The organism is Nitrososphaerota archaeon (assembly GCA_016872055.1).
Lineage (GTDB): Archaea > Thermoproteota > Nitrososphaeria > Nitrososphaerales > Nitrosopumilaceae > Nitrosotenuis.
Genome location: VHBH01000002.1, coordinates 113,751 through 170,981 on the forward strand (window position 1 = coordinate 113,751; position 57,231 = coordinate 170,981).

The 57,231-nt window shown below is 40.1% G+C and carries 66 protein-coding genes and 1 tRNA gene (2 of these 67 running past the window's edge); 47 read left to right on the forward strand and 20 right to left on the reverse strand.

The window, feature by feature from the left end:
- On the forward strand, window positions 1-10 hold the 3' end of the coding sequence (locus tag FJ354_02735) for a hypothetical protein (GenBank protein ID MBM3905586.1). 449 nt of this gene lie to the left of the window's left edge; only the last 10 of its 459 coding nucleotides appear in the window; its start codon lies beyond the left edge, outside the window; its stop codon occupies window positions 8-10.
- A 6-nt stretch (window positions 11-16) separates the two neighbouring features.
- On the opposite strand, the gene FJ354_02740 is transcribed toward FJ354_02735, so the two are convergent.
- Window positions 17-400, reverse strand: coding sequence for a CopG family ribbon-helix-helix protein (locus tag FJ354_02740; GenBank protein MBM3905587.1), 384 nt, complete (start codon window positions 398-400; stop codon window positions 17-19).
- A 142-nt stretch (window positions 401-542) separates the two neighbouring features.
- On the opposite strand from FJ354_02740, the gene FJ354_02745 reads away from it, so the two are divergent.
- From FJ354_02745 to FJ354_02755, 3 genes are read left to right on the forward strand one after another with little or no spacing between them, the layout of a single operon-like run.
- Window positions 543-1,709 carry an ABC transporter substrate-binding protein gene (locus FJ354_02745; GenBank protein ID MBM3905588.1) on the forward strand — a complete coding sequence of 389 codons (1,167 nt, stop codon included), beginning with the start codon at window positions 543-545 and terminating at the stop codon, window positions 1,707-1,709.
- 28 nt (window positions 1,710-1,737) lie between these two features.
- Window positions 1,738-2,529 carry a metal ABC transporter ATP-binding protein gene (locus FJ354_02750; protein ID MBM3905589.1) on the forward strand — a complete coding sequence of 264 codons (792 nt, stop codon included), beginning with the start codon at window positions 1,738-1,740 and terminating at the stop codon, window positions 2,527-2,529.
- A gap of 31 nt (window positions 2,530-2,560) precedes the next feature.
- Window positions 2,561-3,373 carry a metal ABC transporter permease gene (locus FJ354_02755; GenBank protein MBM3905590.1) on the forward strand — a complete coding sequence of 271 codons (813 nt, stop codon included), beginning with the start codon at window positions 2,561-2,563 and terminating at the stop codon, window positions 3,371-3,373.
- 135 nt (window positions 3,374-3,508) lie between these two features.
- On the opposite strand, the gene FJ354_02760 is transcribed toward FJ354_02755, so the two are convergent.
- Window positions 3,509-6,226, reverse strand: a complete 2,718-nt coding sequence (locus FJ354_02760; GenBank protein ID MBM3905591.1) for a copper resistance protein CopD — start codon at window positions 6,224-6,226, stop codon at window positions 3,509-3,511.
- Between the two features lie 99 nt (window positions 6,227-6,325).
- Between FJ354_02760 and FJ354_02765 the strand changes: the two genes are divergently transcribed.
- Window positions 6,326-6,946, forward strand: a complete 621-nt coding sequence (locus FJ354_02765) for a hypothetical protein (GenBank protein MBM3905592.1) — start codon at window positions 6,326-6,328, stop codon at window positions 6,944-6,946.
- Window positions 6,947-6,953: 7 nt separating this feature from the next.
- Here FJ354_02765 and FJ354_02770 read toward each other — a convergent pair whose 3' ends face one another.
- The gene (locus FJ354_02770; protein MBM3905593.1) at window positions 6,954-7,835 is read right to left on the reverse strand and encodes a PEFG-CTERM sorting domain-containing protein; all 882 of its coding nucleotides are present in this window, start codon (window positions 7,833-7,835) and stop codon (window positions 6,954-6,956) included.
- Between the two features lie 136 nt (window positions 7,836-7,971).
- A complete protein-coding gene (locus FJ354_02775) occupies window positions 7,972-8,745 on the reverse strand; it encodes a copper-binding protein (GenBank protein MBM3905594.1) in 774 nt (257 codons plus the stop codon).
- Window positions 8,746-8,951: 206 nt separating this feature from the next.
- Between FJ354_02775 and FJ354_02780 the strand changes: the two genes are divergently transcribed.
- The 4 genes from FJ354_02780 to FJ354_02795 are packed head-to-tail and all read left to right on the forward strand — an operon-like array spanning window position 8,952 to window position 12,447.
- Complete coding sequence (locus tag FJ354_02780; protein MBM3905595.1) at window positions 8,952-10,571, forward strand: peptidase; 1,620 nt, start codon at window positions 8,952-8,954, stop codon at window positions 10,569-10,571.
- A 48-nt stretch (window positions 10,572-10,619) separates the two neighbouring features.
- Window positions 10,620-11,396, forward strand: a complete 777-nt coding sequence (locus FJ354_02785; protein ID MBM3905596.1) for a rhomboid family intramembrane serine protease — start codon at window positions 10,620-10,622, stop codon at window positions 11,394-11,396.
- Window positions 11,397-11,426: 30 nt separating this feature from the next.
- Complete coding sequence (locus tag FJ354_02790) at window positions 11,427-11,603, forward strand: 4-oxalocrotonate tautomerase (protein MBM3905597.1); 177 nt, start codon at window positions 11,427-11,429, stop codon at window positions 11,601-11,603.
- A gap of 37 nt (window positions 11,604-11,640) precedes the next feature.
- Window positions 11,641-12,447 (forward strand): carbon-nitrogen hydrolase family protein, encoded by an 807-nt coding sequence (locus FJ354_02795; GenBank protein MBM3905598.1) that lies wholly within the window; start codon window positions 11,641-11,643, stop codon window positions 12,445-12,447.
- On the opposite strand, the gene FJ354_02800 is transcribed toward FJ354_02795, so the two are convergent.
- Entirely contained in the window at window positions 12,437-12,793 is a 357-nt protein-coding gene (locus FJ354_02800; protein ID MBM3905599.1) for a DNA topoisomerase, read from the reverse strand. The genes FJ354_02795 and FJ354_02800 overlap by 11 nt on opposite strands.
- Window positions 12,794-12,937: 144 nt before the next feature.
- Here FJ354_02800 and FJ354_02805 point away from each other — a divergent pair, with 144 nt between their 5' ends.
- The 9 genes from FJ354_02805 to FJ354_02845 all read left to right on the forward strand — a co-directional run bounded on the left by FJ354_02805 (window position 12,938) and on the right by FJ354_02845 (window position 22,678).
- Complete coding sequence (locus tag FJ354_02805) at window positions 12,938-14,092, forward strand: thiolase domain-containing protein (protein MBM3905600.1); 1,155 nt, start codon at window positions 12,938-12,940, stop codon at window positions 14,090-14,092.
- A gap of 6 nt (window positions 14,093-14,098) precedes the next feature.
- The gene (locus FJ354_02810; GenBank protein ID MBM3905601.1) at window positions 14,099-14,464 is read left to right on the forward strand and encodes a nucleotide-binding protein; all 366 of its coding nucleotides are present in this window, start codon (window positions 14,099-14,101) and stop codon (window positions 14,462-14,464) included.
- Between the two features lie 295 nt (window positions 14,465-14,759).
- Window positions 14,760-16,859: a helix-turn-helix domain-containing protein gene (locus FJ354_02815; protein MBM3905602.1), complete on the forward strand. Its 2,100-nt coding sequence runs from the start codon at window positions 14,760-14,762 to the stop codon at window positions 16,857-16,859.
- A gap of 214 nt (window positions 16,860-17,073) precedes the next feature.
- Window positions 17,074-19,728, forward strand: a complete 2,655-nt coding sequence (locus FJ354_02820) for an adenosylcobalamin-dependent ribonucleoside-diphosphate reductase (GenBank protein MBM3905603.1) — start codon at window positions 17,074-17,076, stop codon at window positions 19,726-19,728.
- A 44-nt stretch (window positions 19,729-19,772) separates the two neighbouring features.
- Window positions 19,773-20,879 carry a hypothetical protein gene (locus FJ354_02825; protein MBM3905604.1) on the forward strand — a complete coding sequence of 369 codons (1,107 nt, stop codon included), beginning with the start codon at window positions 19,773-19,775 and terminating at the stop codon, window positions 20,877-20,879.
- A 1-nt stretch (window position 20,880) separates the two neighbouring features.
- On the forward strand, window positions 20,881-21,549 hold the full coding sequence (locus FJ354_02830) for a ribosome biogenesis protein (GenBank protein ID MBM3905605.1): 669 nt from the start codon (window positions 20,881-20,883) through the stop codon (window positions 21,547-21,549).
- A 22-nt stretch (window positions 21,550-21,571) separates the two neighbouring features.
- Window positions 21,572-21,644: transfer RNA gene (locus tag FJ354_02835), tRNA-Gly, on the forward strand.
- Window positions 21,645-21,745: 101 nt separating this feature from the next.
- Window positions 21,746-22,222, forward strand: coding sequence for a DNA starvation/stationary phase protection protein (locus tag FJ354_02840; GenBank protein ID MBM3905606.1), 477 nt, complete (start codon window positions 21,746-21,748; stop codon window positions 22,220-22,222).
- Window positions 22,223-22,249: 27 nt separating this feature from the next.
- Complete coding sequence (locus tag FJ354_02845; GenBank protein ID MBM3905607.1) at window positions 22,250-22,678, forward strand: AsnC family transcriptional regulator; 429 nt, start codon at window positions 22,250-22,252, stop codon at window positions 22,676-22,678.
- Here FJ354_02845 and FJ354_02850 read toward each other — a convergent pair.
- Window positions 22,668-23,690: a threonylcarbamoyl-AMP synthase gene (locus tag FJ354_02850; protein ID MBM3905608.1), complete on the reverse strand. Its 1,023-nt coding sequence runs from the start codon at window positions 23,688-23,690 to the stop codon at window positions 22,668-22,670. The two genes, FJ354_02845 and FJ354_02850, sit on opposite strands and share 11 nt — an antisense overlap.
- Window positions 23,691-23,751: 61 nt before the next feature.
- On the opposite strand from FJ354_02850, the gene FJ354_02855 reads away from it, so the two are divergent.
- From FJ354_02855 to FJ354_02885, 7 genes are read left to right on the forward strand one after another with little or no spacing between them, the layout of a single operon-like run.
- A complete protein-coding gene (locus FJ354_02855) occupies window positions 23,752-24,057 on the forward strand; it encodes an RNase P subunit (protein ID MBM3905609.1) in 306 nt (101 codons plus the stop codon).
- 31 nt (window positions 24,058-24,088) lie between these two features.
- Window positions 24,089-24,541 (forward strand): 30S ribosomal protein S19e, encoded by a 453-nt coding sequence (locus tag FJ354_02860; protein ID MBM3905610.1) that lies wholly within the window; start codon window positions 24,089-24,091, stop codon window positions 24,539-24,541.
- A gap of 9 nt (window positions 24,542-24,550) precedes the next feature.
- On the forward strand, window positions 24,551-24,826 hold the full coding sequence (locus FJ354_02865; protein MBM3905611.1) for a DNA-binding protein: 276 nt from the start codon (window positions 24,551-24,553) through the stop codon (window positions 24,824-24,826).
- 37 nt (window positions 24,827-24,863) lie between these two features.
- Window positions 24,864-25,940, forward strand: coding sequence for a zinc-binding dehydrogenase (locus tag FJ354_02870; protein MBM3905612.1), 1,077 nt, complete (start codon window positions 24,864-24,866; stop codon window positions 25,938-25,940).
- A gap of 4 nt (window positions 25,941-25,944) precedes the next feature.
- On the forward strand, window positions 25,945-26,802 hold the full coding sequence (locus FJ354_02875; protein MBM3905613.1) for a CoA ester lyase: 858 nt from the start codon (window positions 25,945-25,947) through the stop codon (window positions 26,800-26,802).
- A gap of 4 nt (window positions 26,803-26,806) precedes the next feature.
- The gene (locus tag FJ354_02880) at window positions 26,807-27,376 is read left to right on the forward strand and encodes a hypothetical protein (protein MBM3905614.1); all 570 of its coding nucleotides are present in this window, start codon (window positions 26,807-26,809) and stop codon (window positions 27,374-27,376) included.
- On the forward strand, window positions 27,373-28,404 hold the full coding sequence (locus FJ354_02885) for a hypothetical protein (GenBank protein ID MBM3905615.1): 1,032 nt from the start codon (window positions 27,373-27,375) through the stop codon (window positions 28,402-28,404). Before FJ354_02880 ends, FJ354_02885 begins: the two co-directional genes overlap by 4 nt.
- Here FJ354_02885 and FJ354_02890 read toward each other — a convergent pair.
- Window positions 28,401-29,234, reverse strand: coding sequence for a class I SAM-dependent methyltransferase (locus FJ354_02890; protein MBM3905616.1), 834 nt, complete (start codon window positions 29,232-29,234; stop codon window positions 28,401-28,403). The genes FJ354_02885 and FJ354_02890 overlap by 4 nt on opposite strands.
- 23 nt (window positions 29,235-29,257) lie before the next feature.
- Complete coding sequence (locus FJ354_02895; GenBank protein ID MBM3905617.1) at window positions 29,258-30,049, reverse strand: hypothetical protein; 792 nt, start codon at window positions 30,047-30,049, stop codon at window positions 29,258-29,260.
- A 968-nt stretch (window positions 30,050-31,017) separates the two neighbouring features.
- Here FJ354_02895 and FJ354_02900 point away from each other — a divergent pair.
- Window positions 31,018-31,488, forward strand: a complete 471-nt coding sequence (locus FJ354_02900) for a hypothetical protein (protein MBM3905618.1) — start codon at window positions 31,018-31,020, stop codon at window positions 31,486-31,488.
- Between the two features lie 502 nt (window positions 31,489-31,990).
- The gene (locus tag FJ354_02905) at window positions 31,991-32,851 is read left to right on the forward strand and encodes a transcription initiation factor IIB family protein (protein ID MBM3905619.1); all 861 of its coding nucleotides are present in this window, start codon (window positions 31,991-31,993) and stop codon (window positions 32,849-32,851) included.
- Here the strand turns inward: FJ354_02905 and FJ354_02910 are convergent.
- Window positions 32,829-33,260, reverse strand: a complete 432-nt coding sequence (locus FJ354_02910) for a hypothetical protein (protein MBM3905620.1) — start codon at window positions 33,258-33,260, stop codon at window positions 32,829-32,831. The genes FJ354_02905 and FJ354_02910 overlap by 23 nt on opposite strands.
- Window positions 33,261-33,385: 125 nt before the next feature.
- Between FJ354_02910 and FJ354_02915 the strand changes: the two genes are divergently transcribed.
- The 3 genes from FJ354_02915 (at window position 33,386) to FJ354_02925 (ending at window position 34,891) form a co-directional block, all read left to right on the forward strand.
- Entirely contained in the window at window positions 33,386-33,577 is a 192-nt protein-coding gene (locus FJ354_02915) for a hypothetical protein (GenBank protein ID MBM3905621.1), read from the forward strand.
- A gap of 6 nt (window positions 33,578-33,583) precedes the next feature.
- Window positions 33,584-33,931, forward strand: coding sequence for a hypothetical protein (locus FJ354_02920; protein MBM3905622.1), 348 nt, complete (start codon window positions 33,584-33,586; stop codon window positions 33,929-33,931).
- Between the two features lie 612 nt (window positions 33,932-34,543).
- Window positions 34,544-34,891 (forward strand): hypothetical protein, encoded by a 348-nt coding sequence (locus FJ354_02925; GenBank protein MBM3905623.1) that lies wholly within the window; start codon window positions 34,544-34,546, stop codon window positions 34,889-34,891.
- Here the strand turns inward: FJ354_02925 and FJ354_02930 are convergent.
- The gene (locus FJ354_02930) at window positions 34,881-35,558 is read right to left on the reverse strand and encodes a nitroreductase (GenBank protein ID MBM3905624.1); all 678 of its coding nucleotides are present in this window, start codon (window positions 35,556-35,558) and stop codon (window positions 34,881-34,883) included. The two genes, FJ354_02925 and FJ354_02930, sit on opposite strands and share 11 nt — an antisense overlap.
- Before the next feature lie 297 nt (window positions 35,559-35,855).
- Window positions 35,856-37,178 carry a deoxyribodipyrimidine photo-lyase gene (locus tag FJ354_02935; GenBank protein MBM3905625.1) on the reverse strand — a complete coding sequence of 441 codons (1,323 nt, stop codon included), beginning with the start codon at window positions 37,176-37,178 and terminating at the stop codon, window positions 35,856-35,858.
- A 132-nt stretch (window positions 37,179-37,310) separates the two neighbouring features.
- Between FJ354_02935 and FJ354_02940 the strand changes: the two genes are divergently transcribed.
- Complete coding sequence (locus FJ354_02940; GenBank protein ID MBM3905626.1) at window positions 37,311-37,823, forward strand: DUF1722 domain-containing protein; 513 nt, start codon at window positions 37,311-37,313, stop codon at window positions 37,821-37,823.
- 23 nt (window positions 37,824-37,846) lie between these two features.
- Here FJ354_02940 and FJ354_02945 read toward each other — a convergent pair whose 3' ends face one another.
- Window positions 37,847-38,692 (reverse strand): histidine kinase, encoded by an 846-nt coding sequence (locus tag FJ354_02945; protein MBM3905627.1) that lies wholly within the window; start codon window positions 38,690-38,692, stop codon window positions 37,847-37,849.
- A 377-nt stretch (window positions 38,693-39,069) separates the two neighbouring features.
- Between FJ354_02945 and FJ354_02950 the strand changes: the two genes are divergently transcribed.
- Genes FJ354_02950 through FJ354_02960 form a run of 3 tightly spaced genes read left to right on the forward strand, consistent with a single transcriptional unit; the run spans window position 39,070 to window position 41,952 of the window.
- A complete protein-coding gene (locus FJ354_02950; GenBank protein MBM3905628.1) occupies window positions 39,070-40,452 on the forward strand; it encodes an NAD-dependent epimerase/dehydratase family protein in 1,383 nt (460 codons plus the stop codon).
- Between the two features lie 2 nt (window positions 40,453-40,454).
- Window positions 40,455-41,105 carry a hypothetical protein gene (locus tag FJ354_02955; GenBank protein ID MBM3905629.1) on the forward strand — a complete coding sequence of 217 codons (651 nt, stop codon included), beginning with the start codon at window positions 40,455-40,457 and terminating at the stop codon, window positions 41,103-41,105.
- Window positions 41,106-41,151: 46 nt separating this feature from the next.
- The gene (locus tag FJ354_02960) at window positions 41,152-41,952 is read left to right on the forward strand and encodes a transcriptional regulator (GenBank protein ID MBM3905630.1); all 801 of its coding nucleotides are present in this window, start codon (window positions 41,152-41,154) and stop codon (window positions 41,950-41,952) included.
- 226 nt (window positions 41,953-42,178) lie between these two features.
- Here the strand turns inward: FJ354_02960 and FJ354_02965 are convergent, their stop codons facing one another.
- Window positions 42,179-43,033 (reverse strand): proline dehydrogenase, encoded by an 855-nt coding sequence (locus FJ354_02965; protein MBM3905631.1) that lies wholly within the window; start codon window positions 43,031-43,033, stop codon window positions 42,179-42,181.
- Window positions 43,034-43,077: 44 nt separating this feature from the next.
- Window positions 43,078-43,680 carry a nitroreductase family protein gene (locus tag FJ354_02970; GenBank protein MBM3905632.1) on the reverse strand — a complete coding sequence of 201 codons (603 nt, stop codon included), beginning with the start codon at window positions 43,678-43,680 and terminating at the stop codon, window positions 43,078-43,080.
- 74 nt (window positions 43,681-43,754) lie between these two features.
- Here FJ354_02970 and FJ354_02975 point away from each other — a divergent pair, with 74 nt between their 5' ends.
- The 6 genes from FJ354_02975 (at window position 43,755) to FJ354_03000 (ending at window position 48,061) form a co-directional block, all read left to right on the forward strand.
- Complete coding sequence (locus FJ354_02975; protein MBM3905633.1) at window positions 43,755-44,345, forward strand: riboflavin synthase; 591 nt, start codon at window positions 43,755-43,757, stop codon at window positions 44,343-44,345.
- A gap of 72 nt (window positions 44,346-44,417) precedes the next feature.
- Complete coding sequence (gene ribB / locus FJ354_02980) at window positions 44,418-45,092, forward strand: 3,4-dihydroxy-2-butanone-4-phosphate synthase (GenBank protein ID MBM3905634.1); 675 nt, start codon at window positions 44,418-44,420, stop codon at window positions 45,090-45,092.
- Window positions 45,093-45,506 carry a 6,7-dimethyl-8-ribityllumazine synthase gene (gene ribH, locus FJ354_02985; protein ID MBM3905635.1) on the forward strand — a complete coding sequence of 138 codons (414 nt, stop codon included), beginning with the start codon at window positions 45,093-45,095 and terminating at the stop codon, window positions 45,504-45,506. It begins immediately after the preceding gene.
- Window positions 45,503-46,258, forward strand: a complete 756-nt coding sequence (locus tag FJ354_02990) for a GTP cyclohydrolase IIa (protein ID MBM3905636.1) — start codon at window positions 45,503-45,505, stop codon at window positions 46,256-46,258. Before ribH ends, FJ354_02990 begins: the two co-directional genes overlap by 4 nt.
- Complete coding sequence (locus tag FJ354_02995; protein ID MBM3905637.1) at window positions 46,249-47,424, forward strand: amidohydrolase family protein; 1,176 nt, start codon at window positions 46,249-46,251, stop codon at window positions 47,422-47,424. Before FJ354_02990 ends, FJ354_02995 begins: the two co-directional genes overlap by 10 nt.
- Window positions 47,411-48,061 (forward strand): 2,5-diamino-6-(ribosylamino)-4(3H)-pyrimidinone 5'-phosphate reductase, encoded by a 651-nt coding sequence (locus FJ354_03000; GenBank protein MBM3905638.1) that lies wholly within the window; start codon window positions 47,411-47,413, stop codon window positions 48,059-48,061. Before FJ354_02995 ends, FJ354_03000 begins: the two co-directional genes overlap by 14 nt.
- On the opposite strand, the gene FJ354_03005 is transcribed toward FJ354_03000, so the two are convergent.
- From FJ354_03005 to FJ354_03025, 5 genes are all read right to left on the reverse strand, one after another.
- Window positions 48,052-48,567: a transcription factor gene (locus FJ354_03005; GenBank protein MBM3905639.1), complete on the reverse strand. Its 516-nt coding sequence runs from the start codon at window positions 48,565-48,567 to the stop codon at window positions 48,052-48,054. The genes FJ354_03000 and FJ354_03005 overlap by 10 nt on opposite strands.
- A 305-nt stretch (window positions 48,568-48,872) precedes the next feature.
- Window positions 48,873-49,400 carry a tRNA (cytidine(56)-2'-O)-methyltransferase gene (locus FJ354_03010; GenBank protein MBM3905640.1) on the reverse strand — a complete coding sequence of 176 codons (528 nt, stop codon included), beginning with the start codon at window positions 49,398-49,400 and terminating at the stop codon, window positions 48,873-48,875.
- On the reverse strand, window positions 49,390-50,520 hold the full coding sequence (gene hflX / locus FJ354_03015; protein MBM3905641.1) for a GTPase HflX: 1,131 nt from the start codon (window positions 50,518-50,520) through the stop codon (window positions 49,390-49,392). Before hflX ends, FJ354_03010 begins: the two co-directional genes overlap by 11 nt.
- Window positions 50,521-50,533: 13 nt before the next feature.
- On the reverse strand, window positions 50,534-51,580 hold the full coding sequence (locus FJ354_03020) for a phosphate uptake regulator PhoU (protein ID MBM3905642.1): 1,047 nt from the start codon (window positions 51,578-51,580) through the stop codon (window positions 50,534-50,536).
- Between the two features lie 395 nt (window positions 51,581-51,975).
- On the reverse strand, window positions 51,976-52,338 hold the full coding sequence (locus tag FJ354_03025) for a hypothetical protein (GenBank protein MBM3905643.1): 363 nt from the start codon (window positions 52,336-52,338) through the stop codon (window positions 51,976-51,978).
- Between the two features lie 171 nt (window positions 52,339-52,509).
- Between FJ354_03025 and FJ354_03030 the strand changes: the two genes are divergently transcribed.
- The 7 genes from FJ354_03030 (at window position 52,510) to FJ354_03060 (ending at window position 56,721) form a co-directional block, all read left to right on the forward strand.
- A complete protein-coding gene (locus FJ354_03030; GenBank protein ID MBM3905644.1) occupies window positions 52,510-52,983 on the forward strand; it encodes a queuine tRNA-ribosyltransferase in 474 nt (157 codons plus the stop codon).
- A complete protein-coding gene (locus FJ354_03035; GenBank protein ID MBM3905645.1) occupies window positions 52,980-53,321 on the forward strand; it encodes a transcription factor in 342 nt (113 codons plus the stop codon). Before FJ354_03030 ends, FJ354_03035 begins: the two co-directional genes overlap by 4 nt.
- Window positions 53,322-53,356: 35 nt before the next feature.
- Complete coding sequence (locus FJ354_03040) at window positions 53,357-53,710, forward strand: hypothetical protein (GenBank protein ID MBM3905646.1); 354 nt, start codon at window positions 53,357-53,359, stop codon at window positions 53,708-53,710.
- A gap of 62 nt (window positions 53,711-53,772) precedes the next feature.
- The gene (locus FJ354_03045) at window positions 53,773-54,396 is read left to right on the forward strand and encodes a pre-16S rRNA-processing nuclease YqgF (protein MBM3905647.1); all 624 of its coding nucleotides are present in this window, start codon (window positions 53,773-53,775) and stop codon (window positions 54,394-54,396) included.
- A 230-nt stretch (window positions 54,397-54,626) separates the two neighbouring features.
- Window positions 54,627-55,046 (forward strand): hypothetical protein, encoded by a 420-nt coding sequence (locus FJ354_03050; protein MBM3905648.1) that lies wholly within the window; start codon window positions 54,627-54,629, stop codon window positions 55,044-55,046.
- Between the two features lie 17 nt (window positions 55,047-55,063).
- Entirely contained in the window at window positions 55,064-55,396 is a 333-nt protein-coding gene (locus tag FJ354_03055; protein MBM3905649.1) for a hypothetical protein, read from the forward strand.
- Window positions 55,393-56,721 (forward strand): UbiD family decarboxylase, encoded by a 1,329-nt coding sequence (locus tag FJ354_03060; GenBank protein MBM3905650.1) that lies wholly within the window; start codon window positions 55,393-55,395, stop codon window positions 56,719-56,721. Before FJ354_03055 ends, FJ354_03060 begins: the two co-directional genes overlap by 4 nt.
- A gap of 227 nt (window positions 56,722-56,948) precedes the next feature.
- On the opposite strand, the gene FJ354_03065 is transcribed toward FJ354_03060, so the two are convergent.
- Window positions 56,949-57,231 carry the final stretch of an SDR family oxidoreductase gene (locus tag FJ354_03065; GenBank protein MBM3905651.1) on the reverse strand. Its footprint extends 473 nt past the window's final position, so 283 of the gene's 756 nt are visible here — the last part of the coding sequence; its start codon lies off the right edge, out of view — the gene reads right to left on this strand; it ends in the stop codon at window positions 56,949-56,951.

Sequence of the window (57,231 nt, forward strand, 5' to 3'; positions counted from 1 at the left end):
AACTAACTGATGATTTCTAAATAGCAAATAGCTTTACGGTATCCATGTTTTTATTGGTCTGAAATCCTTGGGTGATTGCCTTTACGTGCTTACCATCACCTGCTAAAATGAATAGTTCCATACATCGCTCACCGTCTATTTTACTGTGAAGATGGGTCAAAATGAGATCTTCATAATCATGTTTTATTCCTGCTACCACATTATCGTATTCATCTTCGTGTATAACCAGCAAAATTGCATTTTGTTTTCCCGTTAGGTTGGTTTTTTGTTTTTCCTCAGAAACAAATGTTCTGATTCCTGCTCTAATTACTTCTGATCTGCCAGTAAAGCCAAGAGATTTTTGTAACTTGTCTATCTCACTGAGTATGTCTGTATTCAATGAAATGGAAACAATTACCATGTTTGAGATATTATTAATGAATATATAACCTTACTATTAAAAGTTAATAAGATTGGCGTGTTTTAATAATCGTTTAAATGTAATTATCTCAATTATTAATATCACACAATAGATTTATTAGCATTTTTTTAAATCCCGATACATGAATAAAGCGGCATCTGTGGCAATTGGAGTTGGAATCGCAGCTGCAATAATTGTGGCAGTAATTGCTCTAGCGCAATCAAATCCGTCCGTAATAGAAAATGAGTCTCCAACACAACCTACTATGATTCCGCAACCACAGACTTCTAAAATCAAAATCGTTGCATCGTTTTATCCACTTTATGAATTTTCTAAAAATATTGCTGGTGACAATGCTGATGTGTCAATGTTTATCCCAGTTGGAATTGAACCACATGACTGGGAACCAAGTATTGGCGATCTAGTAACACTAAAGGAATCTGATGTTTTTGTGTATAATGGTGTTGGCATGGAACCGTTTGTCGATAAGCTTATCGATTCTGGCGAATATTCTAATTTGCTTTTTGTAGAGACAACTAATGGAATTGAGCTAATAGAAACTGAAGAACACTCAGGTGAAGAAGAACACTCAGGTGAAGAAGAACACTCAGGTGAAGAAGAACACTCAGGTGAAGAAGAACACTCAGGTGAAGAAGAACACTCAGGTGAAGAAGAACACTCAGGTGAAGAAGAACACTCAGGTGAAGAAGAACACTCAGGTGAAGAAGAACACTCAGGTGAAGAAGAACACTCAGGTGAAGAAGAACACGCACACAAATTTCCATATGATCCACACGTATGGCTTGATCCAATTCTGGCAAAAGAGCAAGTCATGATCATAAAGGATGCCCTAATCAAAGTGGATGCAGACAATGCGCAATATTATGAGGATAATGCAAATGCCTACTCTGCAAAACTGGATGAGCTTGACTCTAAAATAAGAACAGAACTATCAAGCTGCAACAAGGACACCATAGTTCCATTTCACAATGCTTTTTCATATTTTGGAAATAGGTACGGAATAAAAACCCAGGCGTTATCTGGCCTAGCACCAGAATCTGAAGCTACTGCACGTGACCTAAAAGAGATAATTGACTTTGTAAAAGAAAACCAAATCAAAATAATCTTTGCAGAAGAATTGGTAGATCCAAAGCTTGCCCAAGTGCTTGCTGACGAAGCCGGAGCCCAGATCTTGGTTTTGAGTCCACTCGAGGGAATAACTGTGGAAGAGCAAGAGAACGGAACGTCATATATTCAGAAAATGGAAGAAAATCTAAAGAACATCAAAGTGGCACTTGAATGTCAATGAAAGCACTCCAAGTGGCACTTGAATGTCAATGAAAGCACTCCAAGTCTCTGATGTTTCTATATCCTACAATGGGAGTCTTGCAGTAGACAAGGTAAGTTTTGATGTGGAAGAGGGTGACCTCTTGGGAATAGTCGGCCCAAACGGCGCCGGAAAGACAACTTTCTTTCGCGCAATTTTGGGACTGCAAAACTATTCTGGTAAAATAAGACTATTCGGCCTTGAGGGAAAAAAATACCATCCATTGTTACCCCTAATCGGATACGTCTCCCAAAAGGTAAACTTTGAGCAAAACTTTCCTGCAACAGTCTCTGAGGTGGTGGCAATGGGGCTTTTGCCAGAAAAACATCTTCACAAGAGCGCAACCATACTTCAAAACTGTGGATGTTGCTGGAATCGCGTCTACAAAAAAATTAACAAAGACAGCGACAAGGTTCTAGAAGCGCTAAGAACAGTAAACTTGGAATCATACAAGGACCGAAGAATTGGTGATCTTTCTGGAGGGGAGCTACAGCGAGTCTTTATCGCAAAAGCACTAGTCAAGGATCCAATTTTGTTGATACTGGATGAGCCGGTAACCGGTGTTGATGTAGAAACACAAAAGAAATTCTATGGCGTAATAAAAAAAATCAACGAGGAAAACAAGATAACGATAGTCTGGTCGTCGCATGACCTAGAAGCAATTGCCAAGCTTGCAAACAGAGTTGCATGCATGAATCGGCAACTCTTTTTCCACGGACAAAAGGAGGAATTCTTCTCAAATAAGGAGTTACTCAAGACTTACTCGGAATCTGCAATGCAGATGCACATGCATCACCACTGATATGGCATTTGAAGTCTTTGGCTATGCATTTATGCAAAAGGGCATAATTGTTGGCGCTGCAATTGCCATAATTTGCTCACTGATGGGCATATTCTTGGTTCTAAGAAGATACTCCTTGTTTGGCGATGCATTATCCCACATGGCATTTGGAGGAATATCTCTGGGGTTGTTCTCTGGAATTTATCCATTGTGGACTGCATACACTGTTTCTATTTTGGGTGCGCTAGGCATGACCAAGCTTCGAAAAAGCACAAAAATCTCTGGCGATGCGGCAATTGCTGTATTACTAGTGTCTGGGTTTGGAATCGGCGTGTTACTGATATCTGCAACAGGGGGATTCTCTGTGGATTTGTTTAGCTTTTTGTTTGGAAGCATACTTTTGATCAGCGATGAAGACACCATACTGATTCTTACTATTAGTGCTGGCGTGGTTGCATCTTTAGCGTTACTACGAAAAAAATTGCTCCACTTTGCATTTGATGAGGAGCAGGCAAGAGTAAGTGGACTGAACGTCGATAGGCTCAACTATGTTTTTGTAATAATTGCGGGAATTACGGTAATTACTTCAATGAGGTTGGTTGGAATATTGCTCATATCTGCTCTGATTGTTCTGCCAAATATTACCAGCATGCTTTTGGGTAAAAGCTTCAAGCAGACAGTAATCATATCGATTTTGATTTCCATTTTCTCTGTCGTATTTGGAATAGTATTGTCGTATTACCTTGATTTGGCTCCTTCTGGCACAGTAGTGATGATCTCCGTTGCAATTTTGGTCGTAACCCTTTGTGCAAAATATCTAGGCTTGGTTGGTAAAGCAGCGCCAATTACAAAAATCATCAAGTAAAATCGGAAAATGAATTTTTCTTGCCATTTTCTGCTCCTATGCGCTTTAGCTGAAATTTCAGATCTTCATATTCCAGCTGATTCTTTTTCTAGTTTTAGATGAGCAACTATTACCTTGAATTCCCCTTCTTTTCCTTTAGTCTATCAGAGAATCGATTCTCCGCTTGTCGTAGATGCTTTTTACAAAAAACAGCGAAGTGGCAATTATTCCTCCAGAGATCAGAGGCGATGCCAGCTCAAAATATCGTATCTCAAATTCTCGCTGTGGTGTGGCACTCATTTGTGGAACTTCTGATATAGCTACATGACCAAGCTTGTTTTGGCGTTGCTCGACAAACCAAATGTCGCCGTTTTTGTCGCTTAGCAAAAATTGCGTAAACGTTGTCTGCGACGGTATGTTAAGTTCTGCAAATTCGTCCTTCTGCTGGTCATAGATCCCAAGCCTGTCCGTTGTGTGCTGTGCAATCCAAAGATTTCCGAACTTGTCAGGAGCTACTGCAAATGGTAATGAGATTGGATCTGTCACAGTAACTACGCTACTAAATGTCTCCAGATATGGGTCGAATCTGACTATACCTAGTCCAGTGTGCTCTGATACCAATAAAGTTCCATCCATGTCAAATATCAAAAAGAACGGCTCCTTTAGTGGCAATGCTGGAGAGAATTCTCGCATTTTGCCTGTGCTTGGTTCGATTACTCCAATTTTTCCTCCCTGGGACTCTGCAAACCAGATCATTCCGTTTTGATCACGAGTCAGAGCTACTGGGCCTGAGGGGTTTGTTGGGATTTTGTATTCTGTGAACTGCTCGGATACTACATCGTATTTTAGCAGCATGTGCTGGTCTACTAGTGCAATCCATACATTTCCATCATTATCTGTCTCAAGCGATATTGGAATCGACTTCATTGGAAGTGGAATTATTGTGAATTGCTCTGATTCCGTGTCAAAGTAGCCTATTTTTCCTTCAGGTGTGTCGGTAAACCAGACTCTGTTACCATCCAGCTTCAAAAAAACGGTTGTCTTTCCATCAAATTGGTACGGCGTAAACTCTTTTTCTGATATTGAAAACTTCCAAAGCCTTGGCTTTGATGAATCGCTAAGCCAAATATTGTCTCCATCATACACGGGATAAAGTGGAGCTGCATTTTCTGTGAGGGTATATTCAGTAATGTCTGTTTTAAGCTCAGAGAGTCGCGGTTTTACTATAGCAGAAAAGCTGACACTTTCGTTTGGGTTGTTACTTCTTTGCGCATCAATTTCTACATTCCATGTTCCAGAAAAACCAAATGTCATTTCTCCCTCGTAGTTATTGTCTTTCTTTTCAAGTGGAATTGCTATTGGCGAGATGTTTTTTTGTGGGTTTGAGACCTTGGCGCCAAGCTCTGTTAGGTCATCAAGCGGTTTTCCATTGGAATCTAGCACTGTGATGGAAATTGTATTTGCGCCGCTCTTTAGCGGGGTAATATCCACTACAAATCTGAGGCTATCAGAGAATGCAAAAGTACTAAAACCATCTGGGATTTGTGATCGTATTTCCTCACCCTGGCTTGCTGGCAGTGATGAATTTGTCAACAATGACACAACACCAATGAGTATGATTCCCAAAACTGCCTCCATCCTCAATGATCTTGAAAGCTTTTGATGCACTGGCGATCCGAGTGACTTTTCAGCAGGCCTCTGAATTCTAAACTGGTTGTATCCACCCAGTGCAACCATTACAGAGCCAATTGCTATTTTTGCAATGATCATCCAACCGTAATATGACTGGCTAAGCAAGCTAACATCGTCTTCTAAGAGCCACAACAATGTTGGCCCAGTTATGATTACAATTCCCAATGAAATTATGATCACAGAGGAAAATCTTGGAATCACCAAAAGGCTTGCAAGCTCTTTTTTGGTATTGTCCAGCTTTCCAAGTGCCGGAATCAGAATGAATCCAAAGAATATGACCCCGCCAATCCAGACTGATGCTATCAAATTGTGCGCATAATCAATTACTATGGCAGAAAACTGCTCGCTGGCGGCTCCGTGGCCGATGGCAGTAGTAGTGCCAATTAATGCCAGTGACAATCCAAGCACTAGGAGCTGTTTTCTGGGAGCACCGGCTGTCTTGTTTTCCAGAAGGAACCAGACTGCAAGCAAAACAACAGTTAGGCCCATGCGTATTATCCAAATTGTACCGAATGATGTCTCTAATACATCCGATGCCGAAGTTTGAAGTCTTATTGTCTGGATGATTAGTATCATAATGTTAGATGCAAAGACAGCAAAGAGGCCGATTCCTGTTATTGTGGAGAATTTACCGTGAAAGAACTTTTGAAATTCGAGATTTTCTCTGATCCATGGCTTTTTGACTCCTCGCCAGATCAACAGTGACGAGATTGCAGCGCCAAGAACAATCACTTGGCCTACCATTCCTGGAAATCTAGCGCCTGCCTCTGGAAAATAGATTTGTTGTTCTATTGTGATTTGCGGCGGTGGGGGTAGCTCTACGTCTCCCACCCCAAATACAAATGCGTAGGGGACTAGGTGTCCGTCCACCTTGGATAGGACCTGAGTTGTTACTGTGTATACGCCATCTTGCAGGAGTGGTGTAGTCACAGTAAGGATTGATTCGTCATCGGGATTTTGATATCGGGTGTTTTTGTTGTCTATTTGGTTACCATTGTTGTCAAAAACCTTGATGTAGCTAAATCCAACATCTACTGCTTCTGAGAAATCAATTGTGATTTGTGTAATTCCTGCACCGACATTTGTAGATGCTTTTGGATTGGAATCATCAATTAGTGGATGAGCATATGCCGAGGGAACTGATAGCACAAAAAACAACAAAAACAGAGGTAGAATTTTCAATCATAACATGATGGCCGATTTGCTAATTTAAACAATCTATTGTTTGATCGTTCTACCAGTTTCACAAAGTAAATAACTTGATCTTCACTAAACACGGTTGTGAAAGCACAGTTTTTGTTGGCCCTGACAATAATTGCAATATCTGCAGTGACACCTGTATTTGCGCATAAGACTGTATTTGTAGAACAATATGAAATCGAGGTTGGCTGGAGTGATGAGCCGCCACTAGTAAGCCAGCAAAATACAATTGTGTTTGCTTTTACCGTTAATGAGGACGAAGGGGTCAGCACTGGTGTGACAAACGCATTCCGAGACCTTACTGCAACTATCAAGTCTGGTAGTGTATCAAAGCAACTTGACGTGTTGTCGGATTCCAAGGCAGGTCATTACTATTCAAAAATCATTCCAACCCAGACAGGCCCACTGGCTATAGAGCTGAAGGGAACCATAAACGGAGTAGCGGTAAACGAAGTGGTGCAAATCGAGAGCGTAGAGAGCATCAATGTCATAGCATTTCCTCCAACCGATGCAAGCGGACTGCCGGACTTGGCAAAAATAAAGAACTCATTGGCGCAGCTTCAACAAGACGTAGCACAAATCCAGCAAGGCGGGGCTTCTGTTGGAGAGTCCGGCAAATCGTACGACTATGCGATGTTTGCGATGGGCCTTGGAGCTGCAGGCATAATACTTGCAGTGATCAGTCTGATAAAAAGAAAATAAGAGAATTCTAAAGTCTTGGAATTACTTTAGATCGTGCTGTAACTGCAACAATGCTTACTATGGCTACTGCCAAGATTATCATTGCAAGTGGACCAAATTCTGGTACTACTTGAGCAGATACTGTTTCGCCCATTGGACCAGTCCAGTTTGCCTCGTCATCTGGCAATCCTAATCCAAGGATTGTGACTTGAACATCTAGTGGGCTGTCAGAGCTTAGAGCTGAAGTTGTGTATTCTGTGACACCACTATGTGCATGTTGAGATGTTTCAGCTAGGACTTGGTTGTCATCCTGATTCACAGTGATCTCAAAGTTCACGTGCTCAATTGGGTTTCCGTCTGCATCAACAAATTCAACTGATACCATAGCTTCTACACCTTCTGCTGGCTCATCAGAATCGATGTGCACCATGACAGATCCGTCCTGTGACATTACCATTGCACCATGTTCATCATGTGCATGACCGTCTGTGGTTTCCATATCAGTGTGTTCCTCATCTGTGTGCTCTTCAGCGGCTGCCTGAACAATTACCGTTCCTTGCATCCATGGGTGTACTAGGCAAAAGTATGGGAATTCACCTTCTTCCTCAAACGTGTGTGAGAAAGTTCGTCCTGATAGGAACAAATTGCTATCAAAGTTTCCATCCGGACCATTTGCTGGAGTTCCGCTTGTTACGCTATGTGAAGCAGTGTCGTAATTTGACCACACTACTTCACTTCCTACATCAATTGTTACTTCGGCTGGAACGTAACATTCGTCGGTTGATTCGCAGCCAGGCATTGATGTCCCTACTGGAATGCTAACCTCGACAGTCACATGATCTGCGAATGCAGGAGTAATTGCCATAACAGCAAAAATCATCAAAATGGATCCTATTGCTATTGTCTTCATTGGACTCACTATAATCGTAGGCGAATAAAAATCCTTATACAAAATTACATCTGCTTCACGCACAAAACTCGACCGAATCTAAACCAACATCAGTTTGTGGTAATTGTAATCGCTTGTATGCGTTTTCATGAATTGATCATTTGGTGAATTTTTTAATAAATTTTCTAGTTTTAATAATTGCAATCGCTGGTATTACAAAGTAAATTCCTGCATTGAGCAGAATCACACCAATTCCATAGCCTAGCATCTCTGATTCCGAATCAATATCTGAATAGCTTAGAATTGATAGAGTCACTAACATCGGAGTCATGGTAGCTTTTACCATTTCCCTGAAAACTGGACTCTGCCTTTCCAGATCAGCAATGTTTGGACTAAATGAATAATAAAATTCGTTGAATCCAGACATGAATGTCTTACCTGAACCTGTCCCAAACAGGATATTGTCCCTGATTTCTCGCAACATTTGGACCTGAGGTGCAAGCTCCGTTCCATGTGCTGCAGTTGCGATAAGGCAACCCGATTCTGGTACATCGGGTGGAGGAGGTGTTGCTTCTTGTGCGATTACATTAAAGTAAACCGTTTCTAATGGAATTGGCTGGAACAAAATTCCCTCAACATGAATTGATATTTTGTTTTCACCGCCTTTGAATTCAATTGGTATTGTAACTGATCCTAAAGATGTATGGGTACTAGGTATTGGGCCAAAGATTGGCATTCCATCATTTGTAACCGTTACTTTGTAGTCAATGTGCTCTTGTATTACGTTTGTCTGTGGGTTGATAAAGTCGATTTTTAGCTTTGTCTGCTCAGTTACACTTGGCTTCTCTGGGTCTGTTGATATGTTGACTAGTAGCGTGCCCTGATCAGTTGGTAATTGCTGAAAGTCTGCAAATATTGGAATAGCAACCACTGGATTTAGCAACAAAGACAAAAGCATGATGTAATTCATCTTCGATGTTTGCGCAGAAAAAATATGGAAACTTCTCACGGACAATTTTTAGGAGAACTAAATTAAATTAGTTTATTATTTTTTCATTTAATAAAAACGTCTAAATTAATCACATCATTAAATAAGGTCGGAATCGCAAAAATATTGTGAGGCATTTAATTTTTCTAATGATAGTTGTAACTGTAGTTCCTTTTACAGGAATTGCATTCGGACACGGACTAGGTATGGATATGGCCCCACCAATAAGCTTTGAAGGAATGAAGGTCACCGTTATGACTACTTTAGATCCCAGAGACATAACTGTGGGCAATGTGAATACTGCTAACATAGGCGTGAGATTTTACGACACACTTAGCGACAAAAATCTTGATTCAGTAACATATCGAATTGAGGTCTTTAGAAACGAAAAACTACTGGCAAGAAATCTGTTTTATGATCAGGATGGTCTATTAAACATCCAAGTAAAACCCCAGACCAAATGTTCTGAGACTGAGTCATGGAGATGCACCAAATACTTTGGAGAGGAGGACCTAATTTCGGGAGGACTAATGGCAAGGGGCAACAGCGTACCAATAATTCAAGGGCCGATATTTGACAAAGGTGGACTGTATAACATCAACGTAGTAATTGAGGGTGCCACAAGTCCAAAGGCACTCGTAGCGGATCCATTGATATTTGAGACTTTTGTCAGTGTTGCACAAGATCAAAACTTTATCATCAAAACTGCCCAAGCAAAAGAAATTCCAGTAATTGTAAAGACGTACTATGATGAAGTAACTGATTTCAAATTTGACTCAAACGACAGTTCAATTTCGTTTAACATGCCATTTAATTGGGATCCTACATACATCAAACTTGTACAGGTTGTTCATGAAGAAATCCGTATCCCAAAGTCATTTTTGCCATATGGAGAGGGCAAGCAGTTCAAGGGCTATGTTAATGGTGTTGAAGTAGACAATAGAGTATTACTACTTGATCCATATTCGTATGAAGACAAAAACGTGATACACTTTCTGGTAACCGGAACCGAACTTGATAGAATCAACAACAAACTCGGCTCAAAACAAACCCCAGATCTAATGATATTCAAACTAGTTCCACAGGAAGGATCTTCCACAAACTCGATTGAACTAAAGTTTGAAAACGGTGCAACTGGAAAAATTTCATGGGATAGTAAATATGGAGCGGGACAAGACATCCCATTCGAGTTTTCATTTTTTGATAATAACAAAAACCTGCTAAGGGATATTCACTATGGATATGAAATACTAGATAAAAATGGAAAACAAATTGCAGTTAACACTGGATCTGATCCAAACATGGCTGGAATTTTGGCAAGCGAGGGAATAGACATACAAAAAATCAAAATCCCAACACAAGACATGTACAAATTCCGTCTGCTTTTGTTAGGCCAAGGAATGCCTGTGAATCTGAAATACTCCGGCATAATTGAAGGGGTTTTGGAAGTGGGGGCTCCAGGCAAGACAATTCCATCCGATTTGATAACTCCTTCTCTTACATACACAATTCCATCATGGATCAAAACCAACGCTAAGTTCTGGTCTGATGGAAAAATAACAGACAAGGACTTTGTAAACGGAATTCAATATTTAATAAAACAAAAAATAATCAAGATTCCCTCAACACAAAAAGAAGGGTCTGGTTCATCCACAATCCCTGTATGGGTCAAAAATTCCGCCAAGTTCTGGGCGGATGGTAAGACGACTGATGATGACTTTGTCAACGGCATACAATTTCTAATCAAATCTGGAATAATCAAAGTATAACCTTAAAACCAGATTTACGTTTTTATCCACTGCATCAGTTGACTAGATATGCTTCCAATTAGGGACGAAAATCCAAAACCAGCTGGCTACAAGCCAATGATGACAATCGCCCTGATTGCGGCAAACGTGATAATTTTCTTCGTGGAAGTTGCAATAACTGGTCAGTTCTTTGAATTCAACAATAATCGGGCAGCTGCGTTTTTCTTTGATTGGGGGGCAGTTCCTGCCTGTGTCTCTGGCGATCGAATCCTGAATTTTCAGAACGTAGAGATTGAATGTCCTCCAGAACCAATGATTACTCTGCTTACCTCCACATTTCTCCACGGCGGTGCACTACACCTTGGCGGCAACATGCTGTTTTTGTGGATCTTTGGAGATAACATTGAGCTGAAATTCGGCCGACTAAAATTCCTTGGAATCTATCTGATGTGGGGAATTGTGGCAGGTCTAGTCCATATTGTGGGCGATCTGAACAGTCCGATTCCAGCGGTGGGAGCATCTGGCGCAATCTCTGGTGTTTTGGGAGCATATTTGGTGATGTTTCCGCGAGCAAAAATTACCACGTTTATGATGCTTGGATTCTTTATGAGAATGACAAATGTTTCTGCCAAATTCTTTTTGCCTTTTTGGCTCATCTTCCAGAACTTACTTCCGTTGTTTGTAGGCGGATTTGGCTTTGGCTCTGGTGGTGTTGCGTACTTAGCCCACATTGGGGGATTTGTAATTGGTCTTGCTACTGGATATGCATACAAGAAAATGCGCAGCGGTGATTTCACATATGGAACTAGTTATGGCACTCGATATGGCTGGAAGGGCGACATCTAGTATAAATTCAAGAGAGAAAAAATTTCTTTTATGCCAATAATTACAGTCTCAATGTATCCTGGCAGAACCACAAAACAAAAAGAAGAATTTGCAAAGGCAATCACAAAGGCTGCAGTTGAAATTCTCAAGACTAAAGAGTCTCATGTAATAGTGGTCTTTGAGGACAATCCAAAAGAAAATTGGTACCTTGCAGGAAGCCCCCTGTAAGGTTCTACTTTTTATCTAATGGTGTAATACCCAATCCATGAAGATAGCTATAGTACAGTTCAAGGCGTCAACTGACAAGAAAAAAAATCTTTCAAAAATTCTGGATTATATTTCTACAGCTGCAAAAAAAGGTGCGCGACTCTGCGCATTTCCTGAATTCATGATGTTCCACACCACATCAAATCAGTCTGCAATGCAACTAGTGGAGCAAGCAGAGACAATCACTGGAGATTTTATTACACAAATAGCAAGAGCTGCCAGAAAAAACAAAATAGAAGTTGTTGGGACTATATACGAAAAAAGCAAGAAAAAGGATCGTGTCTACGACACTGCGTTTGTAATTAGCAAATCAGGCAAAATATTATCGACATACAGAAAAATCCATCTGTATGATGCGCTTGGTTTTAGAGAATCTGATAAACTAGAGCCTGGCAACAAAATTGTACCTCCAACTAAGACGACGCTTGGCAAAATTGGCATGCTCATATGCTATGATCTGAGGTTTCCTGAAATGTCAAGAATTTTGGCCTCATCCGGCTCTGAAATTCTGGTTGTACCGTCTGCGTGGGTGCAAGGGCCACACAAGGAAGAGCACTGGCTTGCGCTAAACAAAACCCGCGCAATAGAGAACGGATGCTATGTCATCGCACCAGGACACCTAGGCAACATTTACTGCGGAAGGAGCCTAGTGGTGAATCCCTATGGAAAAATATTACTGGACATGAAACACAAGTCGGGAATTGGAATTGCAGACATATCACTGGAGCTAGTCAAAAAGACAAGGTTGTCGATGCCTCTCCTAAAGAACAGGAGAACCGACATCTATTCTGATCTCAGTCTTTAGGTTTTTTTGATGGGCAGTGGTAATTTGCGCATTGCTTTACCCATTTCTGCTTTCTGGAATATCTGTATAATATCATGGGCCACTGACACTCTGGACATGCAGATTTTGTAGCATAGATCATCGCCTTTTGGAGCATTGGCGATGACGCCTTGCAACCATTATAGTAATTAGAGCACCCCATGAATCTCTTCTTAGTCTTTCTTGACCGAATAACCATAAGTTTGCCTATTTTGCAATTGGGACATGGTACCAGTCCGTTCTTTGGCTCGTTTGATCCCAAAATCACGTACTTTTTTTTACTTGCTGACCATGACAGAAAGGAATTTGTGTCATAGTATTGGCGCATCTCGGTTTGGAGCTTGGTGACCTTGTTTTTTGTAACTCGGATCTTGCCGAGCTTTTTGGGATTGAGAGCTTGGGCCAACTTTTGTTTTAACAACACTATGATATCCCATGAAGAATTTTTATATGGACTTGGTCGAAAACTGTCGTGGAAAAGGTCTGCGTTCTTGGCGCTGGTAGCACCAAATATGGAAAATTAGAAGACAGCATTACGGATATCACTATTCAGGCATCAGTTGGCGCAATCGAAAGTGCAGGAATCGATCCAAAAGAGATCCAAGCAGGCTACATCTCTAATGTCTTTGGCATTGCAGACAAGCAGGTACACTTAGGCCCAGTAATAATGAGCGACCTTGGAATTCCAGAAAAACCATCATTATCAATTGAATCTGCGTGCGGTTCCGGCTCGGTATCATTTAGAGAGGCATTTGCTAATGTTGCAGCTGGATTTTACGATGCGGTTTTGGTTGCGGGAACAGAAAAGGTGACCCATACAGGTACTGAGTGGACTACAACTTACTTTTCATATTGCTCTGATTTCTTTTATGAGGGCGGTGCGGGTGCATCATTTCCTGGATTGTTTGCGTCAATGGCACGTGCATATTTGACTGAGTTCAAGGCAACAGAAGAAGACCTTGCTCGTGTCGCAGTAAAAAACCATGAGAACGGCCTTCTAAACCCAAAAGCACACTTGCGAAAGAAAATTACAATTGATGATGTACTGAATTCAGCAGTGGTGGCAAGCCCACTAAAACTATACGACTGCTGTCCGTTCTCTGACGGTGCAAGCGCAGTCATACTTTGTAGCGAAAAATTCGCAAAAGAACACTCTAAGGATTATGTTAATGTAATTGGATCGGGAAGGGGTGGATCACCTGCAACCCTCCAAGGAAGAGATCACATGACTACCATACCAAGCACAAAACTGGCTGCCCAAGCAGCATACAAGATGGCAGGAATCACACCAAGAGACATTGATTTTGCCGAAGTGCATGACTGCTTTACAATTGCAGAAATTGTGGACACTGAGGACTTGGGATTTTTTGAGAAAGGCCATGGCGTTCAGGCAGTAAGAGAGGGCAGAACCGCCAAGAACGGTGACATTGCTATCAATCCATCAGGTGGACTGAAAGCAAAGGGACATCCAATTGGCGCAACAGGCGTAGGGCAAGTAGTTGAAGTATTTGAGCAATTAACAGGTAAAGCAGGTGAGCGCACCGTTCAGGACGCAAAAATCGGCTTGACCCACAACTTTGGCGCAACTGGAGCCAGCTGCGCAGTTCACATTTTCCAAAGCGTGTAATCCACCTTGACAATGAAGCAAGAATTCATAGATGTTGTCAAGTCAGGTAGGGTTCTAACCAAAAAATGCGCAAAATGCAGTCATTTGCACCTAGCAACTGTGTATTTCTGCCAAAACTGCGGCGCAAAGGGCTTTGAGAATAAAATCCTAAATGGCACAGGCGTGGTTGCCACGTATACAATAATCACGGTTCCTCCGGCAGGCTTTGAAAAATATACCCCATATGCCTGGGTTGTAATGAAAATAGACGGTTATGATATTCGAATTTCCGGCTTTTTGGGTGGAATTGCTTCCCCTGCACAACTCCCAGTTGGCGCTAAGATCAAAATATCGGGCTATGATGATCGAGGAATTCTTCTAGAAAAACAGTAAATCGTTTTTTACCAAATTAATCATAAAAATCAAAAAAGATTCTTAATAGTTTTGCCAAACTTTGATCTCTATGTCAGTTGATGTTACCTGCGGCAAGTGCGGATCAAAAATATCAAACATGAAAATGCTCAAGTCCGTCAAGGATGTCATGAAACACTATAATTCCAAGTGCCCGTCCTGCGGCCAAACTCTGTCCACCTCGGAATTTTCGATCGATGTTTCCAAAAACTGATCCATAAAGTCTTTTTTTAACAACCTCAAAAATCTTATTTACTACCGTTCACGAATCAAAATTATGAGTATTGAGGATGCTGGGATGATCGATCCCAAAAAGTCTGGGGGAATTTTACAATCTACATCAAAACGCGTAAGAATGATCTTCTCTGTCATGGCAAGTCCAAATAGAATTGACATACTGAGAATCCTAAACTCCAAGGGACCACTAACATATTCTGAACTAAAGTCACTTGCTGGATTCAAATCCAAAAAGGAAAGTGGAAAATTTGCATATCACTTAAGAAAGTTACTGAGGCAGTCGCTTGTTGCGCTAAACAAATCCGAGAGGCGCTACACCATCACAAATCTCGGCAAGCTAGTACTAAGTCTGGCTCGCCAAATAGAAGAGCGCTCTATAATAGAGTCTGGCAAAATGTATGTGCGAACCTCGCATGAATCAATTGAGGAGTTCAACTCTCACAAAATCATCCAGTCTCTAGTCCGAGAAGGAAGTCTTCCACTAGAATTAGCGCAAAAAATCACCGAAGAAGTGGAAAATCGCATTTACAAATACCAAACAACCTACCTTACAGGTTCACTCATTCGTGAAATGGTAAATTCTGTGCTGCTAGAACACGGACATGAGGAATACCGCAACAAGCTAACACGCTTGGGCATGCCTGTCTTTGACATTCAAGAAATACTCACAAATGTCGACAATATCGACAATGGTGCACAAGGCCTATTCTTCAAGTCTGGCCAAACAATCTTTGCAGAAAATCTCCTACTAAACGCATTACCTAAGGATGTGGCAGACTCACATCTCTCAGGCGACATTCACATTTCAAATCCGGGAATCTGGTCGTTGCTTCCTGATACGATCTTCTTTAATCTTAAAGAACTCATCGAAGATGGAATTGATCTCAAGGGCAAATTCCTAGGAGTCAGCAGAATTGCAACAGTCAAGACACTGGACAATCTAATGTCATCTCTGTCAATGATCATATCTTTGGCCTCAAAGGAAGCATCAAAGGAAATAATTCTGGACGGCCTAGTTCAACTTTGCGCAAAACATGCAAAGAATATGACAGAACTAGAAGAAAAACTGGTCGACTCACTGGTCACCTCCTCTACTGCATCTAAGTATACAAAAGAGCCGACACTGGTATCGTTTAGAATTCAGTTGGGTGCAGAGCCCAAGGTTGTAGCAGCAATACTAAATGCATACAAGAACTATGTCAAGATGACTCCAGTACCTCAAGTTGGACTAGTCGTTGATTATTCTGCAGGTAAAGTATCTGATGTTTCGCAAACCGTTTCTGAAATCATATCTATTGGTGGCAAAGTTCTCTTCTCAAAAGACGAGACATCATATAGCGGAATTACAAGAATCAAGGCAAAGAACAGTACTTCATCAATAAACCTGCAATCACTGACAATAAACCTACCAAGACTTGCGTTTGAATCAAACAAGGATGAGACTTACTTTAGAGCAAGACTTGCATTGTTAATGAAGCCGCCACTTGCTGCAATGTCTTTACGCAAAAAAGACATATCAGATCTTACCAGACGTGGACTAAATCCAGTCCTTGCAGCAAACACGCAATACATGCAGAGAAGCTCAGTCGGACTGGTTGTAAATCTGGTAGGCCTAAAGGAGGCAGTCTTTAACATATTGGGCTATTCAGACGACAAGGAAGGCCATGAAATACTCTACAAAGTCCTCCAGACGGCAGTCGATGTAGCCGAGAAAAAGGGTAAGGAAATGGGTGACTCTGTCATAGTCACCATGACAGAATCTGACGGCACGCCTAGATTTAGCTCACTGGACGGAGAAAAATACGGCAAAATGTCAGTTCTCAAATCACTAGAAAGCGGCGGCTACTCACAAGGAGTCGTCATTTTAGCCTCGGAATTAGACTCACTGAGTGCAAAATCCGAGAAAATCTCAGACGCCAACAAGAAAGCCAAGATCCTAAACGGAGGCTTGCTGGTACAGTTACGATTTGAGCGTGATTCCAAGGCGGAAGACATCAAAAAAGCAATAGAAAAGACAAGCGATCTAATCGGCTCCTTTAGACCAAGCAAGGACGTTCCCATATGCGGCAATTGCGGCTTCAAGGACGAAAAGCTCTTTGAGAAATGTCCATCCTGCAAATCCCCGTATATCATCAGCTAAGAATCCGAAAATCGCAAACTTAATTTCAGTGGAATAAAAATTATTACTCCTTGGCGGCTAGATCACTTTCAAAAATAACGCAAATCGTTTTTGGAACCACGAATGACCAAAACGAAAATTCTTGGAATGGTGTAAAAGTTGTTGAGCTAAAATCTGAAACTTTTCGGCGTCAGGGTTATATCCGAACCGATTATACCTAGTGAGGGGAGACAATATGACAACAGATTTTTCTCAAATTGAAAGTTCGATCGTCGACGTAAAGAAGCGCGACGGACGAATTACAGCATTTAATAAAGATAAGATCACAAATGCGATCTACAAGGCTCTGGTGGCAAACGGCCAGCCAGACCGCAAAATAGCTGACGAGCTGACCAGCGGAGTTTTGGACAAGCTAATCCACCAGGGATTTTCAACATCCAGCCCGCCATCCGTCGAGGATGTTCAGGACATGGTCGAGTCGACACTAATCGAAATGGGCTATGGCGAGATTGCCAAAGCCTACATTCTGTACCGACACGAACGTCGCAAGGTACGAGAGGATAAGATGAAGGTTCTCAATACTAAGAACCTTGACTCTGTAGCAAAATCGTTTGACCTAAACTGCCTTCGAGTCTTGGCATCAAGATATCTATTGCGAAATAACAAAAACGAAATCATCGAATCGCCAAGCCAAATGTTTGAGCGAGTTGCAATCCTAGTTGGCATCGGCGACATTCTCTATGACTCGGAATTGTACGTCAGAGAGGGAGGGGCCCACCAAGATGCCGAGGAAGCAAGAAAATACTTGGCAAAACTGGATGACTTTGATTACAAATTCAAGGTAGGTCAATACTATCTGAACAAATATCATTTCCGCGGACTGATCAACCAGTACGTGTACCTGGCAAAGCGTGGCCAAATGAAAAAGAGCTTCAAAGAAGTGCTGACATTGCTTGCAGCAAAAAAGTTTGAGCAATACGCAGATAGAATAACAGAATATTTCACCCTCATGACAGAGCAGGACTTTTTGCCAAACTCACCAACAATGATGAATGCAGGCGCAAGACTAGGACAACTGTCTGCTTGCTTTGTCTTAGGCATGCCTGACGACATGGGAGATATCATGAAGTCGACATCTGATGCCGCACTAATATTCAAGTCCGGCGGAGGAGTCGGAATCAACTATTCCGACCTACGACACGAAGGAGACATTGTTGCATCCACATCTGGCGTTGCATCAGGACCAGTCTCTTTCATGAATATTATCAACACCGTCACCGAAGTAGTAAAGCAAGGCGGCAAGCGACGCGGCGCAAACATGGGCATCCTAGAAGCATGGCATCCAGATATTGAAAAATTCATCACAAACAAGACCAAGGATGGAATCTTGGAGAACTTTAATGTCTCAGTTGGAGTCTGGGAAGACTTTTGGTCTGCACTAGTAGATAGTGCTGATGGCAAATTCACACTGCGAAGTCCAAGGGACAGAGCACCAGTAAAAGAAATCAATGCACACCAGCTAATCGACCTGATTGCTCTTTCTGCATGGAAGAGCGCAGAGCCTGGCCTGATATTCTTTGATAATATCAACAAGTACAATGTCTTTGCAAAGGCAAGGGGCGGACCCCTGAGGGCGACAAACCCGTGCGGCGAGCAGTCACTATACCCATACGAGTCCTGCAACTTGGGATCAATCAACCTCGCAAATCTTGTAAAAAGAAAGGCGGACGGCCAATACGAGTTTGACTGGCAAAGATATGAGGAAACCATACACAAAACAACACGATTCCTAGACAATGTAATTGATATGAATAACTATCCAGTTCCAGAAATAGACCAGGCATCAAAGGAGTCCAGAAGAATTGGTCTAGGTGTCATGGGTGTGGCAGATCTCCTCTACAAGCTAAGAATTCCATACAATTCCAAAGAAGGATACGAATTCCAGTACAAGCTAGCTGAAGCACTGACATATTATTCCATGGAGGAAAGTGTTGCTCTGGCAAGATCCCGTGGAGAATTCGATCTGTGTTCAAAGACTGAATATCCAGAAGGCAAGATTCCAGTTTCTGGATATTATGAAAAGCCAAAGGGCGAGCATTACTATGACTGGGATGCACTAATCGCAAAGATCCAAAAGCACGGAATCCGAAACGTTCTGACCACAACAGTAGCACCAACAGGAACACTATCCATGATTGCAGATTGTTCCAACGGAATGGAACCAACATTTGCTCTGGTGTTCGAAAAACGCGTAACGGTGGGACGATTCTTCTACACCAACAAAATATTCGAAAACGTACTGCGCGAAAACGGCCTGTACTCTGAAGAATTACTGGCAAAAATAGCAGACAACTATGGTTCCGTTCGAGGACTAAAGGAAATCCCAGAATGGATTCAAAACATTTTCGTCACTGCAATGGACATTCACTGGTCTGACCACTTGATGGCCCAGGCAGTATGGCAGGAATGGATTGGAAACGCTATAGCAAAAACAATTAACATGCCGAATGACGTTTCAGCAGAAGATGTCAAAGCTGCATACTTGTTAGCGCACGAGCTTGGCCTCAAAGGCATTACGGTGTACCGAGACGGCTCGCGACACACCCAAGTACTGCACATGACTAGCGAGAATGCAGAAAAGACGTTTGATGTTGTTGCCAGCTCATTCCTAAATGAGTTCATCTCAAAGAACATCAAAAACAATTACATCCGAACTCAAGTAAACAATGCACTACAGCTCAAAATCCCAGAAGAGCCACTGCTGGAACAAATAACAAAAGAAGAAATATCAGAAGAAATGCTTTGCCCGTCCTGCAAGAATGCCCTAGTGTTCGTGGAAGGATGCAGCATCTGCATTGAATGCGGATTCTCTGGATGTACGTCTGGATGACTCCAGCCTAATTCTTTTATTATCACTTTTTTTAATTCCTTTTTGTGGACAAGAAAATATTTATCGCAATAGGAATAGGAGTGGTTGCCATTGCTGCCCTACTTTTATCATCTAGTATTCCACAAGGAGATGTCTTTGTTGTACAGCAAAAAAACGATAAGCTGGGTATAATAGTAAATACGCCAACGCAGCAGGTAACGCTGGATCAGATCAAGAAAACCTACTCTAGGGCAGATGAGTCTGGCGCAGGTAGGACAAACCTGTACCTGTTTTGGAATCATGTAGAACCAGAGCAGGAAAAATACAATTTCCGGGACACTGATGTTTTGATGAGCCTAAACAAAAACAATGGAATGCAGACGACACTGTTCTTTTCAATAGTAAATAGCAGAACAATAGGACCATACCCAACATGGTTAGGAACGCCCGGGTTTGGAACCTTATTGGAGACAAAAGCAACTACAACACTGGACGCAATTCTTAGCAGATATGACGGCGCAATTGACAGCGTAATAATTGGCGCAGAGCTAGACTCTTACTTTGATGATGCAGACGGCAGTGTGAACTTATACCGAGAATCATTTAACAATATTTACAGCGAATTAAAACAAAAACATCCTGAAGTCAAAATGGGTAACGCGTTTTCTCTAAACAACGTACTGAATAAGAACCTGACCAGATATGTTTCTGAATTGGCAGACACTGGCGACTTTGTTGCGTTTACGTATCTTCCAGTGGACAGAATAAATGACATTACAAAAACTCCAGAGCAAGCAAGATCGGACCTAGAGCAAGCACTAGAAATGGCGCCAAACAATCAGGTTGCGTTCTTTGAGATAAGCTGGAGTACTTCGCAAGACATTGGAGGATCCGAATCAAGCCAGGAGGAATTCATCAAAACTGCGTACCAATTCTACAGAGAAAATCAGTCAAAAATAGAATTCTTCAACTGGTACAGGATCTATGATAGGCCAGACGACTCCTGCGTAATAGACCAGAAATTCTCTGAATCTCAAGTGTCTCTGACAAATAATGACCAGTATGTCAGAGAAAGACTCGGCAATTACATTTGTAATGCCGGGCTACTAAAAACAGACGACTCTGCAAAATCTGGATGGAGCGAGCTGAAAAAGCAAGTCGGCTCTAGCTAAAATGTTATCTCTAGTAATTGCAGAGGCATCACTGGAACTAGTCCCAAAGGAATTGTACCGCCACAACGCCATTACAGCATACTGCAGAAAGATGGACAAAAGACCATCTGAAATTTTGCTTGATAATTCGTGGCATTTTGGGGCAATGAAGGGCCTAAAAAATGAGATAAAGCGGGGACGACCAGATTTGGTGCATTTCTCCCTGCTTGAAGCATGCACAATACCGCTGTATTGGGAAGACGAAGTTTCTGTTTACGTGCATACTATAGACGACAAAGTAATCACGGTGGGCGAGCGAGTTCGTTTCCCAAAATCATATCACAGATTTGTGGGAATAATGGAGCAGCTGTTTGAAAAGAAAGTAATCAAATCAGACGACCAGAAATTATTTGAAATCCAGAACTTGAGTTTTTCTGATCTGATTGATGCAATAGAGCCGGACCAAGTAATTGGACTGTCCTCCGAAGGCAAAAAGAGCAACTACGAGTCTGTGGCAAAAATGTGCACAGATGAAACCTGCCTAGTCATTGGAGGATTCCCAAAGGGAGAATTTTTTGATTCTACAAAGAAAAGCATCGATTCACTGTATTCAGTCGATGAAAATCCGCTGGAAGCACATGTGGTGGTTGCTCGAACTTTGTACGAATATGAAAAAACCATTTTTATGTAGGCGCAAGGCGACTCCAGTTTGTGCGGCCGTAGTATAGCCTGGTAGTACGCTGGACTTCCAATCCCGTTACCCGGGTTCAAATCCCGGCGGCCGCACCTAGTTTAATCTCCAAAAATCCCAAAAAGACCTATCATACATTACATTGTCATACAATGTATTCACAAGATTTGTAAATGAATGATGAAGAAGGAGTGTAATGGATAAAGTAAACATCGGACTTTCCCCAAAAGCACGACAAAAAGTAGTTGCAGTACTATCGGATGTTATAGCAGACCAGTACGTACTGTATACCAAGACAAGAAATTATCACTGGAATGTCACAGGAGAAGACTTTGCGCAATACCATGAACTATTCGAAAAGCAATATTCCGCAATTGACGAAGACATAGACGATGTTGCAGAGAGAGTTCGTGCGTTAGGTGCAAAAACTCCGGCAACACTGGTTGAATTTGTAAAATCCGCAACCATACGAGAACACCCGGGTAAATTTCCATCTGCCAAGGCAATGATTGCAAATCTACTTGCAGACCATGAAACCGTAATTCGAAACCTACGAAAAGGAATCCAAGTGTGCGATGACGTAGACGATGATGGAACAGAAGACTTTCTCACACAACTAATACAAAAGCACGAAAAGACTGCATGGATGTTACGCGCAACACTGGAAAACTAATATTCTATAATTCCATTTTTTCATACAATGCCATACCAGCTAGATGATATCGATGTTGCAATAATACAATCATTGATGCGGGACGGCAGAAAATCATTCAGACAGATATCTCGCGAAATCAAGGTCAGCACGCCAACCGTTCAGGCAAGATTCGAACGACTAGTCAATGTCGGACTCATAAAGTCGGTATCTCCTGTAATAGATCATGGACTGCTGGAGCTCAAAACCGAAAGACAGCTAGGAACAACAAAGACTAAGTCAAGATCTGCTAAAATCACAAAGAACATGATACTCAAAATGACTTGTGATCTATGCAACGGCCCAATCTCTGGCAAGCCACAGCCACTCAAGATAGGAGACTTTGAGAGATTTTTCTGCTGTACCACATGCAGAGAAATCTACAAGGAAAAGTACAAGGGCAGAATAGAGTCTCTAAACCAAAAAACTAAACATTGATTTTTCTATAGGCAGCTTTGTCAAGCCGATTCATTATTCCCATGCCCAATCCCTTCCTACTTGTACCCTGAGCTAGAATAATGTCGATTTTTTTGGCATCAAATTCCCTAAATGATCTAAAAAGATTGGCAGCGATTTGTTCTTGATTTTTCTGCGTTATTGTCATGTCGGATTTGATATTTGTGCCCAAAATTCCTACTCGCAATCCTTGTCTTTTGTATAATTGTAGTAATTGTGAAATTTTTTTGCTGACCTTGAGTTTTGGCCCTTCTATGAGAATTATTTTTGCCATTGGAGAATAATGCCTATACTTCATTCCAGGTGAACGGTGTATTGTTTTTGTTTTCCTTCCATGAATAATCGGATGGATTGCAATTTTACCCAAGACCTTTTGCAGCTGCTCCAGTGTTATTCCTCCAGGCCTCAGCAACATTGGAGTCTTTGTGGAAAGATCTATCACTGTGGACTCTATTCCTATTCTGGCAGGGCCTCCATCAAGTATGATTCCTACTTTGCCAGACAGATCATCTATCACGTGCTGCGCTCTGGTGGGACTGGGCCTGCCTGCAACATTGGCAGAAGGCGCAGCTATTGGAGTGCCACAATGACTAATCAATTCAAGAGCAATCTTGTTTTTTGGCATTCTGATTGCGACGGTATCGAGACCGCCAGTTGTTATTTTTGGCACAATTCTTGATTTTTTGAGCACTATGGTCAGCGGTCCCGGCCAAAACTTCCCAATTAGATCAAATGCTATTTTTGGAATATTATCGGCCAAAATTCCAAGGTCTGCAACATCTGAGATGTGAACAATTAGAGGATTGTCAGCCGGCCTGCCCTTTGTATCAAAAATTTTCTTGACTGCCTTTGAGTCTAGCGCGTTTGCGCCAATGCCATAAACTGTTTCTGTTGGAAATACAATTAGCCCTCCCGATCTTATTGTCTTGGCCGCTTGCTTAATCTGGGATAAATTGGGATTTTTTGAATTTACCTTAATAATTCTAGTCTGCATGAGTCGATTTTAAAAAAGGAATTGCGCAGCCATATTAAGAATATGATTATGCTATACTATAGTGAAGCACGACCCAAAACAGATTGCTCTGGAGAGAATCCAAATTCTAGTAAAAGAGGCCCGATCAAACATTTCACAAAACCCAGAGCTCGCACAAAGGCAGGCTGGCCTTGCCAAAAAAATCAGTACCAAATACAAAGTCGTACTTCCATATGAAATCAGAATGCAGTTTTGCAAAAAGTGCAAGTCGTTTATGCCTCCAGGAACCAGCCGAATTAGACTGGGCAGATCGACCCTAAAATCAATCAGGATTACATGCAGGTTCTGTAATCATACCTACCGCAAAGTCATTGCGCGACCTAAATGATTATAAGACGATTTGAAAGGTTGACTTTCACATGGCAAAAGCCTACGATGTACCAGCAGATGTTCTAATATCAAGACTAGCTGCAACGCTTAAGTCCGAAAACATCGGCAAACCAGAATGGGCTTCATATGTCAAGACAGGCTCACACGCAGTGCGACCTCCACAAGACCGTGAATGGTGGTACACAAGATGCGCATCTGTATTTCGCAAAATATACCTGCACGGGCCAATCGGCGTAAACGACCTTAGAATCGATTATGGCGGAAACAAGGCAGTAGGATATGCATTCTCACATCACAGAGACGCAGGAGGTGCCGTTATACGAAATGCAATCCAAGAACTAGAAAAGCTTGGCTACGTTGAAAAAGTACAAGGAAAAGGCCGTGTAGTTACCCATGCAGGAATGAAAAAGCTAGATAGACTAGCATCTGAAATTCTAGACGAGCTTGCAGTACAAAATCCACTACTCAAAATCTATTCTTAGTGATGTCCTTTGAGCTATGATCAAGGAGACCAAAACCGACCAAGCGACGAAGAGATTCTGGCCCAAAAAGAAATAGTTCTAAAGCAATTACTCTCAGCAGAAGCAAGACTACGACTTACCAACGTTAGAATGGTAAAGCCAGAGCTTGCAGCACTGGTGGAAAATTATCTAATCGGTATGGCATCTCAGGGAAAGATCCGATCGCAAATATCCGATGATCAGCTAAAGCAGATCCTCCAGTCCACACAGCAGCCAAAACGCGATTTCAAAATAGAGCGACGATAAATAAAATATAATTAGGGGTTAGCAAGTTACAAAATTCATGAAGGCAGTAGTTTATGATGAATATGCGCCAGACGATAATTATGCACGAATTCTCAAAGTAAAAGATGTACCTGATCCAAAACCAAAACCAAACGAGGTTGTTTTCAAGGTACATTCAGCTGCTCTAAATTATAACGATATCTGGGGAATGAGAGGAGTCCCAATTGCAATTCCATTACCACACATTTCAGGCTCTGATGCCGCAGGCGTAGTTACTGCAGTAGGAGATGAGGTCACAACTCTCAAAGTGGGTGACAGAGTAGCTACTCATTCTAATCTAGCATGCCGAGTCTGCAAGGCTTGTACCGATGGCCGTGAATTTGACTGTACAAAACGTCAAGTTTGGGGCTTTCAGACAGGACCTCTATGGGGTGCATATTGCGAATATGTTCACTTACCCGAAGTCAATGTCATAAAAATTCCAGACACCGTATCATTTGATGATGCAGCAGCTGCATCAATGACTCTGCAAACATCATGGCACATGCTTGTTGGAAGAGCCAAAATTAAGCCAGGACAATTAGTCTTGATCATGGGAGGAGGTTCCGGTGTAGGTTCATTTGGAATTCAAATAGCAAAATTATATGGATGCACAGTAATTGCAACAGCATCTGGCGACAAGCTCGAAAAATGTATGAAGCTTGGTGCAGACTATGCAGTTGACCACAGAAAAGAAGACTGGACAAAGGAAGTATTCAAGATTTCAAAAGAAATTGCAAAATCATCTGGCGGAGCACCAGGAATTGATGTGTCGTTTGATCACATTGGTCAGACTCACTGGAATCCACAACTGACATTGCTCAAGTATGGCGCAACACTAGTATCATGTGGTGCAACAACTGGTTATGATGCAAAGACAGATCTCAGACAAATCTTCTTCAAGGGAACAAACATTCTTGGCTCCACACAGGGAACAAGAGCAGAACTCGAAGATGGATTTTACTGGATGGGCAAAGGAAAAATAAAATCAGTGGTTGACTCGATTTATCCCTTTGAGCAAGCAGCAGAAGCCCACACAAAGATGCTTCAGGGTAAGTTCTTTGGAAAAATCCTGATGAAGCCAGAAGGCGTCTAAATTTTTGGCAAGGCTTTACCGCAGCCTCCTATTTGTACCTGGGAACAATCCTCGCTTTTTAGAAAAAGCAAAATCATCTCCGGCAGACATTGTTTGCTTTGACTTAGAGGATTCCGTGCCTGATTCAGAGAAAAAAAATGCACGAAACCTAATCAAGGAGGCACTAAAGTCGCGCGCTAGCTATTCAAGTTCCGTATATGTAAGGACAAATTCACCTTCCTCTGGCAAAATCTCGGATGATTTGGCAGAAATAGTCCAGAAAGGACTAGATGGAATTGTAATACCAAAGGTAAACAATTCCCGGGAACTAGGCAAAATTATCAAAAAAATAACAACACTGGAAAAGAAACGAAAGCTAAAACAAGTCTTTGTAGTTCCATCCATAGAATCTGCCGAAGGTGTAGTGAACACATATGATATTGCATCGTCCAGTAAGAGAATTCCCGCAGTGGTCTTTGGCGTCTTTGATCTGCTAAATGATCTAAAAATTGAACACACAAAACAACCAGAGGGAGCAAAATACTCTCGCGCAAAAATTCCAGTCGATGCCAGGGTAGCTGGAGTTCTCGCAATAGACGCAATTTGGCAGGATCTCAAGGATGTGGATGGCCTAAGGCAAGACTGCATCATTGGAAAAAGCCTTGGCTATTCCGGGAAATCCATCATACATCCTGATCAAATCATTCTAACACATGAGCTGTTCGCTCCAAACAAATCCGAAATAGAGTGGGCCACCAAAGTTTGCGCAGTATACGAGGAATCTACGAAAAAAGGAAAGGGTGCTACAGTAGTAGAAGGCAGAATGATAGACGAAGTACACTACAAGCAAGCAAAGGCACTTTTAGAGCTGGCGCAAAAATAATTCATTGAAGCTTTATTTTGTGACGGCAGGCATAATGACTGCCTATTTTGCATTGGTAATGGTTGTTTTTCCAGACACATATCAGGATATACAAATTGGTGTACCAAAACCAAGCTTGGATGCGACACTCTCTGCATCACAAATCACACTTGGAGAATCATTTGAGCTGAGCTTGGTTGCAACTAATTTGGGCGAGGAAGCAGATATGCAAACCGTCACCATAGAATTTCCGCAAAACAAAAACTTGGACAATATCAAAATCACATCGTATGACTTTTTGCAATCGCCTAGACTATACCTGAAAGATACAGAGATCGGCTCTACCTATTCTGGAGGCGTAACCATTACACAATCTCAATATCCGTTCATTGAGGCATACAACAGACCTACCAAGCCCGGCCAGATCTATACCATGACACTACAAATCACACCAACCGAGACAGGCCCATATACTATATACACAAAAACAGTCGCAATGCCACACATATCTGAAATATCACACTATCCAACTCAGGGAATTTTGGATCATCAAAATGAATTTGTCAAAGAACATGTGGTGCATGTAATACCATGAAAAGAGAAATAACGCCAACACTGGACCATACACAACTATTCAAACTCGCAAATCTTGTGATCAGCTTTGGAATTATACTTGTGACAAGCGGTGGAAGCTGGGACATTACAAATCATATTCTAAACAAACCAGAGACGTTTTTTGCACCTCCTCACTTAATGCTGTATTCCGGTGTGGGGCTTGCATTAATAGGATTTGTAGCACTGCATCTGAGCTGGAAAAAGTCTGGCAAAGACCATCGATTTGGTAGGGGAGTCAAAATCACCACAATGGGAATTGCTGCACTACTTTCCGCAGGCCCCATTGATTTTGCGTGGCATTCCGCCTTTGGACTTGATGGTCTGCTCAGCCCACCGCATCTAGTATTGATTGTTGGTATGAGCCTAACAAGCATTGGCGCGCTAGTTAACACAAAATCACTGCAAAAATCCAAACCAAGTCATCTTGGTATCATAATTTCGTTTATCCCTGTTTGGTTTTCTATAACCGGATTGTTCTATTCTTTTTCATTGCCTTTCTCAAAGACCGACTATTTTGATTTCAACCCAAATCCCCTGTTTGCTGCTGGATTTGCAAGCATTGCGTACCCATTTTTGATCTCTACAATACTTGTCAGCTCTACCATATTTGCAAAAAATAAATTTGGTATTGCATCACTAGTTGGCGCGTCATATTTGGGAATAATGACTCTGAGTGCCATTATTCCAAACCATACTTTAATTCCTACAATTCCATTTTATTTGTCTAATATCATTCCAATTGTTCTTGGCGATTACATCTTGTCTAGGTCAAAAAATTCCAAGTCAATGATGATATCTGGCGCAATCTTTGGAAGCGCATTTTATTTCATATATTATCCCTTAATCACGTACACGTACAATGAGATAACTCTGGATAAGCTAATGTGGCCCAGCCTTACATCGACTATCTACTTTGAAATGGTACCAATAGTTGCGCCGTTTTTGATAGTGTCTGGGGCTTTAGTTGGCGCAATATCTGTCAAGTTTGCGCAAAAAATTTTTAGCTAGGCCTTTTCCAAGCTCAAAAACAGATAATCAATTATTTTTCTCTCAGATAGATTCTTCATTTTTTTCATGGACTTGAATACTAGACCCTCTATATTGCCAGAATATGTCGAGTCTAGTCTTTCTTTGAGGGCTTTTCTGTTTTGTATGTAATAGTTTGCAAACGGTGCATACACCAATTCTCCCACGGATTTTTCCTTTTTGAGGCGAAATCCAGATTGCCTTATTACTTCTAGGACGTGGAATCTGGTGTATTTTTTTGAAAGCCAAGTAATACTCAAAATTCCAAGCTTGAATAACGACGGATCCAATGTAACGGGTATTGCAAGTATTAGCTTGCCGTCATCTGTCAAGATTCGCCTTGACTCATCAAAGAATTTTTCTAGTACAAAGTGTTGCGCAGACTCAAGAGCTATAATTCTGTCAAATGATTTATCGGAAAATGGAATGTCGCCTGAGGATGAGTTTATCTGAGATATCACTTGATTACTGCCGTTTTTTAGTTCCAAGAAATTCAAATCCATACAAAATATGTCCAGATGCGAAAATTTTTCTTTCCATATAGTAGCAGGAATGCAAAACCCACTACCAACATCTAGGATTTTTTTTGCGGATCCAAACTCGCCAAACTCTGATGCATATTCCGACATTTCTCTTTGCGCATCAGGCAGCGCAGTAGAGTTTTTCCATAAACCAAAATTGAGCATTTTTGTGTCCGCACCAACCTGCATCATTGGGCCGAACTTGGAATAAATATTGACAATGTCCCTGCCGGAATGTCTCCCATTCCATAATAGGACATCGAGTGGGTTAATCGTAATCTTATGCTTCAAGATGTTATAGGAAGAAAAAGGGGTTATTTTAGGTTCAGTGGAATTTTTCCAGAACCCCAAGGCTCTTTTACATTCAACGTGTATTGTTTTGTTGGGTCAAACTTGAAGTCAACATAGCTACCATAGCCGATTGCTGGACCAAAGGTCATTGTAAACGACTTTGATGCTCCAGGCTTGAGCACAATTTGGCCGCTGGTGAAGTCATTTGCAGCGTACTTGAATGTGGTAGTGCCATCCGATACGTCATAGTTGCAAACTGCGGGACCTGTACAGTACAATGTGATGTTGTCTTTGGAACCGGTGTTTTCTACTACGAACTTAAGGTTCACAATATCTTTGCCTCCGCTGTTTTCCACTGTAGCCCCTGGATAATAGAATGAGATTGGGCCGATTGTGGTCTTGGTTGCCTTTGCCTTGAATGCCGCATCTTTGACTGCCTTTTCACACTCGAATTGCTCACGCTGATTTTTCTTTGCCTTACATTGGTCTAAATTTTGCTGCATTGAATCAACAGGTGCCGGTGCTGCCGGTTTTACGTTAGTAGTTGATTCTGCTTTCTTCATTTCTGTCTTTGACTTGGTTTCTGTCTTTGACTTGGTTTCTGTCTTTGACTTGGTTTCTGTCTTTGACTTGGTTTCTGTCTTTGACTTGGTTTCTGTCTTTGACTTGGTTTCTGTCTTTGACTTGGTTTCTGTCTTGTTCTTTTTTTCTTCAGCAAATACACTTGTAGATAGTGTAACGCTAAGAATTAAGCTGGCTGTAATTAATAGAGCGACAAGTTTGAGTGTGTTATTATGCGTCAATTTTTGTTTCATTGATTTGTTGTTAAAATTTTATTATATAAACTAGTGATAAGATTATTTTCTAGTGCTAATTTCTGCGTCTATAAATTGGCACTAGTACAAAAAATTATCCCGAGTTTAAATAAAAAATAAGATAACTTATCTTCATGTCTACGTCATGCAAAGGTATCTGTGCTAGTTTCAAGGCAATGAGTGTTCAAAATGGTGCACGATATGAGATGGGACAAAAAAGATGCTCGTATTGTTCAATATACCTTCAAGTTAATTCGATAATATGCCCATGTTGTGGTTCTAGGCTACGCTCAAAGGCACGCCACAGGTCTTCAAGAAACGACTAATTCACATGCAGTATTTTGTGTTTGATATTGAAACATATCCAGAGGTTTTTCAAAAAAATCATCTTGCTTGTGACAAGGTGATCACACATAATCAAGATGTTAAGAATCAAGACAATTAATGTAATTAGAAAGATCTTCATCTGAGGAATTTATAGCTATAATTCAGCAACAGATTATCTAATTGTTATAACATCCTAGCCTACTATTTACTGACATATCTCACAACCTTGACTACTACTCTAAGATAAAAAAACTAGACATACAGGGGAAGGCAACTTTACTTCTACATCCAGGTAAAACATATATGAAAAAATCTTCGTATCGGTTATTGGACCCAAAAAAGTAAAAATTTTTTTGACCATTGTTAGAAAATCGGAATTGGTTGAAATTGATTCAAATGAAATTACCAATGTTATTGCAGAAAATCAATACGAATTTGTAATCTAGAAATTATCCAAGATTTATTCTGGTAAATTCACCCTTCTTTGAATTATGATACTGAAAAAGATCGCTCATTATTGATTTTTAGCTCAGGTATTATGATGCATTTTCACACATTTAGTATAATGATAAAAAATTAACCTAGTGCTAACCTATTAGATTTCCAAACTAGGTTATATTCAAAAAACCATTAGCACAAACATGAAATATCTTCTTGCTAATAACTCGGTAACTCAAAACTTGGTCCAAAATTCTATTATCATATCGCTTGAGGAACAAAGGATCCCAATTCGAATAGGTTGCATATCGACAAACGGTTATCCATGCGTAATATCACTTTGGTTCAGCATAATAGACGGAAGAATTTACTGTGCTACAAAGAAAAATGCAAAAATTGTTGAATACCTTGAAAAAAACCCCGCATGTGGATTTGAGATAGCTTCTGACAAGCCTCCCTATAGAGGTATACGCGGAAATGGAATTTGTAATATTAAGCCTGAAGATGGAAAAAATATTCTTTCAATATTAATAAGAAAATATCTTGGACAAAAAAACCCTAAACTAGAAAAATTTCTTTTGGATAATTCAGATAAAGAGGTCGCACTTGAAATAATTCCAAACAAATTATTTCATTATGACTATACAAATAGAATGGGATATGAAAATCAGTGATTTTAATGGTTACAGCAAAAAATACAATTCCAAAATTTCTCAAATCAAAAATACTACGGGATGATGGATGTCCAACATGTGGTTCAATGGATTTTGGAATAATAGAAGTTAATAAATTACATACATCTGTAAGAAGGAAAATTCAGTGCTATAATTGTAAAAAATTCTGGTTTGATAATTAATCCAAATGAATTATTGACGTAAGTGCTAGTTAGACCAGAGTATTTTTTTCAGTTTATCGACTGACAAGACAACTTTGCAACTCTTGCATGCTAGTATTTCAACCATGTTTTTTCCCTTTACATGGGTAGTAAACAAGGTGGGATGTCGACAAAATGGACACGAAGCCAATAACTGCTTGGGATTGTAACTTGATTCCAGCACAACCGTAATACGCATTTCTACAATATAACTGAGGAGTGATTTTTTTCCTAGTGGTAAAACCTCAATAATATTTTTTTTATTTTGTATTCCTAAAATATCAAAATTAACTATTACTTGTGTGTACAAAAAAACTAACACCGTAAATATCGAAAATGTATGTCAACATAACAATGATTTTTTTGATTTTACTACAAATGAAACAGTTTGTGTAGATTGCGGAATGATATTGAGAAATATAGAATCCCCTGGAGGTATCCAAACTAATGAGTTTTTTGATGAAAGATTACTAATTGATGATCTCGGAAACTCTTCTAGTATCCCATCTCAAAATAGGGATCACTCAACAGCTTATCTTCCTTATCCTACAAAAGTCCTCTTCAACCGGCTACGAAGAATAGATACAAAAAGTAAATCAGAGAGTATTGCGTTTCGGGATGGTTTTTTTCTATTAAGAAAACTCAGTGATAATCTTGGATTATCCGATGGGATTTCTAAATACGCTGCATACTTGTATAGAAAAGCATATCAAAAAAGGATCAGATTAGGAGGATCCATCACAAAACTTGTCTTTCCAGCTGTCTATATTGCATGTAATGAACTAGGCTCGCCAAGACAAATTAGTGAAATCCTCAAAAATAAAGAAATCAATAGAAAGCAGTTTTTTCGGGGTTACAAAAGGATGTTTTTGGGCCTTGGAATAAACACCTCATTTCATAATCCAATTATGATACTTCAAAGACTGGCAAGTAATCTTGACTTGTCGGAAAAAACCAAAAGAGAAGTGATTTTACTTTTGTCTAAAGCAAGGAAGGAGTCAAGATTTTCTGGATTCAATCCCGCAACCTTAGCTTGCGCTGCAATTTATACAATATCTCTAAAAACATCACATCCAATATCACAATCAAAAATAGCCAAAGAATTTGGAATAACCGATGTATCGCTTAGAAATTGCTATTTTAAACTCCGAACGTTGAACTAGAGATAATTTTTAGTCTCTTAAAAGCAAGCATTATTTGCAATCCACCAATGGAGAAAAGAGACCCAATCTCAAATAACATTGGATCATAGGATTTTTCCTCCGCTAAATCCAAGTCTTGTATTGGGGGCTGGCTCGCTAGTATTGGGGCATAGTTTACAGCCATTGCTATTCCTCCAATGATAATTAGAATTCCACAAATGATTACCAGTATTGGAATAGTTTTGTCTGGCTTATTTTTAGAGATAAAAGTAGCAATTATTGGCAATACCAGAGCGGGACCTCCGAGGATTAAACCTCCTTGCATGCCTAGTCCCAAAATGGATTGTAAGCTAGCACCAGAGCTCAAATCTACTGCATATGCTAAAAGCAATCCTATTGATATTACCACTAGAACTAGTGCCAGGCTCATAAAATGTATTGTTAAATCTTTGTTTTAAATTATGTTTTTTAGTAATTGAGATTGGCTCTAGCTAGAGTGATTAACACTAGAAGAAATCTCACAGATTTATATAGAATTAATCAAATTGTACCATAATGACAGAAGAACAAGAATGGGCTAGTCTACTTTCTGAAGTATTTGACAAGCTTACACAAAAACATGCATCAATCACATACGAATTCAAAGATTTGGCAGTGGTTGGTGAGAAAAAAGGACCAACTGGACCAGTTCCAACAGGTAAGGTTGTCCTAAACGGTAAGCTTACAATTTCAACTCAGAGAGGATAGCACAAATTGACCTACGACTACGTATCACGAGTGCTCTCCTATGTTAAATCAGGATCGCTAGAGATATCGTATGATTCAACCCCACTAGTGCGAATAGAAGCGGAGAAAAACCAGAGAATGATAGACATTCTCTCTGATGTTAAAGAAATACTCCCTATTCGTAATTTTATATTCAAAATTAATAAGATAAAAAAAATCTCTTCGAATTTATCCGAAGATGAAATAACCCTAGTAATTACTGAAAAGGGACAACCTCTTGCAGTACTAGGAGAGAATGCCAAGCCAGGCCTTTTCTCTAGACTTTTTACAGGTAAAAACTTGGAAGTAACTAGAAGAAAATCAAAAACTGGTTGATCTTTCTTTCTAGTGCTAATTAATGTGGTAAAGCAATTTGAGTTATAATAATGAAATCACCATTATTGAGTATGAGCCAGAACGCTATTGAGGACAACAGTTCAAAATTAGTGGAATTATTATTGGACAAGTTTTCAATCAAAATCCTTCAATCAATTTCCACAAGCCCTAAATCAATCAATATGATAAAAGATGATACAAAAATTCCAATGACAACTTTGTGGCGAAGAATTCGCTTTTTAAAAAGAAATAAAATAATAAAACAGACTGGTGGGTTTGGACCTTCTAGTAGACGATATTATTTTTATCAAAATTCTATTTCGTCAATAAATTTTACTTTTGGCCAGTCATTAAGTGTTGAACTAGTCAGAAAAATCGGAAGCACTATAGCTTAAATAAAAATCAAGGACAGTGTTGTCATGTCCACAGTATGCAAAGGACTCCGTATGGGTTACAAAACGGAACGAGCAATAAAAGGCTCCAGATATGAAGTGGTAGAAAAACAATGCATTTATTGCTCCTTATATGCACTGGGGGATACTGCTTGTTATTCTTACTGCGGTACTAGAGTCCAATCGAAATCAAAACACCGCACATCAGGAGCAAACTAAAATGCCTCACATCGTCTTTGATAAAACAATAGACTTGGATGCACTTCATGCTGATTTTGTCCCATTTGTAACAATGGAACCCTGTATAATCAAACTAAATGATTTCTTTTTATCTAAGAATAAAAAAGTAGCACTGGTTCCTACAGTAGTTATCGATGAGAAAAATCAACAATTCCTAATTGAGATATTTGCAAAAGAGGAAAAGACAACCATTAGATTGTATCCTGGAACAGATCCAGAAAAAACAGATGGTGTAAAAACATCTTTAGGATGTATGGCAAAAATCATCCAAAAGACGTCTCCTGATCTGAAGATATCTAAAACAAATATTGGAGAGTTTATTCTATAACTCGTACCAAGTCCTTCAGATTTCGCCTTGATTTTGGAGGACGATTTTTTTGTGGATATCCGATGCCAAGAATAGATGACGGTCTAAGTTCTGTTTGAAGAATTTGCTTAACCTTAGTTTCATTTATCATCCCGATCCAAATTGAGCTCAATCCCAAAGCTGATGCCGCAAGCTGTGAATACGCAGCTGCAAGTGTTGCATCCTGAAGTGAGAATTTGGCCAAAATCTCTGGCCTAAAGTTCATCTTTACTCGTGCTGGGTCCATGCAAAATACCAAAACAACTGGAGCATTCACGTATGGTTGATTGTTTGCAGCCTCGACAAGTCTTCTTTTAACTTCCTTGTTTTTGACATAAAATACCTCAAAACCCTGAAAGTTACCCGCAGTAGGGGCAGTATCAGCCGCTGCCAGTATTTTGTCTACCTGCCATTGCTCAATCGTTTTCGAGGAATCAAAGTTTCTAGTAGAACGCCTAGCGGATAATATTTTAAACAAATCAGTTTCTGAAATACCGCTTTTTGTTTTTGCTTTAAGGACTGCTTCTAACTGTTCTTTATCAGAATCTTCCTTATCTATTTGGATTGATGGAAGGAATTCCTTTGGGTAAATCTTGATTGGCTTTGGTACATGTGGAACATTTTTGAATTCCAATATGGCCTTTGTCATAGCATTGGTTTTAGCTTCAAGCATCTTGGAGTCCTTTAGTCGAAATTGGATGATGTCTGTGTTTATCAGAATGGTACTAAATTGATCTTCAAGCTCAACCTTACCTGTAGAGTTTTTTGCTAGAATCTCAGTTAGAGAATCCAACTCTTCTTTATTTAGTACAACAACATCGGAATCATCCTCGTCAATTTCTTCCCAAACTAATCTACACCCATCCCTTGAAATGTAGGATGGCTCAATTTTGGAAAATTTACCCACGTATAGTATTGTTACATGTAATACAAATCTATATCGTGTTTAATGTTGAAACATTTGTTTTGCAATTCTCGATTCTTTTGAATGATCGACTATGGGTCTTGGATAGTCTATGTCAAATGATTCTGTTTCCAGTCTGTGTATCTGATCTGCAGATAATTTTTCTAGCTCAGGGACCCATTTTTTTATGTATTTGCATTCTGAATCAAACTTTTTTTGCTGTCTCCACGGATTGAAAATCCTAAACCATGGCTGTGCATCACAACCCGTAGATGCAGACCATTGCCAATTACCGTTGTTTACTGCCAAATCATAGTCAATAAGCTTTTCCGCAAAATATCTCTCTCCTATCTTCCAGTCAATGTGCAGATCTTTGCTCAAAAAAGAGGCAACAATCATGCGTACTCTGTTATGCATAAATCCAGTATTGTTAAGCTGCCTCATACCGGCATCGACAATCGGAAAACCAGTTCTACCAATTTTCCAAGCATCAATGTGAATTTTGTTGTATTTCCACGATATGGTGGAATAGTTTTGCCTGAACGCTTTTTTGTTTACCTGTGGAAAGTGATACAAAACATGACTGAAGAATTCTCTCCAATGAATCTCATTCATTAGTGTGTGATGCGTTCCAAGTTTGTCTGATATTGTATGGTATAGTTCTCTGATTGATATTGTACCAAACCTATTGTGTGCAGAAAGCATTGTAGTTTGATATTCGGGATAATTTCTTTTTATTTCATAATCAATAAAATTTTTAATATTTTTTAGAGTTAGTAGTCCATTTTTTCTACCTCCTTTGATCTGGCTAATTTGATTTGAAGTTAAATCATGATCGTCTAATAATCGTGTATGAAAGTTTGTAAAGTTATTTTGTTTGGGCTTTCCAACTGGAATTTGGATTGCAGTCCTAAAAAACTGGGAAAAAACCGTATATGGTTTTCCTTGTTGTGTTTGTATTATGTTAGGGTCATACATTAGATGATCTACATACTGATGAAATGGTATGTTATTTGCGATACAGAATTGCGTAATCTGTTCTTGCCTTTTTTTTGCAAACGGAGTAAAATCCTGATTTGCAAAAACTGCATCGATTTTTTGCAGTTTAGTTATTTTTTGTAATACCTGATCGTAATCTCCATGTAAAACATGTAATGTGGATTTTCTCTTTACGAAATCTCTTTTTAAGTCCTCTAAACAATCAAGCAAAAATTGTAGTCTGTATGATTTTCTTTTGATGATTTTCGGGTTCATAATAAAACATGGGATTACTTGATCCGAGTTTTTACATGCCTCAATAAGACCAACATTGTCGCCAATGCGCAAGTCTCGGGTAAATATGAATACCGACGTGTTAAATTTCATGTTTCGTGAACTATTTTCATCACTATGTGAACCATTTAAAATTCAATAAAAATTATGATGATTTGTATACCTAGTGCCAATCATCCCGCTCATCCTTCTTACCTAAAATACCAATTTTGAACTATTATTATATTGAGTAAAAAAGTAAACAGCGAGGATCTAAATCATAAACAAATTTGCGAATTTATAAGAAATAGTTTTAGAGAAATCAAAGATGCTACTAACATTAATGCCATAATTCATTTTCATTCTGTTAACAAATTTCTTCTAATGGCTCATAATCCTAACTATGCTAGGATTCTTGGTAACATAATAGCGAATCATGATGATCTTCCATTATCCATTGTCCTTGAGAAATATGGTGAAACTTTAGAGATTGCTCTCAAAAATGAACCAACTACAAAGTCTCATTCTAATGTACTACAAAAAATCTCTGGTTATTTCAAAAAAGATATGACAATGGAGGAAAAATTGATACTTCGAAAAATAATAGAAGATTATAGATTGGGCAAAACAAGCCTTAACAACGTACTTTTATTGTTAGATGATCTTACTAGAAGATTCCAAAAGACCTATCTTGTTAGACAAACATATTTTCTTCTTTATGTAACAGTATCGAATCCTAAACAAACTTCTGTTAAATAGTAATTTGCAATTCTATCAGTTAATCATTTTTTACTGCAGATAATTTTTGCTATGTTCTTCAGGCTATTTTCACGAATAATTTGAGCATTATCAAATTTGACTTTATCATTTTTTAAAGCCTGACCACCAACATAAACTGGTACATCATAACGATCTAGTATTTTCTTGACTAATCTCTGTCCAGGTTTGATATTATCTTCTAATGTAATTGATATAATAACTGAATCTGGCTTTGTGGTTCCAATAAAACTAACAATGGAGTCGTGAGGCTCAGTCGGAGTCAGATTGTAAACACGATGGCCGATGCTAGTTAGATGAGTTTCCAATATGTTTGCACCTAAATTATGTTCTTCACCCTCGGGTACACAGATTACAATTTTTCTTTTTGGTCGAACATCTGTATATTTACTGCTAGCCATTTTGACAAGAGTATTTGCAATGTTGCTTGCGACATGCTCATCTGCAATTCCAAGTTTATCATTTGCCCAATCTTCACCAATTTGATACATTACTGGTGTGAGAATTTTTTCAAAAAAGCTTGGCTTACCAGATGTTGCCGAATATGTGTCGTAAAGCTGCTTTGTTGAGTCAAAATCTCCCTTTATCAGATAATTGTATAATTGGCCCTTGAGCTTTGCAAGTAACTCGTCTTTTTCAGCTATAGAAACAGTATCAATGGATGAAAGATACGCGATAATTTTTTTGTCTTCTCTATAATCTGGTGGTATGTCATCCTTAGTTATTTGCGCTGCTTTGCCTAGGTACTTGATCGTCTCTTGTCTAGACGTGTTCTTTTTTGAATCCCAGACGCTTTTTACTAAATAAAGATACTTTTCACCCTTAACTGTTTTTGCTCTAATGTAAACCACAAAAATAGTATAATTGTTAAATTAATAAATAGTGCTAAATAAAAACCCTAGTGCTAATTTTGTAGTAATAATGGATTTAGAAAATTGGCACTAGAACACAAAAATTGTCACTTGTTTATATGTCTAAAAATAATCAAACCAATGTGAAACAAAAATCACAAAAACTGGGAGGTATTACTCTTGGATAAGATACTGATCGGTACTGGAATTGGTCTGGGGGCTCTTGGAGTTGGATTTCTGGTAGCATCTCCTTCAATGTTTGAAATACGTCAACCGCTAATTCTTGGCGGGCTTCTATGGTTGGTAACAGCTAGCATAACCACAATAATTGGGCGTTCAGTAGGTACCAATAAAAGTAAACAATTAGGGGTAATCAAATGTTGAATCAAAATACGCAGACGATCCAAATCACCCAATCTCAGCCTTATGATATTCTAGTTACCGGTGCGACAGGTTTCATTGGTTCACGTCTTGTTTCGTCTTTAGTAAGTAGGGGTTATACTGTCAAGGCATTATCTAGAAAACCTAAAGAAAATAATCAAAATCTAAAATTCGTCCAAGCAGATCTCTTCAAAATGGACGAACTTGAAAAAGCAATGCAAGGTGTAGAGACGGCTTACTATTTGGTTCATTCTATGGAAGGAGATAAAACTCAATGGAAGCAATTTGCTGCTAGAGAAAGAATACAAGCACAGAATTTTTTACAAGCAGCAACAAAAGCTGGTGTAAAAAGAATAATCTACCTTGGTGGGCTAGTTAATGAAAGCCTCGAATTATCTCCGCACATGAAAAGTAGAAAAGATGTTGGAGATATTTTGGCTTCGGGTCATGTTGCTGTTACTCAACTTCGAGCCTCATTGATAATTGGTGCGGGTGGTGGCTCATATGCAATGCTTCGATATCTGGTTGAACGACTTAGAGTTATGGTTTGTCCTAAATGGGTAAAATCATTGGCTCAACCAATTTCTGTAGATGATGTAGTTGAATACTTGATTGGATGTATGGAAAAACCAGAAACTGCAGGCAATACATATGATATTGGAGGACCAGAAAAGCTCACGTATGAAGAATTAATGAGACTTTATTCTGCATATCTTAACAAAAATCTCTTTGTTATACAAATTCCGTTTCTTACCACAAAACTTTCTTCATATTGGATTGATCTAGTAACTCCTGTAAAGGCGTCTCTTGCAAGACCGTTAATTGATAGCCTAGTCCACGATACAATAGTTCAAAATGATTCTATAACAAAGATAATTCCACTTCAGCTCAAATCACTAAGACAAGCAATTCACATAGCAACACAGGAAATGAAGGTAAATCCACCAGCTGAAGAGATACGGGATAGCAGAACCAGTTTTGTTCTTAACCAAAAACTGTTAATGTTATCTGTTCTCTCAATGGGAATAATAGGTACGACCTATTATTGGCTCGATGACCGACCTGAAGTGTACAGTCCTATATGGCTAACACTCTCTGGAATTTGGTACATTGCAATTATCAGCTCTATAATATTTGTAAATAATAAGACAAGGCTGGGCTATCTAATTGCCGGAGTATTATCATGGATAACTTTGCCTTTCTGGCTCTTTGATAACTACTATCTGGTATTTGAGGACTCTGTAATTGCTAGACAGCCAAACCTCGAAATGACAATACGTAATTTTATCGGAATTGCTTTTGCATGTCTGACTGTAGGTGCCTCGCATAATGTATTTCACAAGATCCAATCAAAGCAGAATCGAGGCAGGCCAGTCTAAAAGTGAAAAAAGCCCTAATTCTTTTCTTATTACTTGTTCCATTTGTTTTGGATGCATATGCACACCAGCCAAGACTTGTTACGGATTTAGCCAGCTCTGATACTAATCCCATACTAATTGAAGAGCCAGAGGTTTCCAAGGCCTACTACGGCAGACTAGAAAAAACCCCAGAATACTATGCAATTAGTTCCAATAGTGAAATAGACATGTATCTGAGCTTACAAGTACCAGATCTGCCAAATCAAAGCACAAACTTATCTGTCGATTTAATTGACAAAAAAGGCTTCATAATAGCACACCTTGAAGGTAAAGGCCATAATTGGACCAGATTTCACGAGGATTTTGGAAATGCAGATTATTTGGCAGGACCTTCAATTAGGACCCCAATTCCTGCAGGAATTTATACAATCATAATTAGCGGAGACGAGAACGCAAAATATGTACTGGTGACAGGATTTGAGGAAAAATTTCCAGCACCAGAATTTCTCAATGCACTTGTATTAGTTCCAAAAATAAACATTGAATTTTTTGGCATGAATGCAGTCCAGTCAATGACTAACATCTTTGGGTATATGATATTGGGATTTACCGCGGCAATCGGCTTTGCAATTTTATTCACAGTCAGGCGAATAAAGAGAGTAAAAATCAAGTAGAATTCTTGATATTGTTTTTTATCTAGGATAATTACTGATCAACCATATGGTTGACCTGTACGAAGAGGCAGCAAATAACTTTCTAGATCTCTCAAGTCAACAAAGACTGCAAATAATTTTCCGACTGTTGGAGAAAAAATCCAAAATCACAAACATGGCAAAGGATATTGGCGCTACAGTGCAAGAAGTTCACAGAAATTTCACTCGACTAGAGGATGGGGGATTTATAACTAAAAGTATGGATGGATTTTTCACTCTAACTACATATGGTAAGACCATTTGCTCGCAAACACCCTCCATCATATTTCTATCAAGAAACAGAAAATATTTTGAGGATCATAATTTTGGAGATATTCCACCCAAGTTTATCATGAGAATTGGCCAGTTGGCAAACTTTACGCACATTAAGGGTGTATCTAGGGTACTAGAGCAGTGGAAGTCAATTTACAAAAACGCAAACCAGTACATTTACGAAATACTAACAGAAATCCCACTGGACTTTATCGAGCCCAAAGTCAAGCAAATTTCCAAGGGTGTAAAGTTCAACTATATTTTATCAGAATCTACAGTTGTTCCTAAGGGAAGAAAAAAACTCTTGGCGAAGCTTAACTACGATAGTCTCATAGAAAAAGGACTAATTGAGAGAAAGATGAAAAAGACAATCCAGACTCTGATTGTTTTAAACGAAAAAGAGGCAAGTGTTGCATTTCCAAATGCTCAAGGAGAGGCAGACCTGACCGAGACCTTTTACAGCACAGATTCAATGTTTCATGAGTGGTGCCTAGATTATTTCCGGTATAACTGGTATGAATCTGAAATATTCCAGGAATCAAAGCTGAAAGAATAGAAAAAATTACTAGCTTATAGCTAGGAATGTGTAGATTCCGGCACCTACGCCAATGCTTAGAACAAAGAAAAGAATATCCCAACAAGATTTATCGGAGGATTTACTAGTTCGACAAAAAATTCCACAAAGGCAAAGCCGGCATTGCAATAATCACAATCAGAATGATTCCAGATGTCTTCATTGTTCCAAAATGCAAATTTTTCCTACATAACCTTCAAGTGTGATTTCACGTGCCCATTTTATGGGACAAAAACGAGCTGCCCAAAAGCAAAATATTCCTCTTTCTCTCCTTTAAGCGCCTAATGGAATAAGGAAGCCAGTTAGTCCCATATGGAATATAATCGGATAATGAGAACCCTTTTTTGATCAGTTCTGGTTTTAGCTCATCCCTAATTCCTCGAAGCATTTGGAATTCGAATTTTTTTTCGTACTTTTTTGACAGCGTTATTGCGGAACTGATCATAGTATTATCATGAGTAGCAATTCCAAACTCGTTACCTGACTCGAAGAGAATTTTCATCAATCTCTGGTAATTCTGATCGATTTTTTCCTTTGATTTTAGAGCAACATCAGAGTTTTCGCGATATGCGCCCTTTACTAGCCGTATCTTACCCCCCTTTGAGAGCAAGTCTGCTAGATCGCCTTGGCTTCGCATCAGATTTGCTTGTATTGCAATGCCAAGTCGTTCGTATCTTGCAAGCAAATTTTCGTAAATCTGGATTGTCTCGTCCGTGTGGTCTGACGATTCCATGTCTAGGCAGACAAATGTTTGGGATTGGGATGCAGCCCTGATCAGAATTTCTAAATTAGTCAGGCATTCCTTTTTACTTTTCATCAGGCCGATTTGGGTCGGCTTTACAGATATTGCGCCACTTACCCTCCATTTCCTAAATGAATTAATTATTGTCTTATATTCAGAGATGGTGTTTTCTATGATGTTCTTTGATGTGTGGTATTCACCTAGCTTGTTGATTATGACACTCATTCCATTTTTGTAAGAGACTTGGGCAGCACTCAATGCGTCATCGATAGTATCGCCCGCAATCCATTGTTTTGCAACACCAAAGAGAATCTTTTCCATTAATGCCATAGTAAAATCACGGTTTTGACATGTAAAAATTTTGTCTAGAAATGCTCGTTTACTGATACTTCGCCCAGCGGCAGCTGTCCACCCCTTGGATTTGCCGGCTTTAGTGCCTTTCCCACTACTACCATCATGACTATTGTGTGGTCAGAAGGTAGGTTGATTATTTTTGCTACCTCATCTGGCACAAAGCCAATCATTGGGCATGAATCATAGTTCATTCCGCTTGACGCAAGCATGATTGTCTGGGCCGCCATCCCGCAAGATCTAATTGCCTCTTCCCGTTGGAACGATTCATTTCCTTCGTATGTCTCTATTATTGCAGGAACCAAATAGTCCTGAGCGGACTTTGGCGCGTTCTTCCAGTATCTGGCGGGGTCTTTTTTCCACGCAAGCAAGTCTGCGCATAACACAATCACAACCGATGCGTCGGAGACCTGAGCCTGATTCCAAGAGGCAGCGCGTATCTTTGCCTTGGTATCTTTGTCTGTGATTATAACAAAGCGCCAGTTCTGAATATTGTATGATGTCGGCGATAGTATTGCAGCAGAAAGAATCTTGTCTATTTCTTGCCTTGACATGACATGATTTGGATCAAAATTCTTAATTGCACGTCGCTTCTCTATTGCCTCAAAGACATCCATGTAAAAACTGGATTTGGTTTTATTTTTAAGGCTTGCCTGAATCATTTTATACCATAATACTACAACCCCAGTAATTGTTCACAGGAATAGTTGAGGGAGTTGGCAAAGTTCTAGACATAAAAAAAAATACCAAGAACCGTAGTGCCATACAAATGACAGTGGACCTTGGCAAAAATTCCAAGGATCTTAAGCTTGGGCAAAGCGTAGCGCTAAACGGAGTTTGCCTGACAGTTATCAAAATTGACAAATCAAAATGTAGCTTTGAGATGATCGAAGAGACAACAAAAAAGACTGACCTTGGAAACATCAAGGTAGGCGGAATCGTAAACGTCGAGCGAAGCCTCAAGGTTGGCGAGCGACTGGAAGGACACTTTGTGCTTGGACATGTGGATGGAGTGGGAACAATTTCAAAAATTGAAAAAAAACCAAAAGAAGTACAGTTCTGGTTTGAGGTACCGAAAAATTTGGCACGCTTTGTAGTGCAAAAGGGTTCTATTGCAATTGACGGAATCAGCTTGACAGTAGTTGATGTGAAAAAAAATCTCGCGTCAGTTTGCCTGATACCTCATACCATTGATGTTACAAATTTTTCAACAAAAAAGATAGGCGACAAGATTAATATTGAAACCGACATTTTGGGCAAATATCTCCTAAAACAGGAATGATTTTTAACCAAAAAAGTGGTAATTACTAATTTACTAGTAAACTTTATTATAACACCAAAATAATTTCACATTGTGAAATTAGATGAGGCAATCTCTTCGCTGAGACGAGGCGAGTTCGTGCTGCTCTATGATTCAGGAAAAAGAGAAAACGAAGTAGACATGGTAGTGGCAGCCCAGTTCGTAACCCCGGAGCATATCTCAAGAATGCGGCAAAATGCAGGAGGCCTAATTTGTCTGGCAATAGAGGACTCTTTTGCAAAATCGCTAAATCTGCAATACATGCATAATATTTTATCCCAGTCTGGGGACATTGACTCTGATTCAAAGAAAATGATAATGGGCACTGCACCATATGGGGATCATCCAACATTTTCAATTTCAATAAACCACAGAAAGACATACACCGGCATAACCGACAAGGACAGAGCTCTTACCATAAAAGAAATGGCGCAACTGCACCATTCTGATGATGCGAAAAACCAATTCATCACCTCGTTTGTCACGCCTGGACACGTCCCACTACTTTTAGCCTCAAATGGGCTGCTTGCAAAAAGGCAAGGTCATACAGAAATGTCGGTGTATTTGGCACAGCTCGCAAATCTAATACCGGTCACTGCCATATGCGAGATGATGGACGGACAGACATATTCCGCACTCACGCCGGAAAAGGCACAAAAGTTTGCCAAAGAAAATGCTATCCCGTTCATCGATGGCAAGGAATTACTGGAATTCTCAAAGGTGCGTTAGATGAATATTGCAATAGTAACTGCGGAATTCAATGGCGAGATAACATCCCGGATGCTAGCTGTTGCACAGGAAAAGGCAAAAGAGCTCAAAATCACAATCAAGTATTCCTGTACGGTGCCAGGCGCATATGACTTGCCAATAATAGTGGACGCATTACTTTCAAAAAAAGAAATCGATGGAGTAGCTACCCTTGGTACAATAATCAAGGGTCAAACAAAGCACGACGAAGTCATATCTCATAGCACGGCAAAATCCCTAACAGAACTCTCACTAAAACACAAAAAGCCTGTCTCCCTTGGTATATCTGGTCCTGGGATGCAGGAGCGACACGCATACGCGAGAATCAGGCCTGTCTCTGAGCGTGCAGTGGAGGCAGTGTTCAAGCTGGCAAAAGAATTGGAAAGAATCCAATGATCCAGCTTACCATAATCAAAATAACGGAATATGGTCCATGGACCCTTACCTTGGGCTCGGACAGAGAACATGAATTACAAATACTACAAGCCCACATGTACAAGGAAATCCAAAAACTCTTTTCAGAGAAAAACTGCTTGGTCTTCTCAAACAGGTTCGACGAGTTTTTTGTAATAACAAATGGCTTGACCTTGGCAGACCACATTGAAATCCAACAAAAGCTAGAGCAAGTCTCGTCGCTCAAGCTATCCATGTCAATTGGATATGCTGACAATCCCTTTGATGCAAATCTCAAGGCTTACGAGGGCAAAAAAACCCCAATAGTATTAGACAAAGACCATCACATCTTTGGATTTGTAAATGGTGCTGCTGATCAAAAGGTAACGATAATGCACTTTGATGTGGAAAATATTACCTCTCAAAGAAAGGTAAAGTCTCCATACGAAATCTCTTCTACCATTTTTGGCATTTATGCAAAAATGTCCGAGTTCTTTTTGGAAAAAAAATCACTGGCGTTTTTTATGGGAGGCGATAATTTCATGGTGGTAACATCCGGCGACGCAAAGAAAAACGCGCAAGAATTTCTCGAAATTGCAAAAAAGGAATCTGGTATAAACTTTAACTGTGGAATAGGAACCGGTAGAACTGCAAGAGAAGCAGTCAAGCTCGCAACAAAATCACTTGATACCATTAGAGAAATCCGTGATGCCAAAAAAGAAAAACCGGAAATCTATGAGCTGTCATGCTTTTAAAAAATCTCAGCGTCCTTTATGGCCGGGATCTAAAATACATCAATTCAACTAGTCTTCCAATATTTGGCGACAAGTTCGGCAAGCTGGGCCAAAAAAATGGAAATGCAATAGACTGTGAGGGACTACTTTTAGTGCCTGGATTTATCAACATGCACACGCACATTGGCGATTCCATAGCAAAAGACGCAACGCTTGTAGGTTCTGTAGACAGCAAAATCCATCCTATTTTGGGGGCAAAACAGAGAATCCTAAGGCAAACCAAGCCTGATCACCTGGTGTCGTTTATGAAAAATTCCTGTCATTCCATGATAAAAAAAGGAACCACGACATTTGTCGATTTTAGGGAGGGCGGTCCAACAGGCATATTACTACTAAGACAAGCACTAGAAAAAATCCCAATCAGGGGAATAATTCTGGGTAGAGTCGAATCATACCATGATAAAACACAGATCAAAAAAAACCAGCCGCTATCTGATGATACAAAAAAAATACTGATTCAGGTTCTAAAGAACGCTGACGGAATAGGAATCTCCGGTGCAAATGAAAACAGCGATTCTGCATTACAATATTATTCAAGGACAAAAAAGCTCAGGGCAATTCACAGCTCCGAGACAAAACAAAGCATGGCAGCATCCAAAAAAATCACCAAAAAAACAGAGACGTCTCGAGCATTGCAGCTAAACCCGCACTTTTTGGTGCACATGACGTTTGCCGGAATGGACGATCTAAAAAAGGCGGCAAGAAAGACACGTGGAATTGTAATTTGCCCTAGGGCAAACTCGTCTTTGGCAGAAGGGATACCAAACTTTGAGGTAATGGCAAAGGCGGGTTGTACAATAGGAATTGGGACAGACAATGTCATGATAAACTCGCCAGACATGTTTCGGGAAATGGAATATCTATGGAAGGCACACATGGGGATACACCAAAAAAGAATTGATCCAAAGGAAATACTCAAAATGGCAACAGTAAACGGCGGAGTACTACTTGGCAAGAAAATAGGCTCAATTCTGCCCGGATTTTTGGCAGACGGAATATTCTTTGAAAAGCACTCGCTGGACTTAGAGCCGATGCACAATCCATATGCAAGCATTGTTCACAGGGCAAATGAAACTGCAATCTCTGCAATAATGATCGGAGGCAAAATAATCCATGGCAAGCTCTAGGCCGCATGTGATCATGTCTGCTGCAATATCACTGGACGGCAAAATAGCTAGTAGGACTGGAGACTCGACACTGTCGTCTAAAAAGGACATAAAGCGCATTCACAGATTGCGCTCTAGAGTAGATGCCATACTTGTTGGCAAAAACACCGTTATTCAGGATGATCCAATGCTTACCGTTAGGCATGTAATTGGCAAAAACCCAGTAAGAATAGTTCTGGACTCTATGGGGCAGATTCCAACTGGCTCAAAAATAATCCAGACCTCGTATTATGTTCCAACCATTATTGCTGTATCGAAAAAGGCACCGCGCAAAAACTTGGAAAGACTTGGAAGATTCCCAGTGGATGTCATAATAGTAGGCAAAAATAAAGTCGAGCTAAAACCTCTTTTGAGATTCTTACACCAGGCAAAAATCAAAACTATTCTACTGGAGGGCGGTGGAACCACAAACTGGGACTTTGTAAATCAGGGACTAGTCGATGAGGTGCTAGTCACCATAACGCCATATCTGGTTGGAGGAATAGAAGCAAAGACACTGCTCGAAGGAGAGGGATTCTCAACAATATCGAAATCTCTGAGGCTAAAATTGCGCAAAACCAAGCGTCAAAACAACGAAATTATTTTACACTATATCTGACGACGCATGTCGTTTCTGATGTCGGTGATCTTTGATTCGAGTGCTTTTTTGAGCTTGTCATTTTTCTTGAGATTCACTACACCATTACACCTTGGACACTTGAAGAATTGTTCCAGTGCTGTCTCGAATGTGAGCCTTGGGCAATCCTCATTTCCACAGTGATAGAATTGTGACGAGTTTTCATAGTCAAGTCTTTGCTGTAGTCGCTCTGAAATTTTCTTTTTCTGGTTTTCGATAAAGTTTTCTACTTCGTCCTTTCTTGAGCGCCACCTGTATACGAACCACCCCTTTCGCTCGTCCTTGACGCGAATCCCCGTGATGAGTGCCTTGCCAAACAAGTCATAGAGGACCTTTCTTACCATGTTGATTCTAAGCCCAGTCGAGCTTGCTATTTCCTCATCGGTTGCGTCTTCTGCCTTGAGCAAAGCACGCGCAACCTTGAGATATTCATCTCCTCCAATCATTGCAGAAATTCTAACAAATGGGTCTTCGTACGACTCGACCATATTCTCATGGCTTGTTTTGTATATTTAATATCTGCGAAGAAAAGCAGGATGCTGATTGAGGGATTCAACATCCTTTGCTTTGGGTAGAAGCAATATGTTCCACCGGCAAACCCTTTGTATTTTGAGTAAATAAGTCCAAAATATCAAACAAATGTTTGATTTTACTCCGGCATTCCTAAAATAACTTAAAATCCAAAATTATGTATGGAAATCTCCAAATGCGAATGCCCTCCAGGCTCTCCGACATACGAAGACGATGAAGGGATGCTTATCTGCTCGTCTTGTGGCGGATGGGTCGAGCCAGGCTAGGATTTTTTTGAGACTACCTGCTTTCCTTTTTCTGATGGTATAATTTGTAATCTACCGCCATCAAATTTGGAATCAAACTGAGCTCCGCCCTGAATTCTATCTAACACTATTGCCAGTGCACTGATCTCCGAATGGGGTTGGTTTCCGACTGCCACGTTATAGTCGGCGTTTTCATAGACGTCGCGCGGAACCTTCTCTGCGCCTACTACAATCAGAATTTGTTTTTCCTTTCCAATTTTTGCTTGTAGAGAATTGATGTTTTGGCCATACATTGTGAGGTGGACTATTTTTGCGCCGTTCGTTTTCTTTGATTTTAATAATGTGCGCCAGTTCTCAATGTATTCTATTTCAAAGTGGCTTCCCCAGGACTTGTTTACTTTGGAGAGCGTTTCCTTGATTTCCGGGTTTATCTCATTCATATAGATTTTTTTGGCGCCAAATGCGCGCGACACCAGAGCAACATGGGTTGTGACCCTGTCATCTCGGACCAATCTTTGTCCTATTCGCAGTACTTCAATCATCATCTTGTTCATAAAACTTGGTCAGGTCCTGCTTTCTTGGGATTTCTTTTATTTGCTGCGGGGGATTGGAGATCATTTTTTTGACCAGCTCTAGCAACTTTGGAATGTTTTGTTGAGTTACTGCGGAGACTGGTACCCATTTTTTGCTGTTTATTAGCCCAATGAATTCCGCTTTTTGTAATATTTGGTCTGGCTCTACTAGGTCCGACTTGTTTAGGGCATAGATTACACGTTCCTGGTCTACGTCGAGATCAGCCATGGTTTTGAGGCAGCTCCGGTATTTTTTGCGCAGCTCCATCTCTGAATCGGAAATGTCGATTACCACGATTACTACTTCGGCGTACTTGAGCTCCTCTAGTGTTGACTTGAAGGCCTCTATCATATATGCTGGTAATTTAGAGATGAATCCAACTGTGTCGGAAATCAGAACTGGGTCTTTTTCGATTAGGACCTTTCTTGTTGTAGTAGATAGTGTTGTAAATAGTTCCGGACTTTCCTGCTTTGTTTCACCTGTTAGCAAATTAAACAGGGTTGTCTTGCCTGCAGAAGTATAGCCTGCAAGCGATATTGTTTTGAGGCCGACTCGCCTCCTCGCTTCTCGATGTAGCGCCCTCTGCTTACCCATCTTTTCCAGCTTGGCCTTGACCGATTTCATTCGGTTTTGAATGTCATTGTAATACGAATCCACTTCATACATTCCAATTCCCATGAATCCCGGCTGCTCGCCCTGCTTAGCCAGTCGAACCTTTTCTTTTGCCCTTGACATTTCATATCTGAATTGGGCCAGCTTGATCTGTAAGTGGGATTCGGAACTTGTGGCACGCCTCTCAAAGATTTCCAAGATTAGCGATTCTCTGTCCAGTATGTTGATTTTGAGCTTTGATGCTAAGTTGTAGTTCTGACTCGGCTTGAGGATTTCATCATATATTAGAACATCTGGCTTTATTCTGTCTGAGATTTCTTTTATCTCTAACATCTTACCCTCACCAATTCCATATCTTGCCTTGTTGAGAAATTTCTGGCGAACCAGCTTGTCTACTTTGTAGCCAGCGGCCTCACAAAGACCATAGGCCTCCCTTATGGCGTCTTCATTATCATATGTGATTAGAATCGCGCTTAGCATTGTATAATTCCGACTATGGTCGTATTCTTAACAACTTTTCTACATTCATGTTAAGTACGATTTCTGCAATATCTGACGCGTATTCCGCAATTCTTGCAATGTTTTCCGTCATTCTTCTAATTCTGTACGCCTCTTCTTCGTCTTTTATGGCCTTGACTGACTCGATTATCCTTTTTTCATATTTTGATAATTCTGATGCCATTTCAATTGCCTTTTCTGCCTGCGCAAAGTCTTCTTTGAACAATGCTAGACATGCTTGGTCCAAGACAGATATTGCAAAGTCGTTCAAGTCTTCGATTTTATTCATTGCATCTTCTCTGACTGATTCTTTGAATTCCAGCATGTCCTTGGCAATCAGTACTGCATGGTCTCCTGTTCGCTCTATGTTTTTGACAATCAGTCTATACCCGAGGCACTGTCGTGCATTTGTAAAGCCCATTTCATGCAGCATGTACTCGTTTTGTATTGCGATCTTTAACTGTCTAATAATGTAAAATCCAAATCTATCCACTTCGTCATCAGAGTCGATTACTTCTTTTGCAAGCTCCAAGTTTGCCTCTCTTACCGCAAGTAGTGCGTCATTGAGCATTGATTTTGCCAAGTGAAGCATTCGCTTAAAGGCACCATCAACAGTTAATTCTAATAAATTCACCATGACCTGGATTGTTATACCATCGACAGAATCTGAAATTATTTCTCCACCCATCAACATTCCCTTGACTGCTGACTTGATTGCAGCTCTCTGACCTGGTTGGAGCCTGTCTCCCTTTGGCTTTATTTGAATTATCTTGTAGCCAAGAAAATATAACGACACCATCTTGCGAATAATTGCAGCATTGTTATCTTCGCGTGTTATCTCTAAAACTGCCTCTTCACCATGTGATGATTTAATCTGGTCTTTGGATGGAATTATTTTGAGTGCTGATCTTCCCTCCCGAGTTATGGTTATTTGGTCTCCTTGCTTTAGGCCCAACTCCATAATCCACTGTTTTGGTAATGACACTATATAGGAGGATTTTCCGGTAAATTGTATCCGTCTTGTCTCTTCTTTGTCTGACATAACTACATGAATTTAATTTATCTATATAGATGTGCTCTTCACATATACTCGCAAGCTCAGACGTATATTTTACAAATCTATCATCATATGGTATGCCTATTTACAAAGTAGATACTCCACAGAACAAGAATCATGTAAATAGAAATTTTGATTCTATTGAATTGGGATCTCCTTGGTCATGTTTCACTTAGGGCTCATGACTTTTCAATGCATGTTACCTACTGAGTGCAAACAACATAACGATATGAGGATCAAAGTCTATCATTCCACAATCCAGCAATTAGAAATAGATTCGAACTAGGCGAATGGATAAAACCCAACTTTCCAAGTTTCAGTAATACAAATGATCATATTTTATGATACGAGAATATCAATCACAAACTTGTTTAGGACAACTAAAATGAAGTATTCAGGCCTTGGATTTTTTTGATTATTTCGTCATGATTCGAATCCACTTCCAGCGAAAATATGAGCAAACCATCATCTAGGAATAATGTTACAAGCTTTACTCGCTCTTTTGCAGTAATCATCCAGTTTGTTTTACCTAATGGTCCGTCAAACATTTCCTCCACTCCTGCCTTAATTGATGCCCAGTAATGTGCCATATTGCCTAACTCCGAGTCTAATAGCGCAGCTTTGGATGTGTTTCTCGCAAATGCAACTATCTTTTTGTCCTTGATTCGCCCTACAAATCTAATGGACTCATCAAGTGTTAGGATGTGATTGCATATTACCAGTGAACTGTACTGACGATACAACTTCTCCCCCAAATATAGGCTCAAAAAACTAGATTAAAGCCTTACCACTGTCTAAAATATCATAGATCAACATGGTGGAACAATTTACGTAAAGAATAAACCGACAATCTTTACGTTATCTCAACCAAAATAGCATTTTGACATATTAATGGAATTATACAAGAATAATCATTGGACCCAGTAGTGAAACTAAAGCACACAATAGACGCACTCTTTGGATACGGGATATCAAAGAATCTTCCTAAACAAATAGATATGACATTTTCCAAAAAGACAGGCAGAATTCGAGAAGTATACCATGACAAACAACTGCTCTGCACTCTGAGAATTGACGGAGGCCTAGCAATCTCGCCGTATTTTGCACAAATTTTGCTCAAGAACAAAAAATTCCGCCAAAACTGCATCGAGGTAAATGACGATTCTGCGTCATTCGTTAGGGACGGCAAGTCGGTTTTCTGCAAGCATGTTACCTGGGCTGGCAAAAACATACTCATTGGTGCAGACGTTCCGGTATTATACCAAAATCAAGTAATTGCGGTGGGGCGCGCAATTGTAAACTCAAATATGATGGGCACACTAAAGCGCGGAGTTGCGATCAAGGTGCGAGATAGTTTAAAAAATAGTTTGGAGCAAAAAAAGACATGATGCGCGGAGGCAATCGCGAAATGCGAAGAATGCTGGATAGGATGGGCCTAGACATGAAGGAGCTCAGTAACGTCCAGGAGGTAATCATAAAAACCGACAAAAAAGAAATCATAATTACAAAACCGGCAGTTACAGAAATGAAGTCAAAAGACAATTCCATTTTTCAGGTTATTGCGGATTCCTATGAGGAAAAGGATCTAGAGACTCCTATTTTTTCAGAAGACGATATCATGCTGATATGCAGTCAGGCAAATGTAACCCCCGAGGTGGCAACAAACGCCCTAAAGGAGACCGGCGGGGATCTATCGAGAGCAATCTTACTTCTTACCACAAAATGAAGAATTTAATTAGCCGTACGGGCGGGTTTTAGCTGATGAAGGATGCGCCATCCCAAAGCATAGTTGCAGATTCAAAGGTAAGCAAAATTATCAAGTCCCTAGCAGAATTAGAGGACGATCTGGATTCTTTAAACATCAAGGTGGCAGATATGAAAAAAAGTCTCAATACCCGCGCCCAAAAAGAGATCGACTCTCTTAGAGAAAAGGTAACTCAGATGGCAATGCTAGAGGCAGAAGCCATGATCTCAGAGACTAGGGCAAGAGCGGAAAGCCAGGCAAAGAAGATAGCAGCAGACGGCGCAGCAAAGCTGGACAAAACCCGGGCAAATATAGATTCCAAGTTTAATGAAGCAGTTGACAGCGTAGTGTCAACAATTCTCAAGCCGTAAAGGCTTAAATCGCAAATTATATCATAGACAGTATCAGCAGCATACAACAATATCGTATTGGTATTGCCACCACCCAGGGTAAATCCTACTTTCAGTTTGTCAAAGCACTTAAGTTTTTGAACCTAGAATACGACTCCATCGTACCAGATCAAATCCCAACATACCGGGGAAATCTCATATTTACAACAGAAGACGAATCACCTAGATATGCAAGCCAAGCAATCTTAAACGAGGAGATTCTCCAGCAGGATCCAGCTGTAATCCAGGGAATTATTATAGAAAAGCTTGAGTCGGGACTAAACCAATCCGAGCTTCTAATTGGAATAGATCCAGGACAACGAATAGGCATATCTGTAAGCTATTTTGGCAGGGAAATAGAGTGCGGATTATACACGTCTCCAGAAGAGCTAGCATCCCACGTCGCAAAAATCCTCGGTGGCCTTAGAGCAGAGCGTAAGCTGGTGCGAATTGGAAACGGTAACATGCAGGTAGCAAAACAAATCACCACACAACTAAACCTCAAATTCTGTTCTCACTTTGAGCTGGAATTTGTAGATGAGAGAAAGACAACAAAGAAAATCAAAAACTACAACAAGCGTGGCAAGCGCGACATGCTCTCAGCTAGGGTCATTGCGCAAAGAGAAGGTTATAGGCACTTTGTGTTGCCGTTATCGCGTACTGGCTAGGTCTAAATTAAAAAAACACCCGGAAACAACCCAAATTCAGGCTCCAAGTACGTATTATCTCGTGCGTAAAAAAATCGTTAGATATTTATATAACTTTTCGAGTTTTTGTCAAATTGATCAGGCAGTTCTATCAGATCAGTTAAAATTTCTATATTTTTTTCCATAAAAATATGCAAAAAATATGGATCTATGCTTAAATATTTACGATTCCTATATTGCATTGACAAAATATGACATGTAAGGGAATTTGCTCCAGATACAAGGCACAAAAGCCAGTAGGAACTGGACGTTATGCTTCAGGTCAAAGACGTTGTCAAATTTGTGAAATCTTCATCAAATGGGAAGGACTATGGTGCCCGTGCTGTGGATACAGATTGAGAACAAAACCACGAAATCTCAAATACAAGGCCAAGCTGCGCGCTAGAGTCGAAGCAGAAGCTCAAGAAGCAACTGGAATCAACTCCATTGAAAAAGTGGAAGAGACTGTCGAAGTCGAAGAGCCAATAGTTGTAGAAGCCAAACCAAAAAAGGTAAGAGCAGCAAAAGTAAAAACTGCTAAAACTACAACTAGAAAGCCAAGAGTAACCAAGGCATCCAAAACTGATTCAGTTAAGACTACCACAGAAGAAACGATAGCAATAAAGGCATAAGTCTCATCTGGCATTTAATGTCAAGTTCTGACCACAGCATTACTGTGGAGACAGAAAATCGGAAATTCGATGTCAAAATCTTAAAGTACGAAAACGCTTTTTTCATTTCAATTTCTGAAGGTCCGATGCGGATCGGTGGTATGATAATATCAATTGCAACAGGACCTACACCGGTATCGTCTGAGATTATTCCAATACGGGCTGACCTGATGTTTCTAAAACTGATATCGCAAAAGATGGCATCCGAGGTTCGTGGCATTTGCGTTGTTTCACTCTCTGCACAAAAAGAACTCGGTACAGGCCCAGGCAAGGTTCTAATTGAGAAGATAACAGAGGCAATAAGGAAATGACGGACCTGCGTAGCTACATTGGTCTAGTAAAAAAGATGGGCCAGCTGCATACCATATCCAAAAAGGTCTCTACTAAATTTGAAATTGCATCTCTTACTGCACAAGTAGACGGCTCAAACGCAATTCTATTTGAGAATATTCGCGAAAGCAAATTACGACTGGTCGCAAATCTGGTTGGGAATCGGGCCAGATTTGCGAAGGCAGTCTCCTGCACAGAAGATACAATTCACCAAAAGGTAATCTCTGCTATTTCACATGCAAAAAAGCCCAAGGTAACACCATCTGGCAAGTTCTTTGAGAACAAGTCGCGCGACCTGTCCATACTTCCTATTGTTACTCATTTTGAAAAAGAATCGGGACCATTTATCACGTCTTCTATTATCTACTCGCAAAACTATGAGAAAAAGACACAAAACTCGTCATTTCACAGACTGATGCCAATAGACAAAACACACTTTTCTGTTCGAATGGTAGAGGGTAGGCATTTACACCGCTCATTTATGGATGCCAAAGAACATGGAGAAGACCTCAAAGTAGCAATTACAGTCGGCGTTCACCCAGCAGTGTCCATTGCAGGTGCATATCAGGCAGAATGGGGAGAAGATGAGCTAGAGATAGCAAATGCAATTTTGGACGGCAAGCTGACGCTGACCAAATTACCATATTCTGGAAGGATCGTTCCGTCTGGAACGGAAATCGTTATGGAAGGCAAGATTCTCTCTGATAAAACTCACAACGAGTGGATGGTGGAAATGTTAAGGACATATGATTTTGTCAGAGCACAGCCAGTCTTTGAGCTGGAAAATCTCTACTATAGGAATAATGCAATATTTCACGATATCTTGGCAGGATTTGCAGAACACCGACTGCTTATGGGCATGCCAATTGAATCCAAGTTAAATCGAGACGTCAAAAAGAAAATTCCACAAACAAAACAAGTTGTAATGTCAGATGGTGGATGCAACTGGCTCCACGCTGTTGTACAAATATCAAAGAAAAACAAGGACGACGGCAAAAAGACAATCGCAGAAACATTTGCAGCCCATCGTTCCCTGAAAATGGTAACAGTAGTTGATGATGATATTGATCCATCTGATCCAATCCAAGTAGAATACGCAATGGCTACACGATTCCAAGCAGACAGAAACCTCGACATAATAGAAAAGGTACGCGGCTCCAGTCTGGATCCATCAAGTGATCAGAAAAACCTACTCACTGCCAAGCTTGGAATTGATGCAACAAGACCACTTGACAAGCGACAAGAGGGATTTGAAATAGCAAAAATCTCTGGCGCAAAAAAATTCCCACTAGACAAGTATCTGTGATGATTAGTATTTTTTAAATCACTGGTGATTATACCATGTAAGTTAAACGCAAAAGTGCTTGGTGATTTATCGTCAACTATCTGTTTGTAGAGGTAATTCTAGATTCCGCGGATGATACAATGGATCATAATATTGAGATAGTAAGGGCAACAATAGATGATTTTATGAACTGTCGCGCAATCCATCAACAGAGTTCTTGATGGAACAGTCAGATAGCTCCGTACTAGCTATCCTTCAGATGCAGATTTTCCGCCATCTATGTTTAATATGGTTCCAGTAATCCACCTGGCATCATCCGATGCCAGAAATATTGCTGCCTTGGAGACATCTTCTGGATCACCAATTTTGTTTAGTGGTTGACGCTCTTCGAGCACTTTACGTGCCTGTGAGTCTTCGAGGTACGGTTTGATCATGCCGGCATTTATGATTCCAAGATTTAGGCAATTGCATCTAATGTTTTTTCTTGCATATTCAACCGCAATGGATTTTGTAAACATGGAAACTGCCGCC

Bases quoted from the DNA above. Each gene is read 5' to 3' on its own strand.
- FJ354_02895 (MBM3905617.1), bottom strand. From the start codon at position 30,049: ATGAAACAAAAATTGACGCATAATAACACACTCAAACTTGTCGCTCTA.
- hflX (MBM3905641.1), bottom strand. From the start codon at position 50,520: ATGCTAAGCGCGATTCTAATCACATATGATAATGAAGACGCCATAAGG.
- FJ354_03040 (MBM3905646.1), top strand. From the start codon at position 53,357: ATGAAGGATGCGCCATCCCAAAGCATAGTTGCAGATTCAAAGGTAAGC.
- FJ354_02960 (MBM3905630.1), top strand. From the start codon at position 41,152: ATGGTTGACCTGTACGAAGAGGCAGCAAATAACTTTCTAGATCTCTCA.
- FJ354_02845 (MBM3905607.1), top strand. From the start codon at position 22,250: ATGCCATACCAGCTAGATGATATCGATGTTGCAATAATACAATCATTG.
- FJ354_03010 (MBM3905640.1), bottom strand. From the start codon at position 49,400: ATGATGATTGAAGTACTGCGAATAGGACAAAGATTGGTCCGAGATGAC.
- FJ354_02780 (MBM3905595.1), top strand. From the start codon at position 8,952: ATGATAGTTGTAACTGTAGTTCCTTTTACAGGAATTGCATTCGGACAC.
- FJ354_02830 (MBM3905605.1), top strand. From the start codon at position 20,881: ATGTTATCTCTAGTAATTGCAGAGGCATCACTGGAACTAGTCCCAAAG.
- FJ354_02790 (MBM3905597.1), top strand. From the start codon at position 11,427: ATGCCAATAATTACAGTCTCAATGTATCCTGGCAGAACCACAAAACAA.
- FJ354_02900 (MBM3905618.1), top strand. From the start codon at position 31,018: ATGAAATATCTTCTTGCTAATAACTCGGTAACTCAAAACTTGGTCCAA.
- FJ354_02755 (MBM3905590.1), top strand. From the start codon at position 2,561: ATGCAAAAGGGCATAATTGTTGGCGCTGCAATTGCCATAATTTGCTCA.
- FJ354_02840 (MBM3905606.1), top strand. From the start codon at position 21,746: ATGGATAAAGTAAACATCGGACTTTCCCCAAAAGCACGACAAAAAGTA.
- FJ354_02750 (MBM3905589.1), top strand. From the start codon at position 1,738: ATGAAAGCACTCCAAGTCTCTGATGTTTCTATATCCTACAATGGGAGT.
- FJ354_02800 (MBM3905599.1), bottom strand. From the start codon at position 12,793: ATGCGCCAATACTATGACACAAATTCCTTTCTGTCATGGTCAGCAAGT.
- FJ354_02990 (MBM3905636.1), top strand. From the start codon at position 45,503: ATGATCCAGCTTACCATAATCAAAATAACGGAATATGGTCCATGGACC.
- FJ354_02950 (MBM3905628.1), top strand. From the start codon at position 39,070: ATGTTGAATCAAAATACGCAGACGATCCAAATCACCCAATCTCAGCCT.
- FJ354_02740 (MBM3905587.1), bottom strand. From the start codon at position 400: ATGGTAATTGTTTCCATTTCATTGAATACAGACATACTCAGTGAGATA.
- FJ354_02915 (MBM3905621.1), top strand. From the start codon at position 33,386: ATGACAGAAGAACAAGAATGGGCTAGTCTACTTTCTGAAGTATTTGAC.
- FJ354_02795 (MBM3905598.1), top strand. From the start codon at position 11,641: ATGAAGATAGCTATAGTACAGTTCAAGGCGTCAACTGACAAGAAAAAA.
- FJ354_02965 (MBM3905631.1), bottom strand. From the start codon at position 43,033: ATGGAAAAGATTCTCTTTGGTGTTGCAAAACAATGGATTGCGGGCGAT.
- FJ354_03055 (MBM3905649.1), top strand. From the start codon at position 55,064: ATGTCAAGTTCTGACCACAGCATTACTGTGGAGACAGAAAATCGGAAA.
- FJ354_03060 (MBM3905650.1), top strand. From the start codon at position 55,393: ATGACGGACCTGCGTAGCTACATTGGTCTAGTAAAAAAGATGGGCCAG.
- FJ354_02925 (MBM3905623.1), top strand. From the start codon at position 34,544: ATGCCTCACATCGTCTTTGATAAAACAATAGACTTGGATGCACTTCAT.
- FJ354_02785 (MBM3905596.1), top strand. From the start codon at position 10,620: ATGCTTCCAATTAGGGACGAAAATCCAAAACCAGCTGGCTACAAGCCA.
- FJ354_02745 (MBM3905588.1), top strand. From the start codon at position 543: ATGAATAAAGCGGCATCTGTGGCAATTGGAGTTGGAATCGCAGCTGCA.
- FJ354_02935 (MBM3905625.1), bottom strand. From the start codon at position 37,178: ATGAAATTTAACACGTCGGTATTCATATTTACCCGAGACTTGCGCATT.
- ribH (MBM3905635.1), top strand. From the start codon at position 45,093: ATGAATATTGCAATAGTAACTGCGGAATTCAATGGCGAGATAACATCC.
- FJ354_03000 (MBM3905638.1), top strand. From the start codon at position 47,411: ATGGCAAGCTCTAGGCCGCATGTGATCATGTCTGCTGCAATATCACTG.
- FJ354_02910 (MBM3905620.1), bottom strand. From the start codon at position 33,260: ATGAGCCTGGCACTAGTTCTAGTGGTAATATCAATAGGATTGCTTTTA.
- FJ354_03050 (MBM3905648.1), top strand. From the start codon at position 54,627: ATGACATGTAAGGGAATTTGCTCCAGATACAAGGCACAAAAGCCAGTA.
- FJ354_02815 (MBM3905602.1), top strand. From the start codon at position 14,760: ATGAGTATTGAGGATGCTGGGATGATCGATCCCAAAAAGTCTGGGGGA.
- FJ354_02850 (MBM3905608.1), bottom strand. From the start codon at position 23,690: ATGCAGACTAGAATTATTAAGGTAAATTCAAAAAATCCCAATTTATCC.
- FJ354_03035 (MBM3905645.1), top strand. From the start codon at position 52,980: ATGATGCGCGGAGGCAATCGCGAAATGCGAAGAATGCTGGATAGGATG.
- FJ354_02930 (MBM3905624.1), bottom strand. From the start codon at position 35,558: ATGACAAAGGCCATATTGGAATTCAAAAATGTTCCACATGTACCAAAG.
- FJ354_03005 (MBM3905639.1), bottom strand. From the start codon at position 48,567: ATGGTCGAGTCGTACGAAGACCCATTTGTTAGAATTTCTGCAATGATT.
- FJ354_02885 (MBM3905615.1), top strand. From the start codon at position 27,373: ATGAAAAGAGAAATAACGCCAACACTGGACCATACACAACTATTCAAA.
- FJ354_03020 (MBM3905642.1), bottom strand. From the start codon at position 51,580: ATGTCAGACAAAGAAGAGACAAGACGGATACAATTTACCGGAAAATCC.
- FJ354_02870 (MBM3905612.1), top strand. From the start codon at position 24,864: ATGAAGGCAGTAGTTTATGATGAATATGCGCCAGACGATAATTATGCA.
- FJ354_02770 (MBM3905593.1), bottom strand. From the start codon at position 7,835: ATGAAGACAATAGCAATAGGATCCATTTTGATGATTTTTGCTGTTATG.
- FJ354_02970 (MBM3905632.1), bottom strand. From the start codon at position 43,680: ATGGATGTCTTTGAGGCAATAGAGAAGCGACGTGCAATTAAGAATTTT.
- FJ354_02860 (MBM3905610.1), top strand. From the start codon at position 24,089: ATGGCAAAAGCCTACGATGTACCAGCAGATGTTCTAATATCAAGACTA.
- FJ354_02995 (MBM3905637.1), top strand. From the start codon at position 46,249: ATGCTTTTAAAAAATCTCAGCGTCCTTTATGGCCGGGATCTAAAATAC.
- FJ354_02820 (MBM3905603.1), top strand. From the start codon at position 17,074: ATGACAACAGATTTTTCTCAAATTGAAAGTTCGATCGTCGACGTAAAG.